Raw genomic sequence first — 57,671 nt, 5'->3', positions numbered from 1 at the left:
AACATTTGCGCCTTTAGAAGCCTTAGCTGCTTTTAATAGTGGTACTACTGCTGGAGATGGCGTTTGGAACCTATTAGTTTGTGATGATGCTGGAGGAGATATTGGTAGTCTTGATAGTTGGGCACTTACGTTTGCACCAACGCCTACCTGTTCTACACCAGTTGGAGCTGCAGCAATAGCAACATCACCGATGTCTGCAGATTTCTCATGGCTTGATGTGCCTACTGCAACTTTAGGTTTTGAATGGGGAATTTTAGCGCCAGGTGGTGATCCAACTATGGATCCATTCTTATTCTCTAGTTCTACAGGTTTTGGAGTCTTATTAGACTCTGAAGCTACTTTATTGCCTGCTAGTGATTATGTATTTTATGTAAGATCTAATTGTGATTCAGCTGGATTTAGTGATTGGTCTGGTGGAACAGCGTTTTCTACGCCTGCTTTACCGCCTGCAAATGACAACGCCTGTGCTGCAATTCCGCTAAATATTGGAGATGCGTCGAGTGGTGCATTTTATACCAATGTAGCGGCTACTATTGAAGCTGGTGAAGTTCCAGGTGGATGTTATTTTGGTACACCTTCTGCTAGTGAAACGGTTTGGTTTTCTTTTGTAGCTCCTGCTACAGGTGAAGTTTTAATTCAAACTGAAGAGTTAGCTGGTGATGGTTCATTAAACGATACTCAAATTACATTATTTACTGTTGCAAATTGTGCAGATTTAACTACTGGTGTAGTTGAAGTGGCTTGTGATGAAGATGATGATGCTGATGTTGTGGGTGATGGTTCTGGTCTTCAGGCTAATCTTCAAGTTGCTGGTTTAACTGATGGCGCTACTTATTATTTTGTAATAGACGGATTTGGAACTGGTGTAGGTACATTTGATGTGTCATTAACTGTTCCAGCTTTAACTGTAGATGCTGTTGATAATCCAAATGCATTTACGTATTTCCCTAACCCAGTTAAAAATGTATTAACATTAAGTGCTGCTCAAAAGGATATTCAAAACGTAGCTGTATATAACATGTTAGGACAAGAAATTCTTAGAACTGCTCCTAATAGTTTAGAAAGCACTATCGATATGAACGGAATGAGCCAAGGTGCTTACTTCGTACAAGTTACTATTGGTAATGCAACAGAAACAATTAGAATTATTAAGCAGTAAGATTTAATAAATAAGTTTTCAAAAGCCACCTTTAAGGTGGCTTTTGTTTTTTGTTTACTTACCTTTGTAAGGTATGAACGCATTACAGTTTTCATTTATAATTCCCGTATATAATCGGCCTGATGAGGTTGAAGAACTACTTAATAGTTTTAAAGCTCTAGAAGGTGATTTTTTATATGAAATTGTAATTATTGAAGATGGTTCTTCTATTGATTGTAAGTCGGTTGTCGAAACGTTTAAAACAGATTTAGACATCTCTTATTACTTTAAGCCCAATTCTGGGCCAGGAGATTCCAGAAATTATGGAATGCAAAAGGCAAAGAACAATTACTTTATTATTCTAGATTCAGATTGTTTATTACCACCACAGTATTTGAGTATTGTACATTCGTACGTGTCATCGACATATGTAGATTGTTTTGGAGGTCCTGATGCTGCTCATGAATCTTTTACTAATCTTCAAAAAGCGATAAACTTTGCAATGACCTCTATTATTTCAACAGGTGGAATTAGAGGAGGTAAAGCTAGCGATGCGAAATTTGAACCACGTAGTTTCAATATGGGCTTGTCTAAGAAGGCCTTTTTAGATTCTGGTGGTTATGGGATAATACATCCTGGTGAGGATCCAGATTTATCGATAAGGCTAAATGGTTTAGGTTATAAAACGGTATTGATAAAAGATGCTTTTGTGTATCATAAAAGGCGTGTATCATGGCAGAAATTTTATACACAAGTTCATAAGTTCGGACTAGTAAGGCCAATTCTTAATCAATGGCATCCTAAAACCAAACGAATAACATATTGGTTTCCAACCTTGTTTATGTTAGGTTTAATGATAGCTATTGTACTGTTTTTTATTGGATATAGATTGCCGCTTTTAGGATATGGTATTTATCTAATTATCGCATTTATTTTATCATTAATTTCTAACAGAAATTTAAGTGTGGCTATTCAATCTATTTTAGCTATTTTTATTCAGTTCTTTGGATATGGTTATGGCTTTTTAAAGTCGACTTTTGCCATTTCGATTTTAAAGAAAAATCCACAGCAACATTTTCCAAAATTATTTTTTAAAAATGTTAAATAGTATCAAATCAAAGTTATTACAGTCAGTTAAAAACAAAAGACTCAATGTTTTCGGCCTCTTTTTTTTAATGGCATTTTTGATATTGGTTGTTACCAAGCTTTCAGAAACCTATGTAGAGACCATTCCTTTTAATGTGACATATCAAAATTTACCTGAGACAAAAATTATTACTTTAGATAGCACTCCAAAAGTTAATGTTACAGTTTCTACTCATGGTTTTAATTTGTTGTCCTATTATTTCCAGAACTACACTTACAAGCTGGATTTTGAAAATATCACCTCACAAAAAGATAATACGTATATATGGACTGCTGAAAAAGGCTCCTATAGTTTGCAAGGTCAGTTAGGTCAATCTGTCAAGATCATATCAGTAAAGCCAGATACATTAATTTTGCCTTTTGGAACCTTGAGCGTTAAGTCCGTACCAGTGGTTTTAAAGTCTGAGATAAATTATGCTATAGGATATGATACTTTGGAAAAAGTAGAAGTCATACCAGATTCGGTTAAAATCATTGGCGCAGAAGAAGAAATTGCCAATATTGAATTTATTGAGACCATGCTATTGGATTTAAATGATATTAAAACCAACATTAACACAACTATTGGTCTTGAGTTATCCAATCAATCAAAACGCTTAAAACTCTCCGAAGAAAAGGTTACCATTAAAACCAATGTTGAAAAATTTACAGAAGGTACATTTGAAATTCCGTTAGCCATTTTAAATAAACCGAATGCAGTAGAAATTAATTATTTCCCGAAGTATATAAAGGTTTCATATTACCTTAGTTTAAAAGATTACAAGCAGGTTAAGCCAAACGATTTTAAAATTGAATGTGATTATAATGAAGCCATAGAAGCAGGCGCTTCGTTTTTTGTGCCAAAGCTTATAATTAATTCAGATAAGGTCAAATCTGCCAAAATGAAACAAAATAAAGTAGAATACATTATTATAAAATGATGGTTGTCGGACTTACAGGAGGAATAGGTAGTGGCAAGACTACAGTGGCTGCTTTTTTTAAAGCGTTGGATGTTCCTGTATATATAGCAGACGTTGAGGCCAAAAAACTTATGGTGAGGTCTAAAGTGATCCGAAGAAAACTTATTGCACTTTTTGGAGAAAAAGCGTATATAGGTAAAGAACTTAATAAACCTTTTATCGCTTCAAAAATTTTCAAGAAAAAAGAAGACCTAGACAAAATGAATGCTATTGTTCACCCAAAAGTAGCCTCTCATTTTATGCGTTGGTTAAAAAGACAAAACTCCCCATATGTCATTAAGGAAGCTGCAATTATTTTTGAGATTAATAAAGCTTCTGCATACGATTTTATAGTTCTAGTAACTGCAGATACTGAAGAACGTATTAAACGCGTTATAAAAAGAGATAATACAGATAGATCAAGAATTGAAACCATTTTAGATAATCAATTGAGCGACGATGAGAAAATAAAAATGTCTCATTTTGTGATTGTTAACGACGATCTCGAAGCAACGAAGAAACAGGTGTTAAAAACACATCAATCTATACTAAAAAACATCCAAAAACTCAAAAATTAACATAATTGTTAATGTAAGGTTAAACACTAAGAGTTCTAAATGTTAAAATACTAAATTTGAACGATGGGCAAAAAGCTATTCAGTTTGTTGGTGGTTTTAATGAGTTTATCTCTCATAGGTATCATTTTTGTTCAATCATTTTTTATCAATAATACGTATAAGAATGAAGAGAAGCAATTCATATCAGATGTAAAGCGTTCTCTAATTTCTGTTTCTAAAGCTATTGAAGATAAAGAGCTTCTAAGTTATAATAAACTGTATAGAGAAGCTATAGAAAATGGTAGAACACCTGATACTTCGGAGATTAAGCAACTTTTGATTTTTGAATCTTATAATGAAGAGACCAACCAAGCAATACAATTTAGAAATGCAATTTCTGAAGAAAGCTTTAAAGTGCCATCATTGTTCATTGACATTGGTACAGACAGTATAAATATTAGTAGGATTACTAATTTTAGTGAAACTAAAATTTTTGAACGTAGTACTATTGATGGTCAACTTAGTATGAATCCAGTCCAAACATTCTCTGATTATAGTACAATGGACGATGTTGGTAGGAGGATTTTTAAAGATAACTATAAGAAAGTTTATAGGAATTATCCGGTATACAAGCGAATCACAAACGAGGAAGTTTCTGAGTTATTAGAATCTGAATTTTCGATAAGTGGTATAGAAACAGCATTTGAGTATGCTATTTATGATAAGGATTTATCGACTAAAATTAGATCTGAGAATTTTGAAAAAGATGCTGAATCTACTATAGGTATTCCCGTTTTTCGGGATAATGAAAATAAAAGTAAGTTCGCCTTATATGTAGATTTTCCTGAGCGGAGAAAGTATTTATTATCTTCTTTATTAGGAATGATAATCTTATCTATCGTATTTACATCTATAATTATTATAGCCTATTCTAGTGCGATTTATCAGTTAATCAAGCAGCGTCAAATTTCGCAAATCAAAACAGATTTCATCAATAATATGACGCATGAGTTTAAAACACCCATTGCGACGATTAATTTGGCATTAGATTCTATTAAGAATCCAAAAATTATTGGAGATCAGGAAAAGGTTATGCGTTATCTAAAAATGATTAAAGAAGAGAATAAACGTATGCATGCTCAAGTTGAAAATGTATTGCGAATTTCTAAACTTGAGAAAAACGAACTCAATATAAGTAAGGAAAGATTAGAGTTACACGAGTTAGTAGAAGATGCGATTACTCACGTTGAGTTACTCGTAGAAGACCGAAAAGGGTTTGTGAAATTACATTTGGAAGCAGATAAGTCTTCAGTTTTAGCAAATGAAACCCATTTTACTAACGTGATTGTCAATATTTTAGATAATGCCATCAAGTATAGTGATGATGCTCCTAAAATTGATGTTTATACTGAAAATGTAGGCAATAATATACTGCTTAAGATTTCAGATCAAGGAAACGGAATGTCTAAGCAAGTTCAGAAAAAAGTGTTCGAAAAGTTTTATAGAGAGCATACAGGAAATGTACACAATGTAAAAGGACACGGTTTAGGTTTATCGTATGTTAAACGAATCGTAGACGACCATCAAGGTCATATATCAGTAGAAAGTGAAAAAGGAAAAGGTAGCGTATTTATAATAAAACTACCACTAATATCATAAATTATGGAAGAGCAAAATAAGAAAATACTTTTAGTTGAAGACGATCCAAACTTTGGAACGGTTTTAAAAGACTATTTAAACATGAACGATTATGATGTGGTTCATGCAAAAAACGGAATGGAAGGTTTCGAAAAATTTAAGAAGGATGATTACGATCTATGTATTTTAGATGTTATGATGCCTTACAAAGATGGTTTTACTTTAGCCAAAGAGATTAGAGAAAAAAACACGGATGTGCCAATCATTTTCTTAACAGCAAAAGCTATGAAAGAAGATGTACTTAAAGGGTATAAAGTTGGTGCAGATGACTATTTAAACAAACCGTTTGATAGTGAGGTGCTCTTGATGAAGATAAAAGCAATTATTCAGCGTAAGGCTACAGATACCATTGCAGATAGTAAACAATTTGAGTTTAAGATTGGTGGGTTTGATTTAAATTCGAAACTGCGTTTCTTAAAATTTAATGGTACTGATCCTATTAAACTATCTCCGAAAGAAAACGAATTATTACGTATGCTTGCGCTTCATGAAAATGATTTAATGCCTCGTGAGTTAGCATTAACTAAAATTTGGAGAGACGACAATTATTTCACATCTAGAAGTATGGATGTGTATATCGCTAAGCTTAGAAAATACCTAAAATTAGATCCAAATGTTGAAATACTAAACATACATGGAGAAGGATTTAGATTGGTAGTTAGCCAAGATGCCTAAGTGTAAATTATAGATATAAAAAAAGCCAATCATTATGATTGGCTTTTTTTTTAAAAAATATCGAAATATTAGATAACTTTTACGTTTACTGCGTTCAATCCTTTTTTTCCTTCTGTTAAATCGAATTCTACTTCATCACCTTCTCTAACCTCGTCGATTAAACCTGAAATGTGTACAAAGTGTTCTTTGTTGTTTCCTTCTTCTGTTATAAATCCGAATCCTTTAGAATCGTTGAAGAATTTTACTGTACCTTTACTCATAATATATATTAAATTATTTAAGCTGCAAATGTAGTATTAATTAATTAAAAATTTCAATTTTTATGATTTTTTTTAAAACTAATTATTTTATGGTGTCGTAATTTGCCTACTAATGCAGTCGAGTATCTCTTCGATATCAGTTTTATAATCAAACCAAATTGTTTCCTCATTCTTCCTAAACCAAGTCAATTGTCGCTTAGCAAAACGTCTAGTATTTTTTTTTATTTCTGAAACAGCAAAACCGAAGTCCCATTGGTCTTCCAAATAGTTAAAAATTTCTTTGTAACCAACCGTGTTTAACGCATTTAAGTGCTGCTTAGGTCGTAACGCTTTTACTTCATCTATTAAACCTTCTGCCATCATAATATCTACACGTTTATTGATGCGGTTATAAATAATCTCACGATCTGCAGTTAAACCAATGGTTATCGTTTTGAAGTCTCTTAGTTTATCTTCACCTTTTAAAAATGAAGAATACGGCTTTCCGCTTGATAAACAGACCTCTAAAGCTCTAATAACACGTTTCGGGTTATCAATAGCAATAGTTTCAAAAGCTTTTGGGTCTAATTCTTTTAGTTGGAATTGTAAGGCTTCTAGTCCGTCTGTTTGAAGTTTTGTATTAAGTGTTTCTCGTAAGGATTGGTCTATTTTAGGCAATTCATCTAAACCTTTAGTTACTGCATTTACATATAGACCAGAACCGCCAACCATGATAACAACAGAATGATCGTTATGTAGTTCTTTTAATTTAGCAATCGCATCGTTTTCAAATGAACCAACACTATAATATTTGTCGACCGATATGTGTTTGATAAAATGATGTGTTGCGGCGTCCAATTCGGTTGGAGTAGGAGCTGCAGTGCCGATTTGCATTTCTTTATAGAATTGTCTGGAGTCTGCCGAAATTATTTCAGTATTAAAGTGATGAGCCAATTTTATGCTCAATGCCGTTTTGCCTATGGCAGTTGGACCAACAATAGAAATGAGTATTTTAGTCATGATGTAATTCGAAACCGCATTTATAGCAGAAGTCAGCGCCATCTTTATGTGTTTCAGTAAGGCAATTGACACAACATTGGGTATTGAGTTGAACATTTTTCAATTGCTCATGCTCTTCATCAGAAATTGTAGCTTCATCATCCTCATCCTCATCATTTACAGCTTTAGTATATTCGGCTGAGACAATTCCTGTAGGTACTGCTATAATGCCATAACCCATTATCATAATTATGGCCGCTATAAACTGTCCAACTGGTGTTTGGGGCGCAATATCACCAAAACCGACAGTTGTAAGTGTAACGATACACCAATAGACACTTTTAGGAATATTAGTAAAGCCATTTTCTTCGCCTTCTACCAGATACATTATCGTACCAAAGATTACAGAGGCAATAATAACAGCAAATAAAAATACGGCAATCTTTGCTCTACTCGCTTTAATAGCATTTGCCAATTGGTTTGACGCACCTAAATAACGTGCTAATTTTAAGATTCTAAATACACGTAATAAACGCAATGCACGCAGTATTACTAATGCATGTGAACCCGCTAAGATTAATGAAATATACTTCGGAATTGTAGATAATAAATCTATAATCCCATAAAAGCTAAGAATATATTTTAATGGTTTTTTTACAGTAACAATACGAGCGATATATTCTATTGAAAACAAAATAGTAATGACCCATTCTGAAACATTTAAAAAGACATGATATTTTTCGTCAAAACTGTTAACGCTCTCTAGCATAACAAGAACAATACTTGCTAGAATGGTAATAAGAAGGATGACATCAAATAGCTTACCAGCGGGTGTGTCTGCTTCATAAATAATTTCATGAAGTTTATTTTTCCAGTTTGGTTGTGTTTTTTTCAAACTCATTAAATCAAAAGTACTAAAAAGTTTATTCTTTCTTCTCTAATACAATGAGAGAGTTGTTTTGCAGATCTACAACTGTAGACATTATTTTCTTTAATGCTTCGTAATAGAGCGATTCATAGAGTGGCTTCTTAAAGGATAATTTAAAGTATAACGATACTTGATTATTCTTTTTTTGAGCTGTAAACATCAAAGAAGCATCTTTATTTGGCAAGATCAAATTAACTGTTTCAGGAATTTCAATTATGTTGTAGGACTTGTCAATCTTTATTTTTATTTTATAAATATAAGTATCCTTAAAACCAAAGTCGATTGGATAGGTGCGTTCCTGTAGTTTAAAAGGATTTTTCTTGAAAAATTGAAATAAAATCGGATTGACGTAAATACTATTACCAATGGCTTCTGTTGTCTTATTTACATCAAAGTTAATTAAGAATTTTGTCGATGCTTTATCAGTAGTTGTTACTTTAAAATTAGAAATTTCTATATCGTCATATTCATTTTTGAAGTCTTCAATAAACTGTTCCTCTTTTTCAAAATAATCTTCTTTTAAAGATAATGCATGGTATCTACTTGCATTAAAATCAACATTTCCAGTCATATTTTGATCTGTATCAATATTAAGGATATAACTATATTCTACAAGACTTGCTTCATTTATACCAATTTCATACCAGTCGCTACCATTTACAAAATCTAAAACTCTGCCATAATGATTGAGACATCTAAAAGGAATTTCACCAAAAGATAAATACTCATCTGTTGCATCGAGCAAATAGGTTTTTCCATCAATCTCTGCTTTAATTATCAAATAGTTAAAATCTGAAATTACAGGATATAATACAGTAGCAAATCCATTGTCTCTAGTAGATAGAATAATGGGTTTTACAGGAATGTCGTTATTGCCTAAGAGATGATGTAATAGCATGTTTATATCTCCAACGTTACCTGTTTTTTTTTCTACTAGGTTTTTGGTTGAAACCCCATTGAGAATAAGATCGTTCCCGTTCCAGATATAGTTTTCTTGAACGTACCTCAAAATCATCTTAGCTTTTTCTAAATTATTAGTCTCAGAAGTGATTTTTTTGGACAGCAAGTTTTCAAATTGATTAACACGAATAAATTCGTTACCTAGGCTAGTTTCTGTTAGGATTTTACGATCAACATTTTTCCATGTTTTGGTTAAGTGTTTTGTTCTTCCATTATAGCCTCGGATCGTTTTTAATTCATATTCAATTCTCGCGAGGTAATTGTCTTTTGTCGTCATGAAGTCTTCTTCTATAAATGCAGATATATCCTTAATAACATATTTACTGACATTACAGTTGCCATCACTGCCAGAAGCTCTAAAGCAATATTTTTTTATACTTAATTCTTTGGTTGTAAATTTTAAATCTCCAACTAATTTAGCATGGTATTCTAAGATTGCAGGAATACTTGCATTATATTCACTGTAGAGTTTTGGAATGTCATCTTGAAAATTCCAGCCTTTATATTTATAAAAAAAGGGAGAAACTTTCGTATAGCTATAAACAATCACAGAACCTTCTTTTACTTTAGGAAATACAATTTTTACAGAGATTAAATTATCTGATACAGCTTCTTCAAAAACAGATATCTTTTTTAGTTTAGTTTTTTCAATAGTCCCGTTTTCTAGATTATAAACTGTTGCTTTAATGCTTTCAACGCTTTCTTTTTTTCTTTTACTCTCTTTAAAAAGGGTTATAAACACTTCGGCATGATCAAAGCCATTTTTGTTAAAAATTTTGATTTTTTTCTCAACTTCAGTTTCTAAATTATACGTTCTTGAGTTCAAATGAGTACTGCCAATTTCGCGAATAACTAATGCATTTGCTGTTGAATCTTTAGCATATATATTTAGTTCTAAATCGTCCTTGGTAACTGAGAAACTTTCAGAATTAAAGTTTGACTGTGAGTTAGCAGATGCAAAAAAGAAGAGAATAAGTAGGCTTAGGTATTTCATTTGTCAAAATATTAAAAGTTTATGATTTCTTTTTTAATACAATTAAAGAGTTCTTTTGAATTTCAACTATTGAGGCAAAATAGTCTTTTAACGAATCATAATACGGTGAATCATATATGGCTTCTTTGAAGTTAAATTTAAAGAATAAGATAACAGAATTGTCATTAACACTTGTGTTAAATAGCAATGTTCCTGTTTTATTAGGTAAATTCAAATTTACAGGTTTTGGAATGTCGACAACGTCATATCCTTCAATATTCAATTCAACTGAATATAAAAAAGCGTTTTTATAGCCAAAGTCGATAGGATATGTACGTTGCTGCAGTTTTAGAGGGTTTTCGTCTAAAAATTCAATTAAAAATGGATTTATATATAAATTATCTCCAACACGTTCAATAGATTGTTCTATTTCAAATTCTTCTGAGAATTCTGGGTTTATTTTATCAATAGTTTCCGATTCATGATTTATAAACTGTACTGACGGATACTTATTTATGTAATAATTTAAATAGTCTTCGGAGTTGTTAAAATAATTTTTCTTAGCTCTCAAAGCATGATATCCAGTTTTATTCCCTTTAATTGTCCCTTTTAAGGTTTCATCGTCATCTATATCTAATCTCACACGATACTTTTTAAAACTCAATTGATTCGCTTTGATATCTACCCAATAGCCACCTTCCTTGAAATCTAACATACGGCCATATTGATTGAGGCACCTAAAAGGCAGTTGACCAAATGATAAGTAATCATCTGTGGCATCTAACATAAAGGTTTCATCTCCAATGGTAGCCTGCACAATAACATAGTTGAAATCTGACATTACTGGATAAATTCGTGTTGCGAAACCATTATTTCTTGTAGATAGTAAGACAGGTTTTACACTGATATTATTGGCTTTTAATAGGTTGTGAAGTAGAATGTTTATTTCTGAAACATTGCCTGATTTATCTCGCACTAAATTTTTTACAGATACATCATTAAAAATATTGAATTTCTCATTCCAAGTATACGTGTCTTGAACATATTCGAATATAGCCTTTGCTTTTTTTAAGGGATCAGTTTCATTAACTATGGTTTCGCTAAGTAAATTTTTAACAACACTACTTTTCTTTAATTGTCGACCGAAACTATTATCCGTTTTAAATTCACTTTCCACATTTTTCCATGTTTTAGTGTATCTTTTAATTCTGCCATCAAAACCTCTAAACACTTTTAGTTCGTATTCTATTCTTGCGATGTAATTCTCTTTTGTAGTCATAAATTCCTCTTCAATAAATGCAGGAATATCTTTCATAACATATATGTAATCACCACAGTCTGATGATCCAGCACCACCAGATTGCAAACAATTTTTTCTTAGAGAAGAAGTATTCGTATGGAGCTTTTTTCCGCCAACTAATTTGATGTTATATTCCCAATTAGCCGGTATACTAGGGCTATATTCGCTGTATAGTTTTGGAATATCTTCTTGAAAGTACCAACTTTTGTATTTAAACATGTACGGAGATTCCAGTGTATAACTATAAATGATAACCGAACCTTCTTTTATATTTGGAAATGTAAATTTTACCAGTGTACGATTCTCGTCGTATTTTTCTTCAAAAATGGCACTTTTATCCAATTGGGTTTGCGTGACCTGTCCATTTTCTATATTATAAACTGTGGCCTTGATCTTCTTTACGCGTTCTTTGTCTAAACTCTTCCCATATAAATAAATCGTTTCGGTAGCTTTATCAAATCCATTTCTGTTTAAAATTTTAAGCTTCTTCTTTATTTCAGATTTTAGTAAGAATGTTCCTCTATCCACATAACTTTTTCCTGTCTCATAAATGATTAAAGCATTGGCTGTAGAGTCTTTTGCGTATACATTTAGTTCTAAATCGTCCTTGGTAACAGAGAAACTTTCAGAATTAAAACTTGATTGGGCTTGTAGGTTTAATATAATGCTAAAGACTAGACATCGTAATAATAATTTCATTAAGGTGAATTTAGATAGATAGGGTTTTTACGCGTTTGTTTCGTCTTAAATAACTTTGAATGATATGCTGCGTGTCTCTATTGTTTTCCATAGGCGTAATAATAGATTCTAGGACTTCAATAGTGTTAATTTGATGGTTAAGATCATAAAAACCTAAACCTCTAAATACGCCATTTTCAATGTAGATAACACTCTTTTCGTCAATATCTCTACCTTGATCTATAATGATCATATTTTTGTTGTCATAACTGTTTTTTGCTATGAGCTCTTCAACGCGAGTATTATATTCTTCTGATGATTCTTCATTGATGCATGCACCATTACAACTTTTAATAGTGTAATTGAAGCAATTCGATTTTGTTGGATATAATCCAGTCAATTTTTGACAAAGGTCATATTGCTCCACAACCCTAAACATAAAGCTCTTGCCACTTTGCATATTACTGAACGTGGTTATGTGTTTTTCATCTTCTGTCGTCTTGTCAATTTTTAAATTGATATAGCCATTATCATCCGTAAAGCTATAAAGTGCATGTGTAAAGGTGGTGCGTTTTAAAGCTCTGTTGTAAATAGGCTTATTTCGTTTTATTTCTTCGCTTTCTTTTAATAAGGCTACAAGTTCGCTTCCCGTAGCTTCATAGGTCACCGATCTAGCCAACAACTGTAGTTTCTTAGACTTCGAACTCGTATTTGTGAAATGTTGATTGATGCGATGTTTAATGTTTTTGCTTTTTCCTATGTAAATGATTTCGCCATTTTCATCATGTATGTAGTACACTCCAGTAATTGAAGGTAATTTGTCAATAATGGTACTATGTGTGTCTTTAAGGCGTTTAGCGATATCTTGCTTTACATTATCTTTTATAATATGCTTGTCCAAATCTTTTGAAATCAGCATTTTAAATAACTTCACAGTGGCCATCGCATCTCCATTGGCACGATGTCTATCACTTACAGGAATCCCTAAAGCACGTGTTAGTTTCCCTAAACTATAAGATGCTTGGTCTGGAATTAATTGTTTTGAGAGCTCAACAGTACAAAGTGTTTTTCGCTCAAAACCAAAACCAAGACGTTTAAATTCTGTTCTTAATATGCGGTAATCAAATTGTGCGTTGTGAGCCACAATAATACAATCCTCGGTAATTTCTACAATGCGTTTGGCGACTTCATAAAATTTAGGAGCCGTTTTCAGCATGTTACTATTAATGCCAGTAAGATTAACAACAAAAGGCTGTATTTCTCGCTCTGGATTGACTAAACTTATAAAATTGTCAACCACTTTGTGACCATCAAATTTATAGATAGCTATCTCAGTGATGCCCTCTTCATTGTACTTTCCGCCTGTAGTTTCTATGTCAAGTATAGCGTAAATAAATCTGTGTTTTTAGTGTGATTAATTTCTATAGCCAAATATACTACTTCCAACTCGAATCATAGTACTTCCAGAGTCAATTGCTAATGGATAATCACCACTCATTCCCATACTTATGGTTTCTATAGATTCATCAATGGTTTGAAGCATTTCAAAAGTCGTTTTGAGTCGTTTAAATTCTTGTCCAACTTGGTTTTTATCATCTGTAAATGTTGCCATTCCCATGACACCAGTAATGCTAACGTTTTTTAAGTCGGAAAATTCTTCGGAAGCCAATAATTCCTTAGCGTCTTTTGATGACATCCCAAATTTGCTGTCCTCTTCGGCTATTTTTATTTGAAGTAAGCATTTGATGATTCTATTGTGTTTTTTTGCTTGTTTATTAATTTCAGAAAGCAGTTTTAAGCTATCAACACCATGAATTAAACTTACAAATTCAGACATATACTTGACCTTGTTACGTTGTACATGACCAATCATATGCCATTCGATATCTTTTGGCATTTGCTCATGTTTTTCGGCCATTTCCTGAATTTTATTTTCTCCAAAAATACGCTGACCAGCATCATAAGCTTCCATTAAATCACTTACAGGTTTGGTTTTAGAAACTGCAACAAGGGTGACCTGTTTTGGGAGTTGAGAAAGTATGTTGTTTAGGTTTTCTTTTATGTTCATATTTCATATTTCGTTTGTCGTGAAGTGGTTTGTTATTGAGTCGAACAGCTTAACGACTAAACACCAAACAAATCAACTTTTTTTAAAACTCATAAATAGTCACGCCACTTCTGAGCTTAGGTTCTATAAATGTACTCTTTGGTGGCATTTTGAGTCCGTCGTCAGCAATGTGCTTCATCTCAGTGATATTCACAGGAACCATACCAAAACCGACAGCAAATTCGCCATTATCAATTTTATCCTTAACATTTATGATGTCTTTTTTTCCGTTGATATAATCGATACGAATATCGTTACGTAAATCTTCGATACCTAAAAGAGGTTTAAGAATAGTATTATAAAGTATTTGAGGATCTAATGCATCTAATGTAGTGTCAAAATTATAGAGTGATTTTCTCAAATAAAGCGAGTAAAACTCTCCATCAAGATACATGCTGAAATGATGCTTCTTTGACGGTTTGTATGGCATGATGCCTCTATTTTCTATTCTGAATATCGTATCCAACTGAATTAGAAACTCTTCTTTTGATAAACCGTTCAAGTCCTTAACTAATCTGTTGAATTCATGAATTCGCAATTCAGATTCTGGAATCAAAAAGGTCATAAAGTGATTGTAAGATTCATCACCAGAATGATTAGGATTAAGTGCTTTTTCGTCCTTATACAACAAATAGGATGATGCAGAGCGATGATGGCCATCGGCAATATAAATGGTTGGCATCTTTTCAAATTCCTTTTTTATTGTTTCGATCAAATCTGGTTGTTCCAATTTCCAAAGATAATGTGTGTCTCTATAGGTTGTTGTAAATTCAAACTCCGCGCGCTCTTTTTGTGTGTCTTGGATAATTTTGGAAATGATGTCGTTATCAGGATAAGTCAAGAGTACAGGTTCTGCATTAAAACCAACGGTTTTTAGATAATCTTTAAAGATGCGTTCGCGATACTCGATAGTTTCTTCATGCTTTCTTATGATATTGTTTTCATAATCTTCGGCATTTGCTGCAGCAACAATACCATTAAATACTTGACCATCTCTATCTACAATTTTGTAGATGTAGTATGATGTAGTCAGATCATGCACAAAAATGGAATCTTCTTTAAATTCTAGATAGCGATTTCTCACCAAAGTATAGCGTTCGCTACCTGTAATTTCTCTATCGTATTTATAGCCTGGATTGACAATATGTAGAAACGAAAATGGATTATAATCCAGACGCGCTTCACGTTCAGCTTGGGTATAGGTTTGATAGGAGCGAGAAGCTACTAAACTCACCTTGTCTCGCGTTGGTCTTACTGCTTTAAATGGAAGTATTTTTGCCATAAACTAAGTAATTAGGAGTTAGTAAAAAGGCACTAGCTACTAATTACTATTGCCCATTAACCTTCTACTTTTTAAACTGATTCGCTACGGTTTCGGCTTTTCTACTTTCAGAATAATCATAAAAACCTTCATTAGATTTTATACCTAATTTACCAGCGTTTACCATATTAACTAATAAAGGGCAAGGTGCGTATTTCGGGTTTTTGAACCCGTCGTACATCACATTCAGAATAGATAGGCAAACATCAAGACCTATAAAATCGGCCAGTTGTAAAGGACCCATTGGATGTGCCATACCTAATTTCATAACGGTATCTATTTCTTCTACACCAGCGACGCCGTTAAATAAGGTTTCAATCGCCTCGTTAAGCATTGGCATTAAAATACGGTTGGCAACAAATCCAGGATAATCATTAACTTCAGTTGGAGTTTTACCCAGAGTTTTGGATAATTCCATAATGGTATTTGTGACTTCGTCACTTGTAGTATACCCACGAATAATCTCAACTAATTTCATAATTGGGACAGGATTCATAAAGTGCATACCAATAACCATATCTGGTCGTGAAGTCACTGCAGCAATCTGTGTAATAGAAATAGACGAGGTGTTACTTGCTAAGATCGTGTCTTCACCACAAGCTTCATCTAATTGCTTAAAAATATTGAGTTTTAAATCAATATTTTCTGTTGCAGCTTCGACAACTAATCCAGCATATTCAACACCAGCAGTGATATCTGTAAATGTGGTAATATTATCAAGAGTAGCTTGTTTGTCGGCTTCGGAAATTTTCTCCTTAGCAACCATTCGGTCTAAATTTTTAGCAATGGTATTCATACCTCGTTGAAGAGATGCTTCACTAATATCGATTAATTGGACTTTAAATCCAGATTGAGCAAAAGTGTGGGCAATTCCGTTTCCCATAGTTCCTGCTCCAATAACTGCTACGTTTTTCATGTGAAATTTATTTCATTTCTGAAAAGACAGAAATTTTATTTATGTTATGTATTTAAAATTGATCAATAATCATCTTAGCAACACGCAAAGCTTCAGTTCCATCATGAAGTGTCACAATAGGAGTCGTGTTGTTGTTGATGGCATCTGCAAAGGTTTCTAATTCGTCTAAAATTGCATTATTATTTGCGATTTCAGGATTGTCAAAATAGATTTGCTTTTTGATGCCTTCAGCATTTTGAAGAATCATATCAAAATCACCAGGCTGTTCTGGAGCATCTTTCATTTTTACAACTTCACATTTCTTTTCTAAGAAATCGACAGAGATATAAGCGTCCTTTTGAAAGAAACGTGTTTTTCTCATATTCTTTAATGAAATACGACTTGCAGTTAGATTCGCAACACAACCATTTTCAAATTCAATACGTGCATTGGCGATGTCTGGTGTATCACTAATTACAGAAACACCACTAGCTGATACGTTTTTTACTTCTGATTTTACAACACTTAAAATAATATCAATATCGTGAATCATTAAATCCAATACCACAGGAACATCGGTTCCTCGAGGATTAAATTCTGCCAAGCGATGCGTTTCTATAAACATCGGATTCATCACTTGCTCTCTCACAGCAATAAACGCAGGATTGAAACGCTCCACATGTCCTACTTGTCCGCGAATATCATGTTCAGCAAGTAATTCTCTAATATGCTCGGCTTCTTCCACGGTATTTGTAATCGGTTTTTCTATGAATATATGCTTCCCATAAGAAATGGATTTTTTTGCACAATCGTAATGTGATAAGGTAGGTGTTACGATATCAACCATGTCAACAGCTTGAATAAGCGCGTCGATAGAATTAAAGTATTTGTAACCAAATTCTGCTTCTACCTTTTTTGCATTAGTTTCATCTGCGTCATAAAACCCTACGAGCTCATATTTTTCAGATTGATTAAGAAGTCTTAAATGAATTTTACCTAGATGACCAGCACCAAGTACACCAGCTTTTATCATTGTTTTACGTTTTCAACAAAAATAAGATTTTTCAGAGTTTTTTTATGTGAATTCTTTGATAAATAATAGTTGTTCTTAGCGACGTTGATAATTCGATACGTTTTAACTTTCAGTATAAAAATGTTTCAGCTATTTTAGCATAGAAAACTTAACTACTTTGAAAGATACGCTTAAACACCAAGGACTCAGACAACAACTTGTTGCAACCATTAAACGCAAGGGGATTAAAGACGAAAGGGTAATAGATGCCATTGGCAAAATACCAAGACATTTGTTTATGGACTCTAGTTTTTTGGATCATGCCTATCAAGATAAAGCTTTTCCTATTGGTGCAGATCAAACTATTTCGCAACCGTATACTGTCGCATTTCAAACCGAATTAATGCAAGTAAAACCAGGGGATATCGTTTTAGAAATAGGCACAGGAAGTGGTTATCAAACTGCTGTGTTATGTCTTTTAGGAGCTAAGGTTTTTAGTATTGAACGTCAAAATGAACTCTATAAAAAAACAAGCAAGTTTTTACCTAAATTAGGTTATAGAGCAAAGAAACTTATTTTTGGAGATGGTTATATTGGCTTAGAAACTGAAGCGCCTTTTGATAGTATCATTGTTACAGCTGGAGCACCATTTGTACCCAAGCCCTTATTGAGTCAGTTGAAAATAGGAGGTCGCTTAGTGATTCCTGTTGGTGATGACGTGCAGATTATGACCTTATTTATTAGAAAAGGACCTAAAGAATTTGAGCAGCATGAGTTTGGTGAGTTTCGATTTGTGCCACTTTTAGAAGATAAAAATTAATAATCTTGAAATAGTAAAGAAATCTTTAAGTTGGTGAAGGAGTAAATTATTCTGCTTTTAAAACCGGAATAGTCTGTTTTAGGTTTTTTGATTCTGACATTGATGGTTTTATAATTCCATTCGTTATCTATTCTATTGGCAACAATATCCATAACAGCTTTTCCTTTTGTGCCAATAATTCGTACTACGCTTTTGTAAGATCTGTTGCAATCAAATTCATTCCTCAAGAAAAAATCGCAACGACTACCAACACAACTACAATTGACGATATCAACCATTTGCGGTTTCGTTTCCACCAATGTTTTTGTTTAATGATTTCGTTATTCAAGAGAGCTACTTTTAATTCGTTGCTTTCTCAAAAGCATCCTTTCCTCCAACTACTGGGAGTTTTAATGTCGTGTTATGAATGTAAATCGTCAACTCTGTTCCTGGATCTGGATGTAATGTAAACTCTTTGTCACTGGAGAATATCATTAATCCTATTTGCTGACCTTTTTTTATAACTTGATCATCTGGTTGTAAATCAAAATTCAGAGTATAGGTTTGCTTTGGATCTAATGGTTCACTCTCTGTTAACGATTTATAGTTTTGAGGATCTGCCCAACCACGTGTGATAATGTCATTAGTTATTTTTCCACCTTCCCAAGGTAAAGCGACCAACCAAACCGATAGGTTAGCTGCTGGTTTATTACTCTTTAATTCAATAGTCACATTTGCTAATCCAGAGATATGTAAATCTTCAGTAAGCGTAGGCGTAATGTATAATAGTCTGTTATTTGAACTTTTAGCTTCTGCTAAATCCTTTCCAGAGAAATTTACGTCATCTACTACTGTTTCCGCTTTTAAGCGTTTGCCTTTATTTGGTGTAGTTGTTAATCCTCCAATATTATTACCGCCAGCAGTTAAATGCAAAACCACATCTGAAGCATCAGGGTTTGGGTAATCCTTATAAGCTGTTGGGTTTTTATTATTATCATCCTCTCTAACAATATAAGCCTTGTTTTCTTCCGTTTCTACACCGTTCTCAATACCATGTAAATATCTTGTAAACCAACGGTTCATCATGGCTATAGGTGGAGGACCACCATGACCATTTTGATGATAATATATTTGTGCCGGTAAGCCTTTTTCTTTTGCTGCTTTGTAAATGCGGTAACTATGTTCTGGCATAACATTCCAATCGTTAAAACCATGAGACATTAATAATGCAGCTTTAAATGGTTCCATGTCATTAAGATAATCTCGTCCTGACCAAAAGGTATTATAATCACCAGTTAGACGATCCATACCATTTGCCATTTCAGTATCTCTTACCGTTTTATTATTGAAAGGACGCTTGGCTTCATCTCCACTATGGATATAGTCGTAAAGCACATCTATATCTTCACCTAAATAACCTCCTGGAGACCGCACCAAACCATTAGATCTGTAATAATGATAATAGGATGTATTTGGAGCTATAGGAATAATAGCTTCCAAACCTTCAACTCCTGTGGTTGCTGCTGCAATGGGTAAAGTTCCGTTGTATGAGGTTCCAGTCATACCTACTTTTCCTGTAGACCAAAAGGCTTTCACTTCTTCATTTCCATCTGGAGTTTCATAACCTTTTGCACGACCATTTAGCCAATCTATGACTGCTTTAGGAGCTAAAGATTCGTTGTCTCCACCAACAGTTGGAGCACCTTGAGATAAGCCTGTTCCTGGTGATGAAGAATGAACAACAATATAACCTCTTGGTACCCAAGTTCTAATTTGTGAGTTGGAAATAACTGGTCGTTTTCCACGTCGTACCACTTCTGGATGCACACGTTCTTGAGCTGCCTCACCCAGTTCTACTTCGACATTCCAAAAGACACCATCGACATCTGCTGCAACGCCTGCGTAGTATGGACTAGTTTCATAAACAATTGGCAGTTTTAAACCTTGGCTCTCCGTTTGTTCAGGTCGCGTCACATCAACATGCATACGATCTAGTTTTCCATCTCCATCTGTGTCAAATTCGGTTTCTACCCATAAATCATGACGAATCCATAAACTTGAATTACTAAAAGCTTCAACAATTTGAGCTTCACCATCTTTAAAAGTTGGTTTTGCTTTTTCTGAATTGTCTTGAGCATTACCAATTGTAAATAGGATTAAAGCAATACTCAGTAAGGCATTTGATTTAAATGAAAATGTCATATGGATAGATTTGTAAAATATTCTCGTAAATGTATGAAGTAAACTATTGAAACTAAAATGAATTAACGTTTTGATAAAAGCTGTTTTATTGTCTTATTGTTTTGACAAATATTTCTCAGGAATGGGATTATCATCTGTTTCCTGTTGCCAATAGATATTAATAACCCACCAACGATTACCATCATTTAGCAACTGAATACTATTGATGCCTCTCATAAAAGGTTCGGTATCGCTTTTGCTTTTATAGGATTCGTAGGTGCTAAACACTTGTGTAATTTGACCAAAGGTTTGCGTTTGTCGGCTAATTTCAACTTCGTGAAAGCCATTTTCTACGAGCCATGTTCCAGCGCGTTCTATATAACCATCAGCAGACATAAAAGTTGCAGTATGTAAACCTTCTTTGGTTTTTCCTGTCGGAATCAACTTCGCATCCTCATGGAACAGGTATTTAAATAATTCCCAATTACGAGCTTCGCCTTTATCACCAGAAATAACACCGTATAATGTTTCTATAGTACTATCAACGGTTGCGACATGTTTTGAATAGTCTGCTTCCTTCTGTGCAAAAACAGATGCACTTATAAGTACAACTAGTAAAACTAATTTTTTCATAATGTTTAGATTAAAAGAATTTCAAGCCAAAGATAATAGCATCACTTTGAAACCCGCTTTGATACGAACGTACATAATCTAAACGTAAAAATCTAAATTTCCCCCAACCAATATTATCCAAACCAACGGTGTATTCTTGATACGGATTATTATCAGGAGTTGCTAACGCATGTGCGCCAACGATTAAATTGAAGTTCAGCTTTTTCAGGAGTGGCAATTTTCCGAGGAGAAACCCATTAAAATCATGTTCGGCATGCATTTCCAAATAGGAATCATTCGTACTTGCCGTATAGTATGGTAAGTTATTAAAGACATTGAGATAAGAACTTTCTCCAAAATTGGTTTGATTGCCATTAAAATGTTGGTAATCTACAAATGAAATGTCGTCGGCATTAAAGAACTTCCCTGCTTTTAAATTGTATCTAAAACGCCCTTTGTCTGCGACATTGAGTCCTTGTGTAATTCGCAATCTCACCTGGTCAAAATTATAGTCATCAACCGATGATGATAAGCCTTTTTCGTAAGCTACAAATAGCGTAGGATATTTAGAATTTGGAATATTGTACTTACCATCAGGATAACTCAAATAGTTCTGAGCAAAATTAATTCGGGCAGAGACATTAAGTTTTATGATATTATGCGTTTCAAAAGGCGCAATACCATAAGCTGTTTCATCTAAAGGATTGTTACTGGTATAATCTCTATCATCTTGAGGATACCATGCTTGATCTGTGGTGTTGAATAAAGCTTTTCGTCTTTGATAACTCAGACTTGAAGTCATTCGAAATCCGTTAAACAATTCGTTAGAGTAGGAGGCTTGCACATAACTGTTTTCATAGATTTTCAAGAAATTCTGTTCAGAGAATAAAGAAAATCCCGTATTTATACTTTTAGAAATAGGATCACTTGAATTAAACTGTTGTGCAATTACACCACCAGATACTGTTAAAAACGGCCTGCTTTCGTTGTTGAATTTATAAGTTGCAGAAACAGTACCTCTTAAACGGTCTTCACTAAATGCATAGTTGATATTTCCGTTAATTGAGAAAAAACGATTATAATCGTCATAACTTTTTCTGTAAAAAGCGCCAACATTGGCATTCCAACCTTGAACAGTGTTAAAGCTAATTGCTTCAATAGGAGAGGAGATACCAGCACTCCAGTTTTCATAAGAGTTGTTATAGGTATAACCACCAATAATATTACCTAATTTAAATTTGTTATTAACCGTATCAACAGAATCTTGATAAGTTTTAGACTCTCTAAGGATTTGTATACTGTCTTTTTTGACGTAGTCTGTGATTTCTTCTACTGTCAATGGTACAGGTCTTATAACACTCCAAAAAGTAGAATCTTTTTTGTTGGCTTCAGCTGCAAATGAGACAATTTCTCTAGTAAAATCTTTTCGCGTTAAACCTGTATTAAATAGATAGTTACTGTAAACAGCTGTAAATCGACCATCACCTTTAATTCCCAAGATTCCATATTTCAAATCGACATTTTGGGAAATTTTAGCCCAAATATTACCTTCCTCAGAAAAGGAATAATTTTGAGTAATTCTAATTTTATCTATGGCTGGAATTTTGGCTTGGATTCCTGTGATGTCCAATTCTGCTGCGTAAATCGTCCATTGGTCTTCAACGATATAAATAAACCCTTCAAAAACCGGATCATTTTCTCGTCTAGGCGTGACTTTTATTTTATTGATGAGGTTGCTTCTGTCATCATAAAAGACACCCTCAAGTTTGTAACGGTAATATCCAAAAGCGTTGTTTGCTATAGGTGAGATAATCTGGTTGCCTAATTCTATGGTTTTCTCATAAAGATCATATTCTACATCAATGGCTTTGTTGAAACTAAATCCGTTGTCATCACCACTCACTTTAGATGCTAGTATTTTTTCTTTGAGTTTATGAGGTCTTAAATACTCAAGTTTTGAGATGGTTTCAGATAGGTAAATCACGCCACTTCTTGTAGAATCTAATCCACCACCAAGATCACCTATTTCCTGACCAAGAAATTTTTCGGGAGCCTCCTTTATTCTTATGAGTCCGCGAGAATAGAAATCGGCTTTGTAACCACTTATTTTTTCCAGATTTTCTTTTCGTTTAGCAATCGCTGCACGAATGATTTTATTGGCAGGATTTTCTTCAGAATTGATAACCACTTCATTGAGTGAGATTTCTTCCGTTGTCATCACCGCGTCTAACGTAAAAGGAAAGGAAGTGATGCCTACATTTTTCTTCACCGTTTTGTAACCTAAAAATTGAAATACAACGGTATAGTTTTTAGGCTCTGTAATATTGAGTTCGTAGTTTCCTTCTTCGTTACTTGTTGTGCCAGTAAAGGTGTTTTCGATATAAATATTCACAAAAGGTAAAGGTTGGTTTTTGTTGTCGGTGACAGTTCCTTTGATTTGTGAAAATGAAGCGAGAGCACATAAAAATGCAAACGTAGAGAGTAGTTTAGTTTTCATAGGCGTTGATCGATGGTTTTATTGTAAAGACGTATTTTTTTATAAAAAGGTTGCCTAGCGAATGTCAAACATAGACATTTTAATAAATGCCATTTGTTAAACAATCATAAATTAAACGCATAGTTTTGTTAAATATTTTCTTACAACAATTTCAGTGCCAAGAGCAGGGTTACTTATAAATTTTCTTGATGCGATCTAGGTCACGCTTATTGTCACGATCTTTAATCGTATCGCGCTTATCGAATAGTTTTTTACCTTTCCCTAAGGCGATTTCAAGTTTTGCTAAACCTTTATCGTTGACAAATAGTCGAAGTGGAATAATTGAGTTCCCTTTGATGTTGACTTCTTTCTCTAACTTTTTTAGCTCTCTTTTGTTAAGTAGAAGTTTACGTTCAGCTTTAGGTTTGTGATTGTAGTAGTTTCCGAAGACATATTCTTGAATGGTCATATTGATGACAAACAATTCGCCACGATCATTGAATTCACAAAAGCCTTCTGCAATAGAAGCTTTGCTATCTCTAATGGACTTGATCTCGGTTCCGGTTAAAACAATACCAGCCGTATAAGTATCGAGAATCTCGTACTCAAACTTTGCTTTTTTGTTCTTTATGTTAACCGGTTTTAGCATGGAAGCAAAGGTATAAAATTTAAGTAGAATCTAATTGAAAAGTAAACTCAAAATTGAAAGCAAAGGATATTTATACTACTGTTTTGCTGACTTCTTTTTATATTTGATATGATATCGATTTAATTTTTAAGAACATGCAAAAGACACACATACTAGCAAATCGCTTTAGAGAAGTTATTCTTGATGGCTTATGGATTGCAAATGCAAATTATAAATCACAGTTAAACACTATGGATTGGGAAATTGCAACTAAGGAGATTGGTGGTTTAAATACGATTGCAGTATTAGCACAACATGTTCATTATTATGTAGACGGTATACTGAATGTTTTTAAAGGCGGAACTTTAGATATAAGAGATAAATTTAGTTTTGATTTTTCACCAATTCAATCTCAAAAAGATTGGGAAACTTTTTTGGTTAAGTTTTGGACAGACGCTGAAGAATTAGCACACTTGATTCAGCAATCACCAGAAATTCAACTTAATGAGCCATTTACAAACATAAAATATGGTTCTTTAGAACGAAATATTGATGGCTTAATTGAGCATGCGTATTATCATTTGGGCCAAATAGGTTTAATTAAAAAGATGTTGATTACATAAGTTTATCAATGTCTAATAATGGTTCTGTGTTATGAATTGATTAGCTTTCCGACTTATCTCTGAAAGCCCATAATGGGCATTTACAAAAACGCACTATTTAAACAGTAATTCAATGAAATATTTTTTGTCAATCATCTTAGCTCTTTTTCTTTTCAATTGCAAACAGGAAAAGGTTGAGCAAACTTCAGTACAAACCATTATTGATGCATCGATCGAAGTTTCTGGAGGAGATTTGGTGTCGTCGTCTACTATTGATTTTGGTTTTAGAGACAGGCATTATAAAGCGATTAGAAATAGTGGCAAATTTCAGTTAGAACGAAAGTTTGAAGATTCTATGGGAATCGTTAAAGACGTACTGACTAATGACAGATTTACAAGATATATCAACAATAATGTATTTGTGGTTTCAGATGGTAAAGAACAAGCATATTCAGCTTCAGTAAACTCTGTGCATTATTTTTCGGTGTTGCCTTTTGGTTTGAATGATGCAGCCGTTCAAACAACACTCTTGGAAACTATTTCAGTAAAAAACAAAAAGTATCATACTATTAAAGTTACATTCGACCAAAATGGAGGAGGAGAAGACTTCGAAGATGTATTTGTGTATTGGGTAAATAAAGACACCAATAAGGTCGATTACCTAGCGTATTCTTATAATGAAAGTGATGGGAAAGGTATCCGATTTAGAGAAGCTTATAACGAACGTTATGTTGAAGGGATTCGATTTGTAGATTACAATAACTACAAACCTGAGGATACTTCAGTTTCCTTGACAGATCTACCTCAATTATTTGAAAGCGGAACCCTTAAATTACTTTCGAAAATAGAATTAGAGAACCTAGTCGTTACCCTTAATTAATCGTCAGAACTTGGTCGCTAATTTTTCCTTCGGAAATTGTTACGATGTACAAGTTACCGTTGTTATTATCCTCGATATCTTCGTGCTTTTTTTCTTTCAAAATCATATTAACAAAAGCAGGAGTCGTATTGCTATGACCAACCACTAAAACAATTTTTCCTTTTGTGGCTTTAGCAAAATCTTCAGAATATAAAGCTCTTGGGTCGTAGAAGGATAATTCTAAATTGTTCTTCTTGGCTGTTGGTGTAGCAGTTTGAGTTGTACGATTGTATTTTGTAGAATACACGGCATCAAATTTTACATACTGAAATACCTCACTCCAATGATTCGCTCTAGTTTTACCTGCTTCTGTAAGATCTGGATTTCTATTCGTTTTATCACTTCTGTCTTTTTCTGCATGACGAATTAAATAGTAAGTCGTTGTTTCAGAATCTATATTTTTTTCTTGAGAAAATGAAGGAATAGATATAAAAACAATAAGTAGAAGTGAGAAAATATTTTTCATTTATAGTTAAATTGTGATTGATAATTCTCAAATATAGTATAGTTAATTGGCGAACTACTTAAAATATTTGTTAAATTAAAAGATTGTGCATTGAAGAAATTGAATTCTTAGTAAAGAAGAATCTATTTACTTTTTAATACATTTATACAATGGTAGAAAAATCACATAACTTTATAAATTTCATAAATAATTATGTTGCACTTACTGAGGAAGAAAGGAAAATCATATTATCTAAAGTATCATTAAGAAAGTATTTAAAAGGACAATATGTAGTGCAACAAGGTGATGTTTGCCGTTATAGCGGTTTTATAATTTCCGGTTGTACAAGAACATTTTATGTAGATGATGATGGTGAAGAGCATATTGTGATGTTCTCAATAGAGAATTGGTGGGCTTCAGAAATAGGAAGTTTTGTATCCCAAAAACCTTCTGATTATAATGTACAATGCATAGAAGATACAGAATTGATACAATTATTATTTGAGGATCAAGAAGAATTATTCAAAGCGGTACCAAAATTAGAACGTTTTTTTAGATTGATTTTAGAGCAAGCTTTCGTAGCATCACAAAAAAGAATTGTCTCAAGTTTTAGTCTTTCCGCCAAAGACCAATATATTCAGTTTACAAAACAGTATCCCGAAATTGAAAAACGTATTCCGCAATACATGGTAGCATCATATCTTGGTATTACTAAGGAGTTTTTAAGTAAAATAAAAAACACTAATCTCTAATTTTAAAGTTAATATAGATTAACCTTTTTTAATAATCTACATCATTTTATTTTAGACTTTTATTTTCGAACTTTGTGTAAATACTACTTCTAGGAGTATTAAATCACAACGATGGTTGAATTAATAGTTAAAAAACGTAATGGACTTGAGTTAAGCAAGGAGGAATTAACATCTATTATTGATGGGTTTATTTCTGGCGAAATTCCTGATTACCAAATATCTGCTTTTTTAATGGCTATTTATTTTAAAGGTATGGATAGCACCGAAACGGCTATTTTAACTGATTTGATGATGCGATCAGGTGAATTAATTGATTTGTCCGAAATTGATGGCATTAAGGTAGATAAGCATAGTACAGGAGGTGTTGGCGACAAAACTACATTGGTGTTGGCACCATTAGTGGCTGCTGCTGGAGTACCAGTTGCAAAGATGTCTGGACGAGGGCTTGGTCATACAGGCGGAACTTTGGATAAGATGGAATCGATTAAAGGCTTGTCGTTCGATATGACAAGACAAGAATTTATAAATAATGTCAAACAACATAATATTGCAGTTTGTGGGCAAAATGCAACTTTAGTTCCTGCAGATAAGAAGCTTTATGCATTAAGAGATGTTACTGGAACAGTGAATAATATTTCTTTAATAGCTTCAAGCATTATGAGCAAAAAATTGGCTTGTGGAGCCGATGCTATTGTAATTGACCTTAAAGTTGGTTATGGTGCATTTATGAAAACACTCGATGATGCTGAAGAATTAGCTCAAGTGATGATTAATATTGGTGCTAAGATGAATAGAAACGTCATTGCTGTTATCACCTCTATGAGTGAGCCTCTTGGATATACTGTCGGAAATGCTTTAGAAGTAAAAGAAGCCATAGAGACTTTAAAAGGTAAAGGACCAAAAGATTTAACTGAACTCTGTTTAGAATTGGGCGGACATATGTTGGTCTTAGGTAAAGTATCAGAAAACCACGAGCAAGCAGTTGAAAAATTGAAGACGTTGATTAGCTCAGGAAAAGCGTTTGATAAGTTCAAAGAATTCGTAAAGGCACAAGGAGGTGATGTTAATAGTGTGGAGAACACAGATCAGTTACCAAGCACTAAATATTCAAGAATTTATAAAAGTGATCACCAAGGTTATATAAGTGAATTGAATGCTCTCGATGTAGGATTAGCTTCAGTAAAACTCGGAGCAGGTCGCGAAACAAAAAACAGTATTATTGATCATGGAGCTGGTATTTTACTAAAAAAGAAAATAGGAGATTTTGTGAACATAGGTGATACATTGGCCGAATTGTTTTCCAATGAAGAAAGTTCTTTTGAAAAAGCAAGTGAACTTATGGCGATAGCGTATAAATTTACTAAGAAAAAACCCATAGCAAACCCATTAATCCTTAAAACAGTAAGGTAAACTCTTTAAGATTTGTTATTTTTAATAATTAGAATAAAACTAAACGAAAAATTGTATGAGTAATACAAAAATGAAGGTGAAGAACATGAAGTCAAATAAGAAGCAGATATCACAGCATCAACGAAATGAAGGTATCCCATTTGATTCAAGTCTATTTGAAGATATAAACGTAAATAGAAGTGCTGTTGAAAGACGTGCGGCTACATTAAGTGGACGAAGATCTGTAAAGAAGCAATGGCAAGCAGCTTGGTTATTAAAAGCTGTGAGTTGTATTGACTTAACTACCCTTGCTGGTGATGATACAGAAAGTAATGTATTGAGGCTTTGCGCAAAAGCAAAGTCTCCAATTAGATTAGACTTATTGGAGGCTATGGGAATGAAAGATGCTCATATTCATACAGGAGCAGTTTGTGTATATCACAATTTTATTAAGGATGCAAAAAAAGGTTTAAGAGGAAGTTCTATACCTATTGCTGCTGTATCTACAGGGTTTCCTGCAGGTAATATTCCACTGACCGAGAAACTAAAACAAATTGAATTATCAGTGGCTGCAGGTGCAAAAGAAATAGACATCGTAGTCAGTAGAGATTTAGTGTTACGATCAGATTGGAAAGCATTATATGATGAAGTAGCTGCGTGTAGAAAGGCCTGTGGAGATGCTCATATGAAAACCATATTAGCCACTGGAGAAATTCCAACATATACTAAAGTAGCAAAGGCAAGTTGGGTAAGCATGATGGCTGGCTCAGATTTTATTAAAACCAGTACAGGTAAAGAACCAGTGAATGCTACTATTCCTGTGAGTCTAGTGATGATTAGAACGATTAGAGAATATCATGAATTAACAGGCTACAAAGTTGGCTTTAAGCCCGCTGGTGGTATTGGTAAAGCCAAACAAGCTATCAATTGGTTAGTATTAATAAAGGAAGAACTTGGTGACGAATGGTTGACTCCAGATTTATTTAGGTTTGGAGCTAGTAGTCTACTTGGTGATATTGAAAGACAATTAGAACATTATGTAACTGGAAGGTATTCAGCGTCATTTAGACACCCAATGGCATAAATAATATAAGGCATGGAAATTAAAGAAATATACGATACAATGGCTTATGGTCCAGCACCAGAAAGTGCAGATGAAGCCATTCACTTTTTGGAAAGTCATAAAAGAAAGTTCAAATTATTTATTAACGGAAAATGGGTTGCTCCCTCATCTGGAGAGTATTTTGACAGTATTAATCCTTCAAATAAGGAAAAATTGGCAAAAATTTCTGAAGCCAATGAAACTGATGTTAATAAGGCAGTAGCAGCTGCTAATAAAGCATTACCAGAATGGGTAAAGATTGGGTCGCATCAACGTGCCAGATATCTATATGCTTTAGCAAGACAAATCCAGAAACATTCTCGTCTTTTTGCGGTTTTAGAATCCATGGATAATGGAAAACCAATTAGAGAGACAAGAGATATTGATATTCCCATTGTTGCAAGACATTTTTATCACCATGCTGGTTGGGCACAATTAAGAGATTCAGAATTAAAAGACTATAAAGAACTTGGAGTAATTGGTCAGATTATTCCATGGAACTTTCCTTTAATGATGTTAGCTTGGAAAATAGCACCAGCAATTGCAATGGGAAATACTGTGGTTTTAAAGCCTGCAGAATCAACCTCATTAACAGCATTGCTTTTTGCAGAGATTTGTCAACAAATCGGTTTACCAAATGGTGTCGTAAATATTATAACAGGACACGGAAAAACAGGAGCAGATATTGTAAACCATAAAGATGTCAATAAAATCGCTTTTACAGGTTCAACAGAAGTTGGTAAAATTATAAGAAGAGCAACTGCAGGGACAGGAAAAAAATTATCTTTAGAGCTTGGTGGGAAATCGCCATTTATAGTTTTTGAAGATGCAGATTTAGACAGTGTCGTTGAAGGTATAGTCGATGCTATTTGGTTTAATCAAGGTCAAGTATGTTGTGCAGGTTCACGATTATTGGTACAAGAAAGTATTGCAGAAAAGTTATATAAAAAGATTAGAGCCAGAATGGAAACCCTAAGAATAGGGAATCCATTAGATAAAAGTATTGATATAGGCGCTATTGTAGATAAAGCACAGCTTAATACCATTACAAAAATGGTGAAATTAGGTGTTGATGAAGGCAATACCATAAATCAGCCATCTTGGTCATGCCCAAAAGACGGGTATTACTTTCCACCAACAATGTTCACTGGTGTTTCACCTTCTGCAACTATAGCACAAGAAGAAATCTTCGGTCCTGTTTTGGTCGCTATGACGTTCAGATCTCATAAAGAAGCTATAAAACTGGCCAATAATACCAGATATGGTTTGGCATGTAGTATTTGGACAGAAAATATTAATCTAGCTTTAGATGTTGCACCACAAATAAAGGCAGGTGTTGCATGGATTAATTGTACTAATGTGTTTGATGCAGCAGCTGGATTTGGAGGATATCGTGAATCTGGATTTGGTAGAGAAGGAGGAAAGGAAGGTTTAATGGAATATCTAAAACCAAAAATTGAAGAGTCTTTTACAGATCAACCAATTTCAATACCAAAGCATAAATCAAATGGAACTCTTAAAAAATCAGAGGCGAGCTTAGGAATAGATAGGACTACTAAAATGTACATTGGTGGCAAACAAGCCAGACCAGATGGAGGTTATAGTGAGGTTATTAACGATATCAATGGTAAATATATTGGCGAAGTTTCTAAAGGTAACCGTAAAGATATTAGAAATGCAGTAGAAGCTGCTCATTCTTGTAACAAGTGGACGAGTATGACAGGCCATGCAAGAGCGCAAGTATTGTATTATTTGGCAGAAAATTTGGCAATTCGTAGAGAAGAATTTGCGAGTAGAATTGTTCAAATGACCAATCAAAGTAAGGCTGACGGTTTAAAAGAAGTCGATTTGTCTATTGAAAGGATTTATACCTATGCAGCTTTAGCAGATAAGTATGATGGCCACGTACATCATACTATTCATAGAAATGTTACTTTGGCAATGCCAGAAGCTTTTGGAGTTATGGGAATTGTTTGTCCTGATGAATTTCCTTTATTAGGTTTTATTTCAACAGTAATTCCAGCAATTTCGATGGGTAACAATGTGGTGGTTGTACCTTCTGAAAAATCACCTTTTTCAGCAACTGATTTTTATCAAATTTTGGAAACATCAGATGTGCCAGGAAGCGCAATAAATATTGTCACAGGTCATAAAGATGAATTAGCTCAAGTTTTGGCAAAGCATGATGATGTAGATGCTATTTGGTATTTTGGTAGCAAAGAAGGTTGTAAAGCTATGGAATTATTATCAGCTGATAATATGAAACGAACATGGGTGAATTATGGCAAGTATAGAAACTGGTTAGATAAAGCACAAGGTGAAGGAAGCGAATTTCTTAAAAAGGCAAGTCAGATAAAAAACATTTGGATTCCTTATGGTGCTTAATTAATAAGTGTCCAATAACGATAAACAATTAATAATCAATAGAATATGAGTAGTATCCATTTAGAAGCCAAAGTTGGCGATATTGCAGAAACTGTGCTATTGCCAGGAGATCCTTTAAGAGCAAAGCATGTTGCAGAAACAATGTTAGATGATGCCGTTTGTTATAACAAAGTAAGAGGAATGCTCGGTTTTACTGGTTACTATAAGGGAAACAGAGTGTCTATTCAAGGTACAGGAATGGGAATGGGAAGTACTTCTATTTATGTGAATGAGCTCATTAGAACTTATAAAGTAAAAAATTTAATTAGAGTTGGTACTTGTGGCACTATACAAGAAGATATCGATCTAGGGCAGGTGCTTTTGGCAATGAGCGCCTCAGGTGATTGTGATGCCAACAGTTTATATTTTGATGGTATGAATTATGCAGCTACCGCAGATTTTGATTTATTATTAAAAGCATATAATGCCGCTAGAGATATGAATATCAAAACTTATCAAGGCTCAGTATTTAGTACGAATACGTTTTATGACAATAGAGATAATCGTTGGGAAAAGTGGAAAAAACACGGTATTCTTGGTGTAGAAATGGAATCACAAATTCTTTTTACTTTAGCCAAAAGATATGGAGTAAAGGCCCTTTCAATACTAACAGTAAGTGATAATATAATTACTGGAGAGGGAACGACTACCCTAGAAAGGGAGCAATCTTTCAATGATATGATGAAGATAGCTTTAGAACTGGCTTAGAAAACGATATATCCATTGTTAATACGATGAACTATCAGTACCTTTAGTTTTGGATAAATAGCTTCTTTGAGGCTATTTCAACTCCTGAAAAAGTTCCTATGCGCTCAACACCAATATCTGTGTATTTTCTAGCCGTTTCGTAATCGCCAATACCACCCGAAGCTTTTATTTTACAGTTTTTTCTAACTGTTTTTCTAATAATTTTAACAGCTGTTAGTGTGGCTCCGCTTTTAGTAAATCCAGTAGACGTTTTTACGAAATCTGCTCTGGCATCTAAGCAGATTTCAGAAGCTTTAACAATCCCGTTTTTCGACAGTTCACTTATCTCAATAATAACCTTTAAAGGTATTCTGCCAATAGCCGTTTTGACCTCTTTAATGTCTTTAAAAACCTCTACATAATTTTTACTTTTAAACACGCCAAGATTCATCACCATATCTATCTCATCCGCACCATCATTTATGGCTTGCTTCGCCTCAAATACTTTAGATTCTGTAGAATTGGCTCCAAGCGGAAATCCTACAACAGTGCTTATTTTTACTTTAGAATCTTTAAGTAATTGCCTTGCTAATGGCACATAGCAACTGTTGATACAAACAGAATAAAATTTATGTTTTTTGGCTTGATTGCAATGATCTATAATGTCACGTTCGGTGGCAGTTGCACTTAAAAGTGTGTGATCAATATATGCGTTTATGTTCATACTAAAGTAGGTGAATTATTCACTGATCCTTGATTTGAAGAAGGATTAGTGTGCTTTAACTAATGTAAATTTGGGAATTAATAGCAGTCCAAAGTTAGCAATTAAATCTAACATTCATAACCTTAATTGCTAAAGTTTTATTGTGTAAACTTAGAGTTTTAAAGGGTTTTTAACAAAAAAGCCTCTTAATCAGAGGCTTATTGTTCAATTTGTAGCGAATTTCATTCAACCGATTTAACAGTATAACCAGCTTTTCTAAGGAGTTTTATGACACCATTTTTTCCAGCAAGATGTGCTGCGCCAACACCAAAAAAAGTGGGCTGTTTCTCTGCGTGTTCTCCAATTTTATCAATCCACTTTTTGTTTCTGTTATCTAGCATTTTGTCTTTATGCTTAGTCGAAGTCAAGTTTTTATCTTCTTCCATCATGGTAATCATGCCTTCAATATCTTCATTACCATATAGTTTATTCAGTTTTTGAAACGATTCTTTATCATAGGCTAGATTGTCTTTTGCAGAGCGTAATAAATCTGTAGCTTGATCTTTATAAGGAATTTGGTCAAACACGTCAAGTTGCTCTTCAATAGTTTCTAATCCCAATACTTCTTCTTTTTGTTCGTGCGCAACTTTCATCAACGCTTCTTCGTAAGATTGTACTGGACAACCTAATAGTTTCGGATAAAACATTGCGGTTATAAAAAAGGGTTTAACGTTCGCTAATGCTTCAAGCGGCATTCCTATTTGTTCTTTTACAAATTTTGAAAGTGCCACATATTCCTCTTCACTTACTAGGTCTTTAATAGTTTTTCCATCTTTCATATAAATCCCTTTCATCATTGTCGATTGCATAGACGGATCGTCCATATCAATCTCTAAAACAAGAAGCTTTGTGTCATCTAAGGCTTTTTGTACGTCTGTACCTAAAGACGCATCACAGGTCATATGTATCGTTCCATAGAGATATGATGATTCTGTTAATCCATTTCCTGAAATTTCCCAAAGGAGTGATTTTTCGAGATCTTGAGCATGAAGCATTCCAAATCCCGTAAGGAATAATGCAATAGAGCATAGTAGTTTTTTCATAATAATCATTTAGATTTCTTGATAGGTATGAATATACGCTGAAAAGTTACAGATATCCTAAACTACAGCTTTTGCTTTTTTGAATTGCAAAATGCGTTCTTCGAAATTAACCGCATTTACCGGATTTACAATAGCCTCGAATAAATTCATCATAGCATCGGAATGTGTTTCTCTAGATTGCTTTAAAAGATTGAAATGCACAAAACCACACCATATAACTGCTTTTAAATGTGTTTTGTTTTCATTATACATACGCATTTCAACTTTTAATTGACTAGAGTCATGATAGAGGAGTTGTGATTCTATCACGACAGTTTCCATTAAGAATGCTGGCTTTAAATACGCAATTTGATTACTGCTAGATACCCAACTCACACCTTTAGTTTTCGCCATGTTGTAGATATCAATATCATAATGCTCTATTAATTGATCTTCACGATGATTCATAAAGTAATTAATATAACTTCCATTATTCAAATGATTAAAAGGATCACAATCTTGAAATCTGATTTTTGTTTTACTGCTGACAATTTTTGATAATTCCATCTAAGTGTTTTTTTTGATATATACCAAATGGTATATTATTGATTAAATTTTTTTAAGCTTTTAGTTCGTTATGAATCATTTGATCAATTTGGTTCATCGTATCTTTCATGTAAAATTCATCATCCATCGTATAGGTCATAAATATAGCACCTTGAATCATGGTGTCTAAACGTTTTGCATATTGCATGGCATTAATCTCTGTTGAGATTTCTCCAGCTTCAATTCCGTTTTCAATAATAGCAGCGACCTGATCTTGAATTTTTTCAATAACCATTTTTACGTTTTTGAGCAGAAGTGTGTTTTGGTTATTAGCATCTACACCAATATTCAATACTGGACAACCTCCTAATTTTTTACTGAAATCATAGTAATTACCATAAAAATCTGAAATTAAAAATAGCTTCTGGATAGGAGAATCACTTAATTCTAAATGACTTGAAATGTGTTTCATTAGGCGTTTCACCGTAAATTTAAAAGCTGAAATGGCCAACGCCTCTTTATTTTTAAAATTTCCGTAGATAGCACCTTTAGTTAAACCAGTAGCTTTAGTAATATCACTCATGCTTGTTGCTGCATAACCGTTTTTGTTAAAAATGGGAGCTACAGTCTCTAAAATAAATACTTTAGTAAGTTCTGCTTTTGTTTGCATAATGCAAATATATATAAAAAATATACCAATTGGTATATTTAAATGAAAATTATTCTCATATTACTTATTTATATTTATAAAAAAGTATGGGAAATAATTCTGTTCATATCGATAAAGATTATGATTTAACTTGTTTTGGATAAAGGATTTCCAGAGCTTCTTCATTCAGGAAAGGGAGTGCAATTATTTAAAGGAGACTCCTTCCTAACTTGGCGTGTCGATATTAATGAAGCCCTATTTAAAGATAGTCTAGCAAAATTGAAACGTTGTTGAAGCTCTAATTAATAATTATTTTTTTAGTTGCAATTCCTCTATCAGATTTAATCTTGAGAAAGTACATCCCGCTACTAACCTGATTTCTAATATCAATTTTAATGTCGTTAGAACTTTTAATACTATTAGTTTCATCGATAGTTAAGAGTTGTTTTCCGTTAATTGAATATAGGTTTATAGAAAAATCAGATCTTATAGATTCATTTAAAGATACAGTTAAAAGACCGTTACTAGGATTTGGATTAACACTCGCAATAAGGTCAAGATTAGTATTTTCAATAGAAAGAGCAGGATTATCTTGAATAAAAATTTTATAACCATCACAAGTACCAAGAATCATATCCAATAAACCGTCGCTATTGATGTCTATGTAATCATGATCGAAGGTAGATATATTCCATGGACTCATAGTAGCTCCATAAGGGTGTATTAGATTTCCGCTGTATAACCCATCATTTTCAAATATGATGAATCTTCTAAGTTCACCTGTTTCGCAAGGAGGAAGATCGGTATCAACACTTGAGAGGCCTAAATCTAAATCACCATCATTATCTAAGTCAACCATTTTAACATTACCTCCAAAGCCATCAGTTCTATTTGTAGGCATGTCATACAGAGTAGAATTCACATTTTGATCTATAGTAACACTTGTGATTTTATTGACATAATCTGGACCATCATCTACTAAGTAAAAGTCTAACATACCATTATTATCCAAATCACCAGCAGTAAACATATAAGGGTTTGGACCAGGAAGCCTTTGCCAATTAGTAAAAGTTGCATCACCATTATTGAATAATATAATAGTTCCTTTTGTATTAAAAGGTGCAATATTATTTAAACCTAGGTTCTTAATAATATCTAGGTCTGAGTCATTATCAACATCATGAAATTCGACTCCTGTTCCGAAGCTAGAGTTTCTTAAATCTCCCAATCGTGTAATTGTTTCATCTGTAAAATTTCCAGTACCATCATTAATTAATAAAACGTCTTTTGCATTACCAGAAGGGGCATAATTTATGAGGTATAAATCGTTGAAGTTGTTACCTGTTAAGTCGCCTCCCCAACCTGCGCAAAACTGTATGGGATTTACTGTTATAGTTGGTAATCTCGTACTAGATTCATCTTCAAATCCTTGCCAATCACCATTAATATCATTGCCTTGATTAATGAATAATTTTGGCTGGTCTTCAAACGTACTAATAACGAACAAATCTGGCCAATCATCATTATTTACATCCACACATATGACATCTCTAGAATCGGTAACATCTGATAAAAATTCTGGAGCATAAATATCAGTTTCATCTGTTAAAACACCATTTCTATTCATAAACAGTAAATCTGTCTTTGGACCAGGAGAAGAAAAAGGGGATTTTCTAACAACAACGAAATCCATAAATGAATCTCTATCAAAATCACCGATTGCTAAATCTTTTTCTTGATCATCAACGGCATTTATATCCGTATTTCCACTAACATTTGTAACGACGATCCGGGTGTCTGTTTCATCATCAAAATCTACCCATTGAGAATAGGTTTTCGTATATGCCAAAATTGTAAGAAGTAAACAGACGTATTTTATTTTCATTGTAGAAGGATTTAATATTTAAGCAAAAGTGGAGTCATTAAAAAAAATATAATGACTTAATATAAATACCCATAGTGAATTTTAAAAGTAGTGAATTTTATTTAGATTATAATTTGAATTAAAAACTAACACTTTGTTTTTCAATAGTTTTGATGTCGTTTATGCTTTAATTAAAATGATTTTTTTAACCTGTTAAAATAAAATTTTCGGACTATGACTTTTGTCATAATTCTCCTTATAATTTCATTCTAAATTTGCTTAAATATTAAATTTTAACAACATGAAAAAAGTAATTTTTGCACTAGTAATAACAGGTCTTTTCTCTTTAACAAGCGTTAATGCTCAAGAGACAAATTCTAATGATGATCCAACTTATAGTAAATGGCAAGCCCGTTTTAGAGTAATTGCTGTAGCACCTTCTCCAGATGATGATATTGATGGTGCCAATGTAGATATCTCTACAGCTTTTGTTCCTGAAGTAGACTTAACTTACTTTTTTAACAAAAACCTCGCAGCCGAATTAATTTTAGCAACAACAAAGCATGATGTTGAAATTGAAGGTGTAGCCGATTTAGGATCCGTTTGGTTATTACCTCCAACACTTAATCTACAATATCATTTCTATGCAGATGAATTTAAACCCTATGTTGGAGCAGGTATAAACTATACCATATTTTATGGAGAAGATGCTGGAGATTTAGATGACATTGAATATGAAAATTCAGTTGGATTTTCTCTGCAAGCTGGAATAGATTATAACTTGAATGACAAGTGGTTTTTAAACTTTGATGTCAAGAAGTTCTTCCTTAAAACGGATGTCATACCAAATAATGATTCATCCGGTATGGTCGAAGTGAATATAGATCCTTTAATGATTGGCTTAGGGGTTGGATTAAAGTTTTAATAAAAATTTCATTAATAGATTAAAGGGTCACAATATTGTGGCCTTTTTTTTGTTCAATTATTTTAGTATTAATGACTATGCATTTTCAACGCTCAATTCGCTATTTTCTCTCTGTATGATTTTCTGGACCCATTCAATAGCTTCACTTAAGTTGTCAAAGATGCCGAATGGACGGTCATAAAACTGACTTTCATATTTTGCACTTGCACGTGTTTTTTCATTTGAAGGAATAACAGCTATGGCAACCAAATTAGGTATTTTTTCAGCTTCTTTATAGACCAATGGATTTACAGAATAGGAAAACACGCGATTAGAAATGTAAGCCATGTTTTTTTCATTAAAATGTTCTTTGAGAATGATTTTAAACTCTTCAGTTTCCTCTTGATCGACTATAGCACCTTCTCTAACTTGTTTAATTAAAAAATCATCGAAAATAAATACTTCAGCATGACCAATATCGTAGTAGCGGAACATTCCCATAGGTAATAATGTTAGGTTAGGTTAATGAAATACAAAATTAGTGTTTATAACGGAAAAGCAACGCTCCTTTTATTTCTAAAATTCGCGTTGCTTTTCAACTAACCAACCACTTAAAAGACTGTTATATAATCATTTTGTTACAGCGATTATCATATTTCTTTTGAAACAAAACTCGCTTCGTTTCTAAAAACCAATTTATCATCAAAGGCGTCAAGAAGAATGATGCTATCCGTAGTTATTTTTCCTGATAATATTTCCTTACTTAAAGCATTTAAAACTTCTTTCTGTATGACTCGTTTCACTGGTCTTGCACCATATTCTGGATTAAAACCTTTTTCAGCTAAATAGGTTATAGCTTCTGGAGTAGCATCAAAAGTGATACCTTGTTTTAATAACATTTTTTGTAAGCCCTTTAATTGTAAGCCAACAATATCTTTAATATTAGATTTTGTTAAAGGCGTAAACATAATGATATCGTCAATTCGATTTAGAAACTCTGGACGTACACTTTGCTTCAACAAGCCGAGAACATCCACTTTTGCAGCTTCAATTGCTGAGTCTATATCCTTGGTTGCTTCAAAACGCTCTTGAATAATATCACTACCTAAATTTGAGGTCATAATGATAATAGTGTTTCTGAAATCGGCCACACGTCCTTTATTGTCTGTTAATCGACCTTCATCTAATACTTGTAATAAGATATTAAAAGTATCCTGATGTGCTTTTTCAATTTCATCAAGTAAAACAACAGAATAAGGCTTTCTTCTAACCGCTTCGGTTAATTGTCCGCCTTCTTCATAACCAATATATCCTGGAGGTGCTCCAACTAATCGACTCACACTATGACTTTCTTGATACTCGCTCATATCGATTCGCGTCATGGCATTTTCATCATCAAAGAGATATTCGGCTAAGGCTTTAGCTAACTCGGTTTTACCAACACCGGTTGTTCCCAAGAACAAGAAGGTGCCTACTGGTTTTTCCGGATTTTGCAATCCAGCTCTCGAACGTCTCACTGCATCACTCACAGCAGTAATGGCTTCCTCTTGACCAACGACACGTTTGTGTAATTCATCTTCTAATTTTAAGAGTTTCTCACGATCACTTTGTAGCATTTTGGTCACAGGAATCCCTGTCCATTTCGCAACTACTTCAGCGATATCTTCATAAGTAACTTCCTCTTTAATCAGCGAGCTTTCACTCTGATTATCTTGCAATTCTTTCTGAAACTTCTCAAGCTGTTCTTGAGCTTCTTTAATCTTTCCGTAGCGAATTTCAGCTACTTTTCCGTAGTCACCATCACGTTCAGCACGTTCGGCTTCGAGTTTATACTCTTCAATATTTGATTTGGCCATTTGAATATTATCAACAACCTCTTTTTCACTTTTCCATTTCGCATTAAGCTCGTTACGTTCTTCTTTAAGATTAGCTAAATCAGCACGCAGCGATTTAAGCTTTACTTCATCCTTTTCACGTTTAATCGCTTCAATCTCAATTTCGAGTTGCATAACCTTTCTGTCAAGCACATCTAATTCTTCTGGTTTCGAATTGATTTCCATACGCAATTTTGAAGCCGCTTCATCCATTAAATCAATAGCCTTATCTGGGAGAAAACGATTGGTAATATAGCGTTCTGATAATTCTACAGCACCAATAATCGCTTCATCTTTGATTCTAACTTTATGATGTGTTTCGTACTTTTCTTTAATACCTCTAAGAATAGAAATCGCACTTTCTGTATCTGGTTCATTCACCATTACTTTCTGGAATCGACGCTCTAAAGCTTTGTCTTTTTCAAAATACTTTTGGTATTCATCAAGTGTTGTTGCACCAATAGCTCGCAATTCGCCACGCGCTAAAGCTGGTTTTAGGATGTTTGCTGCATCCATAGCACCTTGTCCACCACCAGCGCCAACAAGTGTGTGGATTTCGTCGATAAATAATACGACATTACCTTCGCTAGAAGTGACTTCTTTAATAACGGCTTTCAGTCGCTCTTCAAATTCACCTTTAAACTTCGCTCCTGCAATAAGTGCACCCATATCGAGCGCATAAATTTGCTTATCGATTAAGTTTTCTGGAATGTCGCCATCTACAATTCTATGTGCTAAACCTTCAGCAATGGCAGTTTTGCCAGTTCCTGGTTCACCAACTAAAATAGGATTGTTTTTGGTACGACGTGACAATATTTGAAGAATTCGTCTAATTTCTTCATCACGACCAATAACAGGGTCTAGCTTTCCGTCTTTTGCTAATTGGTTTAAATTCTTCGCATATTTATTTAGCGAATTATAAGTCTCTTCCTGACTTTGAGATGTCACTCTGTCGCCTTTACGTAGCTCTTCAATAGCTGCGTTTAATCCTTTTTCGGTAACACCCTGGTCTTTTAGCATTTGAGCAATTTTACTCTTCGACTTGAAAATAGCGAGGATTAAATGTTCTACTGAAACGTAGTCATCATTCATTTTTTTAGCAATGATAGAGGCTTCGTTAAGCGCTTTACTTGCGTCACGAGAAATAGCTAAATCGCCTCCCGAAACTTTAGGAAAGCTCTCTAGCTGCTTATCTAACGCTAATTTTAGCATCTCGATATTAACGTTGAGTTTTTTTAGTAAAAAAGGCAGTACGTTTTCATCAACTTCAAAAATGGCTTTAATGATATGCTCATTCTCGATGTGCTGATGGCCTAAGCTTTGCGCGAGCTGTTGTGCTTGCTGAATCGCTTCTTGGGATTTTATAGTATAATTATTAAAGTTCATAGTTTATTTATAGTATTTTTAAACCTGTCATTCCGAATGAAATGAGGAACCTTATCTAGTTTTAGATTCTTCGTTGGCACTCTGAATGACAAGGTAAAGTTTAATATGACCTTGTCATTTACAAACACATTAAATCAATAACCTTACCAATTGAAAAAGGCTAAAACTAAACGACAAAATGGCTGATTTAGTGTGTATTAGCGTGACTTTTCGTCAGTTTGTAAGCTTAAAATAAAGATACGACTTATAAGTTGAAATAGATTCTGCGTCAAGCGTGGAAAAACAAAAAAGATAACTATGGGATTATTTAAAAATATATTCGGCTCGTCTGAGCCAAAAGAAGAAAAACTATTGCCTTGGCAAGCCTTAACTAATGTCTCACAATTGAGTGAGATAGAAAAGCTGTCGAAAACGAAAACACAAGTGGTTTTCAAACATTCGACACGTTGTGGTATTAGTAGTATGGTGATGAAGCAGTTTGTGAGTGCTTATGATGTTGATTCTAATCTAGACTTATACTATCTAGATTTATTGAACCATAGAGACGTCTCTAATGAAGTAGGTTATAAATTTCAAGTGATGCACCAATCACCACAATTGCTTATCATAAAAAACGGAACTACGGTTTCTCATGCGTCTCATAGTGCGATTAATGAGATTGATTTGGAGAGGTTTGTTTAAGCGCTTAAGATTTTTTTCAATATTTAGAATTAAAAACTCCCATAGTAATCACTTTGGGAGTTTTTAGTGTGAATATATAGATGAGCCAATTTCTTCGCATAGGGTTGTTGTTAACAAGTTGGATTTGATTAGAGTTGAATAATATGCCTCTAAAAATAAATTTAGCAAATACTTCCTTTATACTGATGGCTAAATGGTGCTTGTTGTAATTGATATTTTGATTTGTAAACTATCTTTAATTTTTTATAAAGATTAAGATTATTTATTTTTGCAGAGGGTGTAATAATTTTCAAGACAAGCCACTAACTTATAGAACACAATATTGAGCAGCGATTTTTATAATATATCTATTTTACCCTATGCCGGCATAATTATAAAATTATGCAGGGCTTACACAAACTCGCAAGAAGACTTCGAAGATTATTATCAGGAAGTCTGTTTGCAGATATGGAGAAGCAAAGATAATTTTCGGGAAGAATCGCAATGGAGTACTTGGGTGTATCGCATTTCGCTAAATGTTTGTTTAACCTTACTTAAGAAAAAGAAAAAAAAAGGTCAACAGTTTGCTTCAGATACGATTCCTGTTGAATTAACTGAAGATAGTTATGCGTTTTCTGATGAAAACCTAAATGAATTATACCGAGCTATTCGGCAATTATCGGAAATAGATAGAGCAGTTATTCTTCTATATTTAGAAGAGAAGTCATATAAAGAGATTGCAGACATTATGGGAACTAATACCAATAACATTGGTGTAAGAATAAAGAGAATAAAAGAACGCTTGAAAAAAATATTAGATGGAAAAATCAATTGAGAATATTTGGAAAGAAGGGTTTCTTAAAAGTGATGCATTATTAGCTCCAAAAATCAATAACCTTTATAATCAGAAATCGATTCATGTTATTGATAAGTTTAAAAGGATGTTTAAAATAAACTTGATAGCAATTGTTGCATTCTCGATTGTCTTTCTAATTGCATCATTCATTGTAGGAATACCATGGTCGGGAATCCTATTTTTTATTGTTCTTAATGTACTTGTTATTATTAACAAAAAGTTATTAAATGGTTTAGAGAAAATAGATAAAGGCGATAGTAGTTATCAATATCTAAAAGCATTTAATCTATGGATAAAAAAACAGGTATCTATTAATAAGAAAATATCAACATTTTTATATCCTATTATGTTTATGTCCTTCATCATTGGTTTTTATTTTAAAGATGCTGAAGGCGTTTTTTTGGGCAAAAGACTTGTAAATGAGATCCTATTTGGCTTTCCAGATGTTTATCTCATCTTTGAAATTCCATTAATAGGAATTGTTGTTGTGCTTGTGATTTCAGTTGTATTGGCCATTTTTGGAGGTAGAATTTACAAATGGGATTTGAATATTGTTTACGGAAGAGTATTCAAAAAACTAGAAGAGCTGCTTGCCGACATGGAACGTTTAAATAATTAGTTACTGTTTATTAAAAAAAAATAAGGATCACCTGTAATAAATATTGTTTTGTGCCACTAACCAAGAAAACAGTAATTATTATGACACTACAGAAAGCCTATCATTATTTAGAAAGTTTAGTATCTGAAACGAGTAAAAAATCTGAAATCAAGATTTACGAAAAATTCCTTAATATTCTAACCAAACTGAAAGATAGAACGTTTTCAAATGAAGACATTCAATTGATAGAAACGGAACTTGATCGTTTGCAATTAAAGTCAAATCCAGAGCACAATAAAAAACACATTAAGAAAGCTCTTAATGAATTCGAAAAATATTTAAAAGACACCTTTTCGCTAACTACAGCGGGATATTACACCAAATTATATGGTGGTTTAGGATTATCATTCGGTTTGCTATTTGGCGTTGCTATTTTTTCGAATCTAGAACGCTCGTTAGGTATTTCTCTAGGTTTAATAGGAGGAATCGTAGTGGGTTCAATTATGGGCCGTAAGAAAGAAGCTGAGGCTAAAGCTGCTGGAAATATCCTTTAATACCAATTTATCTAATCCTTCTGCAAACACCTTCAATTACCAAATCATTAATACAATTTTTTCACTAAAACACAACTAAATAAAATTTTACACACATGAGATTATATATTACAGTAGCCATTTTTATTACATTTTCTATAATGAATGTCTTTTCACAAGATCTTTCTGGCGTATGGCATGGCATTGCTAAAACACCCGATAACAAAGAAATCACCTTTGTCTTTCTTTTAGAAAAAAACGGAGAAGTTTACACGTCAACAATGGCTATCCCAACCTTTAATGTTGACGGTATTAAACCTAAGTCAACGTCTTTTGAAGAAGGGACGTTATTAATCGATGCACCTGACTTAGGTATGAAATATGAAGGTATCTGGAATAAAACCACACATCTATTTGAAGGTAATTATAATGAAGGTAGCGTTAAACTCGTTTTAAATTTAAAAAAAGGGAATCCTATTATAGCAAAAATCATTAGACCTCAGGAGCCTATTGAGCCCTATCCTTACTACGAAGAAGACGTGACTTTTGATAATGCCGAAGCTGGCGTTTCACTTTCTGGAACGTTTACACGACCGTCAAAAAAAGGTAAATATCCAGTAGTTGTTTTAATAAGCGGAAGTGGGAGAACTGACAGAAATGGAAGCTCAGCAACACACAGACCGTTTTTAGTACTTTCGGATTACCTTACGCGAAACAATATAGCTGTATTACGTTATGATGATAGAGGCTTTGGAGAATCTACTGGTGATTTCAGCAAAGCCACAACAGCAGATTTCGCACAAGATGTGCTAAGTGCTGTACACTATTTGAAATCGAGAAATGATATCGATACCAAAAAGATTGGATTAATAGGACATAGCGAAGGTGGAATTATCGCACCATTAACAGCAAATCAAACTGACGATGTTGCATTTGCTGTTCTTTTAGCGGCAACAGGGATTCCGGGAAATGAAGTGGCGCTTATGCAAACAAAAACCATACGCTCATTTCCTGTGCCAGATGAAGCTGCCTTTGAGCAGAATGTTAGAAAATCTCATGACATTCTTTTGTCTAATAAGAGTATTCCAGAAATAGGGCGAGAATTATTCGCTCACAATACCGCTTTTTTAACTCCAATTTTAAAATCTTTGGGAGCACCTGACGCCAATATTTCAAAGTTTATTGAGAATGAAACCAAAACGAGCTTAAAGCCTTGGACTAGATACTTTTTGAGCTATAATCCTTCTGTAGAGATTGAAAAACTACAGATTCCAGTATTATCATTAAATGGGAGTAAAGATCAACAAGTAAATGCAGCAATAAATCAAAATGCTATACGTGCTGCTTTAATCAAAGGGAATAATATGAACTACAAGGTGTTGGAATTAGAGAACCTAAATCACATGTTTCAAGAATGTAAAACTGGTGACATTAACGAGTATAAAGATATTGAACAAACTATTTCTCCGATGGTCCTAGAAATTATCTCTAATTGGGTTTTAAGTGTAACTAAATAGAGTCTGTGATAGTCTATGAGTTGTAAATAATTTATTAAAAACTCCCAAAGCAATAACTTTGGGAGTTTTCATTTGAAAGATATAGAAGAATCAACTTCTTCGCATTCGGTAAGAGTTAATAATTTTTTTTAATTTCAGTTTTAAATCCTCACCTGTATCGTATACCATTTGTTCATTAGATGGAAATTGTGCGCTACGATTGCGCAACAATTCTTTATCATCTCTGTCTAAAGCTCGCTTGTCACCTCTATACGTGGCGAATATGTTTTCGAAAATGAAACCACTATCTATAGGAAAGGATTCAAGTGTTTGGTTTTGCTTTAAGTCCGTATAAACGACATTGGCTATTAGTTGTGATGACTTGGTTTGTATAAATTCAAAATAGCGTGCCTTTACAGTAACAATTTTATCAATCTTAATGTCATTGCCTAAGCTATCTTTCATAACATTTCCTGCGGCATTTAATTGATATTCCCAACCATCAATAATTTCTCTTTTTCGAAGGAATTCCTTTTCTTTAACACGTTCTGGCGAAATATTAATGCGCTCTAATTGCAATTGCATGGCAAAATCGTAGTTTATATTTGAAGTTGAATTTCCATGGTAAACGGTCCAGAATTGATTTAAGCCATAAGTATTAAAATCTAATAATTCATCTTCTAAACGTTGTGGTATTACCTGTTGTGTTTGATTTTCAATTGACACCATCACATAATCGGTTCCTTTTTCATGAGCTTCAGTTAATAGACTTCTAGTTTCCTCAAAATTCGGATTTATACGTTCTATATAACTAAAGATATCATGCGCTTTTCTGGCATCATATTTATTTTCAGAATCTAAAAGCGTAATGCCTTCATCTATTAAATACTCGGATGTTTTGTATCTGTAATCGACGATTTCTGACGAATAATTATTGAATTTCAAATCGATATTTCTACCATTTATTTGTAACGGCAATACACGTTTTATGGCATTTTGTCTCGCTTCTAAATCTAAATAGATTTCGTAGATCGTTTTGTATTGTTCAGGATTTCCATCCTTTTTAAGATGTTGAATGTCTTTTAGGTCTTCCTCCAAAACTTTGTAATACGCATCTTCAAGCATGACAATGTAGTCTTGCTTACGCTTTTTGTCTTTGTTGTTTTCGAGTTTTCGTAACGCGTCATTGATTGCTAGATCATAGTTTCCATGACTAATGGCTTTTTCAATTTGTTTTCTTCCGCTACATGATGTTAGAGCCAGAAGAAGTACTGTTGTGAGTAGTAATTGCTTCATAATTCTGGTTTTAATTGGTTATTTATAATTGGATTTCAATCATCGTGCCAAAATAAAAAAACCCTCAATATTAAATTGAGGGTTTGCAAATATAATTGAATTAATTTACTTCTTTTTCTTCGGATTAAAAATTGGTAATAATTGTGTTTTTACCGAACCAAATCCAATGCGAGTTCCGTCGTTTTCGCAATAACCTCTCATAATGACAGTATCATAATCATTAATAAATTTACGCTCAGTACCATCTTTCATTTTAAGCGATTTGGTGCCTTTCCAAGATAATTCTAGCATTGAGCCATAAGAATCTTCTGTAGGACCAGAAATGGTTCCACTTCCCATCATGTCACCAGAATTCACCGGACATCCATTTACGGTATGATGCGCCAATTGCTGTGACATATTCCAGTACATGTATTTAAAGTTAGATTTACTAACCGTCGTTTCTTTGGCGCCTTTGGGTTGTATGCCAGCTTCTAAATGAATATCAAAACTTCTTTTTCCTTTTGTTTGTAGATATTCTAAAGGTTTTGGGTTTTGTTTTGGACTTTCAACTCTAAATGGTTCTAGAGCGTCGAGCGTTACAATCCATGGTGACATAGAAGATGCAAAGTTTTTTCCTAAGAAAGGACCTAATGGTACATATTCCCATTTTTGGATATCACGAGCAGACCAGTCATTAAATAAGACTAATCCAAAGATGTATTCTTCTGCTTCTTCAATAGGAATTGGTTCTCCTAAATCATTAGCGTCTGTTGTAATAAATGCCATTTCTAATTCGAAATCCACTAATCTTGAAGGTCCGAAAACTGGAGTTTTAGCACCTTCAGGCATCGTTTGTCCTTGCGGACGATGAATAGGAATGCCAGAAGGAATAATAGACGAACTACGACCATGATAACCTACAGGTAAATGCAACCAGTTTGGCATTAATGCATTTTCTGGACCTCTAAACATAGTTCCTACATTAGTTGCGTGTTCTTTACTTGCATAAAAATCGGTATAGTCTCCTACTTGAATTGGTAATTGCATTTCAATTTCATCTAAACGGAATAAGACTATTTCTTTATGCGGATTATTATTTTTTAGTTTATCGTTTTCAGCATCGAAAATTTGAGCAATACGATTACGAACCAAACGCCAAGTTTTTCTTCCATCTGCTATAAAATCGTTTAAGGTATCCTGAAGAAAAATATCATCTGTTAACGGAATATCTTTAAAATACCCCAATTGATGCAAAGCACCAAGATCTATGGCTGTGTCTCCAATTCGAGTACCAATGGTAATAATGTCATCACGCGTTAAGAACACTCCGAAAGGTATGTTTTGAATCGGGAAATCTGAGCTTTTTCCAACGTGTAACCAAGATGAACGGTCAGGATTGTTTGCAGATAAAGGCATAATATATAAGATTTTGATGTTTTGTTTTCTATTCAAACCTACATAATTTTTTTATTTTAATGGCATAAATTCATAAAAATAATGACTCAGAAAAGATGTTAATAACCTGCTCATAAAACATAGAGTTAAACTGAGTTTTTCAATCCTTTTAATAAGATGATTTCTTATTTTTGATAAAATTTAATTTAAACTTTACATATGCAACGCGATTCACAGATTTTTGAGCTTATAAATGCTGAAAAAGACAGACAAATAAATGGCTTGGAGCTTATTGCTTCAGAAAACTTTGTTAGCGACCAAGTTATGGAAGCTGCAGGTTCTGTATTAACTAATAAATATGCAGAAGGTTATCCTGGAAAGCGTTATTATGGCGGCTGTGAAGTGGTAGATGAAGTTGAGCAGCTTGCTATCGATAGAGCTAAAACTTTGTTTGGCGCTGCTTATGCGAATGTGCAACCTCACTCTGGGAGTCAGGCAAATACTGCTGTATTTGCAGCTTGTTTAAAACCAGGTGATACTATTTTAGGTTTCGATTTATCTCATGGTGGACATTTAACTCATGGTTCTCCTGTGAATTTTTCAGGTAAATTATATAACCCAACATTTTATGGTGTAAAGAAAGATACTGAACGTATTGATTATGATATGCTATCGGATGTTGCTGAAAAAGAACGTCCTAAGTTAATTATCGCTGGTGCATCTGCCTATTCACGTGATATGGATTTTGAAAAGTTTAGAGAAGTCGCTGATAATGTAGGTGCTATTTTAATGGCCGATATTTCACATCCAGCAGGATTGATTGCAAAAGGCATTTTAAGTGATCCTTTACCACATTGTCATATTGTAACTACGACAACGCACAAGACCTTGCGTGGGCCACGAGGCGGATTAATTATGATGGGGGAAAATTTTGAGAACCCTTTTGGAATAACTCTAAAAAACGGAAATCTTAGAAAAATGTCAGGATTATTAGATTCTGCTGTATTTCCAGGAAATCAAGGCGGACCATTAGAGCATATTATTGCTGCTAAGGCAATTGCTTTTGGAGAAGCACTTTCAGATGATTTTATGCATTATATATTGCAAGTAAAACACAATGCAGCAGCTATGGCTAAGGCATTAGTAGATAAAGGATATCATATTATTTCTGGAGGTACAGATAACCATATGATGTTAATCGATTTAAGAAATAAAGATCTTACTGGAAAAGAAGGTGAAGAGGCTTTAGGAAAAGCAGATATCACTGTCAATAAAAATATGGTGCCTTTTGATGATAAGAGTCCGTTTGTAACTTCTGGCATTAGAATAGGTACAGCTGCAATTACAACTAGAGGTCTTAAAGAAGACGATATGGAAACGATTGTTGACTTTATCGATGAAGCACTTATGAATTACCAAGACGAGTCAAAATTAGAAGCTATTGCAGAAAAAGTAAATGCGATGATGAATGGTAAGCCATTGTTTACTTAATATATCGTCATGCTGAATTTGTTTCAGATTCTAGTAATACACTAAATAAAAAAGACCTTTCAATTTGAAAGGTCTTTTTAAATTTAATCATTAGTATAATGTTTCTTTTTTAATGGACCTTCCCATAAAACTTGTTCTATCATCCATTTGTCTCCTCTTTTAGATAATAAGATAAAGTCAATTCCCCACCAAGCTGTAACTCTAGCAGCGGCAATTGTGTCGCCAATATCTAATATGGTTATTTCTTTAGGTGCATCTTTTGCAGGAAATTTTTTATTGTCCTTAACATCTTGTGCAAATGCTAATGCTTGTTCAAATGACATATGACCGACTTGATTATAAACGTTTTTTTCTTTGTCTTTCCAAAAACCAAATTTATGGAGACTAGGTTGTAAACTCTCTTTAAGTTTGGCCGTGTCACCTTCGTAAAAGCCTTCTATATAATTTGTACAAGCTTTTGTAACACCTGCTTTTGCAGATGTTTGAGCAATAGCTAAGTTAGAAATTAAAACTACAGCTAAGGTGAGAATTAGTTTTTTCATGATGATAAGATATTAGTTGTAATTTGAAAATTAATAAATAAAACAATAAGTGCGTGTTAAGTGCTTGTTAATCCTCATGATTTAAGGTGTTAAATATCTGTTTTTGATTGTGTATTCAAGAAAACCAAAACCTTGTTAAAGTATATTTCCCCTCCAACTTTCCAGACGTCAGCATGCTTCGCAGAATCAACTTCTATAAATTCTTTTTTATCACTTGGTATTTTTGAAAAATTCTGCCGAGCATATTTTATATTGATGCGTTCATCATTATATCCATGTACGATTAAGATGGGCTGATTTATAGCTTCGCAATATTTTATTGGTTTAGCATCATCTTGATCAAATCCTGCAATAGTTCCAGCTCTGTTTACCAAATAATTCGAAAAAGGTTTAAAACTAAAGCCAGCGTATAACTTAAAGTAATCGTCTACAGTGGTTTTAAAATCTGAAAATGCACTTTCAATGATTCCATATTCTATACGATCATCATAACCCATTGCTTGTAAGCCGATTGCTCCACCTAAGGATTGTCCCCAAACCCCAAAATGATTGAGGTTTTCATTATTAGATAAGTAATCGATTAAGCTTTTGATATCCTTTTTTTCATTGACACCAAAGGAACAAAAATTGCCTTCGCTTTCTCCGTGAGCTCGAGAATCTAGGGCAACTGAATTAAAACCATTTTCAGATAAAAAATTACTTATGTCAATAAATTGATCTTTATTAGAACGAATGCCATGTAATAAGATAATAGTGCCTTTGGACGACTCTAGATTTGAATATGTTATTCTAGCTGATAACTTTAATCCATCAAATGAATTTATAGATATAGCCTTTTTTTTTACATCTGAGTTATTAGTATCTATGCTTAGGTTATGACTTGCATTACGATTTCGTTTTATAAGGCTAACCACTGGGTTTCTAATTTCAGAGATAAGTCTTGGTACAAAAAAGTGAGTTAGTGAAATTCCGGAAATTATTAAAACAAATACAATTCGCTTAACTCTTTTTAGTCGCTTTTTTTTAGTCATAGTGTTTAAGTTACTCACTAATCCTCATCAAAAGTCACATGCTGATAAGCACCTAAGTCTGGACTTGCTGTTCTGGTGTTATTGAGAATATCAAAAGGAACTTGAGCGCCAAATATTAGATTTCCTTGGGCATTAGCTTCCGAATCATCGCCAATCATTAGCATGTTTTCAAATGGTAGCTTAAAATCTGGATCACTATTAAAAATGCAATTTTCGTATAAGTCAGAATTATTGAAATCGTAATTATCTCCAGTAAAATTGTTATTAGTATTTTGAAAACGAATCAGGCAATTGGTAAACTTAAAGTTGAAATCAAATCCGCTAATCCCTTGAATTTCATCCAAAATAACTTCAGGATTATCATTTCCGTAGATGATACAGTTATTAAAGTTAGCTTCAGTTAAGTCATTACCTTCATCCATATTATTTTCATTAGTAATGAAATTATTCAAGAATACAGATGGAAATTGTCTAAAGCTACTATTCCAATAATTCGCAATCGTACAGTGTGTGAAATTATACTTTCCGCCAACAGTACCAGCAAAAGAGGATTGTCCCGAGTTATTAATCACGACATTTTCAGCAGCAATAGAACTCGCGCGTGCTAATATTCCGAAGTTACTCGAATTATAAATTTGTGAGTTGGTAATGGTTAATTTATCATCTGTAGCATTTTGATTGCCTTCAGATAAAATCCCGATAGTTGCATTTTTAATCGTGGCATAATTGATGTCATTATCCTCACTACCATTAAACAGCCAAATCGTTCCCCATTGCCCAGGAACATCAGCAAATAAAGGTTCTAATCGGTCCCCTTCAAAAATCACTTCATTCTCTAATAGCTCTTGATCTGCACTGAGTGCACCATTAACTTTCAATGATGCGTTATTAGTCACTAACAACCCAGAATTGGCATGAAAATGTACACGTGCTCCAGCTTCAACAGTAAGCATATCGCCTTCATCTACAGCAGCATAACCATAGATAACATAAGGTTTTTCGTTGGTAAATGTAAGTTCGTCATCTTCAAGAAAACGACCTTGAAGCGTCGTTTCCTCTGCTGTTCCGTCGCCATTGACATCAAAAGATAAGGTTTCTATAACACCAGTGGTATTATCTCTATCAGGAAAGATAAAAACAGCGTCTCTTATTAGTGTGACCAATTCTACTTTTTGCTGGTTATTTCCGCTATCAAATTCAATAGCATCAGTATATAAAAATTCCAAACTGTTTTGGGCAAGTGTTAGAATATCTGCTGTGGTTTCAACAAAAATGAACAAACTATCATTGGCTAATAATTCTACATTCTGAAATTCCTTTCCTGGAAGTCCGTCAACATTCAATCTATAATTAGAAGCTTCACCTTGACCCAAACGAACTGTAGGAATAGAAATATCCTCATCACTTCGGTTGTATACTTTTAAATTGTAAGTGCTCGATCCAATATTTGTAAAAAGGGTATCGAGGTAAATGGTGTCTTTAGAGAATTCTAAATTTCCTGTGCTTGGACCAAAGTCGAAATCTTTTCGGCAAGAGCTCCAAAGCATCAATATTGAAATAGTAAATAAAAAGTAAAGTATTCGTTTCATCTGTTAATTTTAATCTTTTTTCAACGGTCTAAAATAATTAGCCATTTAGCATTTCGATAGTTTTAAAGAATTGCTGTGGCTCATTTCATAAATGTAATCTAAACCTGTTACGCATGAGTAAGAAAAACTAATGCACATTATGTGCTAAAAATATAACTTTTGAAGTCATCTTTTAGTATGAAAAGTGAAAATTTAATTGAAATTTATTCTTTTTTGTATTCTAAGAGAAGTTGACCAAAATCTTTGCTGTGAATGAGCAGTGTATCCAATAGCGCGAACTCATTACTTTTGGAAAGTAGTGACGGACTTATTTGCTGTGCGGCGAGATATTCGAAAAAGAGATATTCATGGACTTCGGAAACGTGAAATTCATCACGAAGCATCTTTTGGTTGAAGAAGGAACTTGATTTAAATAATCTCACATAATCTAAACTTTTAATGATTGGAATTTCTGTTTTTTTCTTTTTGAAGAGTTTCCCAATAAATTTTGCAACTGCAATCAAATCTAGTGTGGGTTGTAAACCAGATCCACTTCTTAAGAGAGGTGCTTTTGGGATCCTAGGAGCCTTTGGGTCTCTATTGCTTTGAAACGCTGTTGAATCAAAAACCTTTTCTTTAACCTTAGTGATTTCAACTTGATCCAATTCATTGGTGATTTTTTTGAGTTCGATAACGACCTCTTGATCAAAATATTTTTGGGTAAGTGTGATGGTTTGGTCAGAATGAAAATAAGAACTCACGACCAGCGTATCATTAAGTTTTGCTTCAATTTTAAAATATCCTTTACCATCAGAATAGGTAAGAATACTTTGTGTTTTATTAATGAGTTTAGCGCCTTTTACAGTGGTTCCTGCATCGTAAATAAAACCTTTAACGGTTTGTGATTCGGACAAAAATGAAATAAATAAAAAGAGAAATAATCTAAGCAGTTTCAAAAGTGATTGTGATGGTTGTTCTCTCAAATAAAGTTAATTTCAGGAATAGAGAGACTCTTATTATGAGACTTTAACAAGCGTTTTAATACTGTTTTAACTAAAAAGCGTTTCTATATTCTTTGGAATTCTAGAAGGGCGATTGCTCTCATGGGATAAAAAGCACCAAATGGTTTCAGAAGTGGTGAGTAGTTTGTCTGTTGATTTATTATAAATTTCTACAATTCGAGTGGATTTGACACCTTGAGATTCGGTGACATAGGTTTTGAGCAGTAAAGTGTCACCTAAACGGGCTTCGGCTTTGTATTGAATATGATGACTAATCATAACCCAATAGTAAGCCTTTCGAGTTTCTTGAGAAGATTTTAATAGCCAATGTGCTTCAGCAATATCTTGAACCCATTCTATATAACGAACATTATTAACGTGATGTCTAGAATCTAAGTCATCTGTAGTTACAATAAGTTCTTGCTCGTGGATTTGCATTTATTTATTTTTCAAAAACTTCAACCTCAAAAAGTTTGTCCCAACGTTTCCCTGTTACAAAAATGGTGTTAGTATCTGGATTATAAGCAATACCATTTAAGACATCTAATCCATCATGTTGCTTGACCAATTTTATCAAAGGCGAAAAGTCAATCACACCTTCAATAGCACCATTTTTTGGATTGATAATAGCAACTCCATTTTTCTGATAACGATTGGCGTAAATTTTTCCGTTGATGTATTCCAATTCATTTAAGCCTACGATTTTTCCTTTATTGGTGTAGACTTGAAGTTTTGAGTCTTCAACTAAAGTTTCTGGGTTTAATAACCAGATTTGATCTGTACCATCCGACTTGTAAATATTTTTTCCATCGTTACAGATTCCCCAACCTTCTTTACTCTTTCCGTAGGCAAAACTACTGGTCTTTTCAAAGGTGTTTACATCGTAAACAAAACCTATGTTTTCTTGCCATGTGAGTTGGTAGATATGATCATTTATAATAGTCAAACCCTCCGCAAAATATTGATTAGCCAAAGCTATATTTTGTAAAACCTCACCAGTTTTGTAATCTACTTTTCTAAGTTTCGATTCTCCATATTGTCCTGTGCTTTCATATAATTCGCCATTATGAAATTCTAAACCTTGAGTATAGGACGTGATATCATGCGGATACTCATTTACGATTTTGTAACCATATACTTTTGGAGATACATTGCTAAGGATCGTAATCTTGGTGGTTATATCTTCGGAAGATTCTCCAAATTTAACCGTAGCTGTAATAGTTTGTATGCCTAATTTTTGATCATCTAGTTTAAAACTGTCTTCAATAGTTTCGCCATTAAATGAATAATTGATTGAAGAAATTTCTAATCCCTTTGGATTATGTACCGAAAGCTTTACTGTTTCACCTATAGTGATCACATTGTTTTTGGCGTCAGTTGCTATAGATAAATTTGTTTTTTGTGTTCCTGAGTTACCACAAGAGATTATGGTAATACTTAAAAGCGTTATTATGAAAGCTTTAATTGTGTGCATTTTTTATAAGATTTTGCTGCAAGTTATTTAATAAAATTCAGTTTAAAAAATCATTGTTACATCCAAATTATGTTTTAGAACTTCATCACGAAGCGAAAAACTGCAATAAAATATAATTTTTATGGATTTTAGCATAGTATTACTATGATTAAACTTAAAAAAATAGTGATATGATATATTTTGGCGTCTTTTTTTGATGTAGTAGTTTTTCTGAAATATATTTTGGATAAAACTATTAAAAGATTGTATCTTTGCAACTGGCAAGTCCTACACAACTAGCTCCTGTTTAATCCTCCAGGTCGGGAACGAAGCAAAGGTATACGGTTGTAGCAGTGTGATGTAGGTAGCTTGCCTTTTTTTGTGCCCAATACTTTCCTATTTAAATTGTACTTTTGAAATCAAATTAGCCAATTATATTCTATGTCTAAAGTTGTATTAATAACAGGTGGATCTTCTGGAATTGGTAAATCTATTGGAGAGTTTCTGTCTCAAAAAGGATTTACTGTGTATGGCACGAGCCGATCTCCAGAGCGTTATCCGGATTCTAAAATAAAATTAGTAGCTTTAGATGTTGCAGATGTTGATAGTATTAACAAAGCAATCAAAACTGTGGTTGAAGCTGAAGGTCATTTGGATGTTGTTATTAACAATGCAGGCGCAGGAATTACAGGGCCGATTGAAGAAGTTCCAAATGAAGAAATCAAGCGTAATTTTGAAACCAATCTTTTTGGTCCTATAAACGTGATAAAAGCGGTTTTACCTCAGATGCGTCAGCAAAACTCAGGACTCATTATTAATATCACTTCGATTGCTGGATATATGGGATTACCATATCGCGGTATTTACAGTGCAAGTAAAGGTGCTTTAGAGTTAATTACCGAAGCCTTTAGAATGGAAATTAAAGATTTTAATATCCATATGACAAATGTTGCTCCAGGTGATTTCGCGACCAATATCGCTTCAGGTCGATTTCATGCTCCCGTAACTATAGGCTCACCTTATGAAGTCAAATATAGTTCGGTATTAAAAGCTATTGATGACGATGTTAATAAAGGGAATGATCCTATTCTGGTCTCCAATATGATTTACAAAATAATCAAAACACCAAATCCTAGAATTCATTATAAAGTTGGTGCATTTATGCAAAAATTTTCTATTGTTCTTAAACGAATCTTGCCAGACAAGGTTTATGAAAAATTACTACTTAATCATTATAAATTGTAGTTTCTGGTATAGTTTTTGAAGATTGTTGCAACATAAATATCCGCTATGAAAAGACTATTACCACTATTTTTATTTTTAAGCATATTTACATTTTCGAGTTGTGATGATTTCCTAGATTGTGTTGTTAATCGCAGACCAGAATTACCAGATAAATCATTTGGTGTTGGCACAATTGATCTTTATTATTATGAAGAGTTTGATGCTCAGATTAAAAACGAACCTCAAGATAACGATTATGGTTATCATTTTGAGATTGATGGTGATCTCCCAAACGGACTAGAAATGTTCGTCAATTACAGAACGGTATCTATTGAAGGCACACCAACGACTGTTGGTACGTTTAGATTTACCGTGTTTTTAGATGTGGATCCTCCAATAACTTATAATGAAAATAACGATACGTATGATGATCCATTATGTTCAGAATCGACATCCAAAGAGTATACTATTATTATTGGAGAATAAGTGTCGAATTGTTAATATCATTTGATAATATGTTCTTCGGAAAGCGTGATAAAATTGTAAATTCGTCCTCATAATTTTAATCACAACTATAACATAACTACACATGAAATTTTTTATTGATACAGCTAACCTAGATCAAATAAAGGAAGCTCAAGATCTTGGTATTTTAGATGGTGTAACTACCAATCCATCATTAATGGCAAAAGAAGGTATTACAGGTCATGATAATATTATGAAGCACTATGTCAACATTTGCAAAATTGTGGATGGTGATGTTTCAGCTGAAGTCATATCTACAGATTTTGAAGGTATGGTAAGGGAAGGAGAGGCACTTGCAGATTTACACGACCAAATCGTTGTTAAATTGCCAATGATTAAAGATGGTATAAAAGCGTGTAAATATTTTAGTGATAAAGGTATTAAAACCAATATGACTTTAGTGTTTTCAGCTGGTCAAGCGTTATTAGCAGC

General features: G+C 33.6%; 55 protein-coding genes and 1 other RNA gene (2 of these 56 cut by a window edge). 25 read left to right on the top strand and 31 right to left on the bottom strand.

From position 1 onward, the window contains the following. The 6 genes from V7719_RS07690 to V7719_RS07665 all read left to right on the top strand — a co-directional run. On the top strand, positions 1-1,159 hold the 3' portion of the coding sequence (locus V7719_RS07690; RefSeq protein WP_335729298.1) for a T9SS type A sorting domain-containing protein. It extends 407 nt beyond the left edge of the window; 1,159 of the gene's 1,566 nt are visible here — the last part of the coding sequence; its start codon lies beyond the left edge, outside the window; its stop codon occupies positions 1,157-1,159. Between the two features lie 73 nt (positions 1,160-1,232). Next, positions 1,233-2,246 carry a glycosyltransferase gene (locus V7719_RS07685; protein WP_335729297.1) on the top strand — a complete coding sequence of 338 codons (1,014 nt, stop codon included), beginning with the start codon at positions 1,233-1,235 and terminating at the stop codon, positions 2,244-2,246. A 67-nt stretch (positions 2,247-2,313) separates the two neighbouring features. After that, entirely contained in the window at positions 2,314-3,204 is an 891-nt protein-coding gene (locus V7719_RS07680) for a YbbR-like domain-containing protein (protein WP_335729296.1), read from the top strand. Further along, positions 3,201-3,800 (top strand): dephospho-CoA kinase, encoded by a 600-nt coding sequence (coaE, locus tag V7719_RS07675; protein WP_335729295.1) that lies wholly within the window; start codon positions 3,201-3,203, stop codon positions 3,798-3,800. Before V7719_RS07680 ends, coaE begins: the two co-directional genes overlap by 4 nt. A gap of 63 nt (positions 3,801-3,863) precedes the next feature. Continuing rightward, the gene (locus tag V7719_RS07670; protein ID WP_335729294.1) at positions 3,864-5,438 is read left to right on the top strand and encodes a sensor histidine kinase; all 1,575 of its coding nucleotides are present in this window, start codon (positions 3,864-3,866) and stop codon (positions 5,436-5,438) included. Positions 5,439-5,441: 3 nt separating this feature from the next. Then, positions 5,442-6,152, top strand: coding sequence for a response regulator transcription factor (locus V7719_RS07665; protein WP_335729293.1), 711 nt, complete (start codon positions 5,442-5,444; stop codon positions 6,150-6,152). Positions 6,153-6,220: 68 nt separating this feature from the next. On the opposite strand, the gene V7719_RS07660 is transcribed toward V7719_RS07665, so the two are convergent. The 10 genes from V7719_RS07660 to V7719_RS07615 all read right to left on the bottom strand — a co-directional run bounded on the left by V7719_RS07660 (position 6,221) and on the right by V7719_RS07615 (position 17,585). Continuing rightward, positions 6,221-6,412 (bottom strand): cold-shock protein, encoded by a 192-nt coding sequence (locus tag V7719_RS07660; protein WP_119029192.1) that lies wholly within the window; start codon positions 6,410-6,412, stop codon positions 6,221-6,223. 87 nt (positions 6,413-6,499) lie between these two features. Beyond that, positions 6,500-7,453, bottom strand: a complete 954-nt coding sequence (gene miaA / locus V7719_RS07655) for a tRNA (adenosine(37)-N6)-dimethylallyltransferase MiaA (protein ID WP_442969064.1) — start codon at positions 7,451-7,453, stop codon at positions 6,500-6,502. Further along, positions 7,404-8,291, bottom strand: coding sequence for an ion transporter (locus tag V7719_RS07650; RefSeq protein WP_335729292.1), 888 nt, complete (start codon positions 8,289-8,291; stop codon positions 7,404-7,406). The genes miaA and V7719_RS07650 overlap by 50 nt, the downstream gene beginning before the upstream one ends. A gap of 22 nt (positions 8,292-8,313) precedes the next feature. After that, positions 8,314-10,272 (bottom strand): DUF3857 domain-containing protein, encoded by a 1,959-nt coding sequence (locus tag V7719_RS07645; protein ID WP_335729291.1) that lies wholly within the window; start codon positions 10,270-10,272, stop codon positions 8,314-8,316. 19 nt (positions 10,273-10,291) lie between these two features. Next, positions 10,292-12,250 carry a DUF3857 domain-containing protein gene (locus V7719_RS07640; RefSeq protein WP_335729290.1) on the bottom strand — a complete coding sequence of 653 codons (1,959 nt, stop codon included), beginning with the start codon at positions 12,248-12,250 and terminating at the stop codon, positions 10,292-10,294. Positions 12,251-12,260: 10 nt separating this feature from the next. Next, positions 12,261-13,622: an exonuclease domain-containing protein gene (locus V7719_RS07635; protein ID WP_335729360.1), complete on the bottom strand. Its 1,362-nt coding sequence runs from the start codon at positions 13,620-13,622 to the stop codon at positions 12,261-12,263. Between the two features lie 21 nt (positions 13,623-13,643). Then, positions 13,644-14,297: a YggS family pyridoxal phosphate-dependent enzyme gene (locus tag V7719_RS07630; protein ID WP_335729289.1), complete on the bottom strand. Its 654-nt coding sequence runs from the start codon at positions 14,295-14,297 to the stop codon at positions 13,644-13,646. Positions 14,298-14,379: 82 nt separating this feature from the next. After that, positions 14,380-15,618: a DUF1015 domain-containing protein gene (locus tag V7719_RS07625; protein ID WP_335729288.1), complete on the bottom strand. Its 1,239-nt coding sequence runs from the start codon at positions 15,616-15,618 to the stop codon at positions 14,380-14,382. A gap of 64 nt (positions 15,619-15,682) precedes the next feature. Next, positions 15,683-16,573 carry a 3-hydroxyacyl-CoA dehydrogenase family protein gene (locus V7719_RS07620; RefSeq protein ID WP_335729287.1) on the bottom strand — a complete coding sequence of 297 codons (891 nt, stop codon included), beginning with the start codon at positions 16,571-16,573 and terminating at the stop codon, positions 15,683-15,685. Between the two features lie 52 nt (positions 16,574-16,625). Beyond that, entirely contained in the window at positions 16,626-17,585 is a 960-nt protein-coding gene (locus V7719_RS07615; RefSeq protein ID WP_335729286.1) for a Gfo/Idh/MocA family protein, read from the bottom strand. A gap of 157 nt (positions 17,586-17,742) precedes the next feature. Here V7719_RS07615 and V7719_RS07610 point away from each other — a divergent pair, with 157 nt between their 5' ends. Beyond that, on the top strand, positions 17,743-18,384 hold the full coding sequence (locus V7719_RS07610; protein ID WP_335729285.1) for a protein-L-isoaspartate(D-aspartate) O-methyltransferase: 642 nt from the start codon (positions 17,743-17,745) through the stop codon (positions 18,382-18,384). Here the strand turns inward: V7719_RS07610 and V7719_RS07605 are convergent. From V7719_RS07605 to smpB, 5 genes are all read right to left on the bottom strand, one after another. After that, entirely contained in the window at positions 18,381-18,680 is a 300-nt protein-coding gene (locus V7719_RS07605) for a hypothetical protein (RefSeq protein ID WP_335729284.1), read from the bottom strand. The two genes, V7719_RS07610 and V7719_RS07605, sit on opposite strands and share 4 nt — an antisense overlap. Before the next feature lie 43 nt (positions 18,681-18,723). Continuing rightward, positions 18,724-20,565 carry a Xaa-Pro dipeptidyl-peptidase gene (locus tag V7719_RS07600; protein WP_335729283.1) on the bottom strand — a complete coding sequence of 614 codons (1,842 nt, stop codon included), beginning with the start codon at positions 20,563-20,565 and terminating at the stop codon, positions 18,724-18,726. Positions 20,566-20,658: 93 nt separating this feature from the next. Continuing rightward, the gene (locus tag V7719_RS07595) at positions 20,659-21,177 is read right to left on the bottom strand and encodes a hypothetical protein (protein ID WP_335729282.1); all 519 of its coding nucleotides are present in this window, start codon (positions 21,175-21,177) and stop codon (positions 20,659-20,661) included. Between the two features lie 10 nt (positions 21,178-21,187). Further along, a complete protein-coding gene (locus tag V7719_RS07590; RefSeq protein WP_335729281.1) occupies positions 21,188-23,653 on the bottom strand; it encodes a DUF5686 and carboxypeptidase regulatory-like domain-containing protein in 2,466 nt (821 codons plus the stop codon). A gap of 169 nt (positions 23,654-23,822) precedes the next feature. Continuing rightward, a complete protein-coding gene (smpB, locus tag V7719_RS07585; RefSeq protein ID WP_335729280.1) occupies positions 23,823-24,281 on the bottom strand; it encodes an SsrA-binding protein SmpB in 459 nt (152 codons plus the stop codon). Positions 24,282-24,415: 134 nt separating this feature from the next. On the opposite strand from smpB, the gene V7719_RS07580 reads away from it, so the two are divergent. Further along, positions 24,416-24,883: a DUF1572 domain-containing protein gene (locus V7719_RS07580; RefSeq protein ID WP_335729279.1), complete on the top strand. Its 468-nt coding sequence runs from the start codon at positions 24,416-24,418 to the stop codon at positions 24,881-24,883. Between the two features lie 112 nt (positions 24,884-24,995). Further along, a complete protein-coding gene (locus V7719_RS07575) occupies positions 24,996-25,742 on the top strand; it encodes a DUF6503 family protein (protein ID WP_335729278.1) in 747 nt (248 codons plus the stop codon). On the opposite strand, the gene V7719_RS07570 is transcribed toward V7719_RS07575, so the two are convergent. Continuing rightward, positions 25,735-26,247, bottom strand: a complete 513-nt coding sequence (locus tag V7719_RS07570; RefSeq protein WP_335729277.1) for a SixA phosphatase family protein — start codon at positions 26,245-26,247, stop codon at positions 25,735-25,737. The two genes, V7719_RS07575 and V7719_RS07570, sit on opposite strands and share 8 nt — an antisense overlap. 149 nt (positions 26,248-26,396) lie before the next feature. Here V7719_RS07570 and V7719_RS07565 point away from each other — a divergent pair, with 149 nt between their 5' ends. The 5 genes from V7719_RS07565 to deoD all read left to right on the top strand — a co-directional run bounded on the left by V7719_RS07565 (position 26,397) and on the right by deoD (position 32,601). Then, the gene (locus V7719_RS07565; RefSeq protein WP_335729276.1) at positions 26,397-26,978 is read left to right on the top strand and encodes a Crp/Fnr family transcriptional regulator; all 582 of its coding nucleotides are present in this window, start codon (positions 26,397-26,399) and stop codon (positions 26,976-26,978) included. Positions 26,979-27,089: 111 nt separating this feature from the next. Continuing rightward, complete coding sequence (locus tag V7719_RS07560; RefSeq protein WP_335729275.1) at positions 27,090-28,388, top strand: pyrimidine-nucleoside phosphorylase; 1,299 nt, start codon at positions 27,090-27,092, stop codon at positions 28,386-28,388. Positions 28,389-28,443: 55 nt separating this feature from the next. After that, the gene (gene deoC, locus V7719_RS07555) at positions 28,444-29,451 is read left to right on the top strand and encodes a deoxyribose-phosphate aldolase (protein ID WP_335729274.1); all 1,008 of its coding nucleotides are present in this window, start codon (positions 28,444-28,446) and stop codon (positions 29,449-29,451) included. A 12-nt stretch (positions 29,452-29,463) separates the two neighbouring features. After that, positions 29,464-31,854 carry an aldehyde dehydrogenase family protein gene (locus V7719_RS07550; protein ID WP_335729273.1) on the top strand — a complete coding sequence of 797 codons (2,391 nt, stop codon included), beginning with the start codon at positions 29,464-29,466 and terminating at the stop codon, positions 31,852-31,854. Between the two features lie 45 nt (positions 31,855-31,899). Further along, entirely contained in the window at positions 31,900-32,601 is a 702-nt protein-coding gene (gene deoD / locus V7719_RS07545; protein WP_335729272.1) for a purine-nucleoside phosphorylase, read from the top strand. Between the two features lie 43 nt (positions 32,602-32,644). On the opposite strand, the gene deoC (V7719_RS07540) is transcribed toward deoD, so the two are convergent. From deoC (V7719_RS07540) to V7719_RS07520, 5 genes are all read right to left on the bottom strand, one after another. Then, positions 32,645-33,304 carry a deoxyribose-phosphate aldolase gene (gene deoC / locus V7719_RS07540; protein ID WP_335729271.1) on the bottom strand — a complete coding sequence of 220 codons (660 nt, stop codon included), beginning with the start codon at positions 33,302-33,304 and terminating at the stop codon, positions 32,645-32,647. Between the two features lie 221 nt (positions 33,305-33,525). Continuing rightward, positions 33,526-34,386 (bottom strand): TraB/GumN family protein, encoded by an 861-nt coding sequence (locus V7719_RS07535; protein WP_335729270.1) that lies wholly within the window; start codon positions 34,384-34,386, stop codon positions 33,526-33,528. Between the two features lie 57 nt (positions 34,387-34,443). Beyond that, positions 34,444-34,932, bottom strand: coding sequence for an acyl-CoA thioesterase (locus tag V7719_RS07530; protein WP_335729269.1), 489 nt, complete (start codon positions 34,930-34,932; stop codon positions 34,444-34,446). 52 nt (positions 34,933-34,984) lie between these two features. Continuing rightward, on the bottom strand, positions 34,985-35,581 hold the full coding sequence (locus V7719_RS07525; RefSeq protein ID WP_335729268.1) for a TetR/AcrR family transcriptional regulator: 597 nt from the start codon (positions 35,579-35,581) through the stop codon (positions 34,985-34,987). 277 nt (positions 35,582-35,858) lie between these two features. Then, positions 35,859-37,445 (bottom strand): T9SS type A sorting domain-containing protein, encoded by a 1,587-nt coding sequence (locus V7719_RS07520; protein ID WP_335729267.1) that lies wholly within the window; start codon positions 37,443-37,445, stop codon positions 35,859-35,861. A gap of 280 nt (positions 37,446-37,725) precedes the next feature. On the opposite strand from V7719_RS07520, the gene V7719_RS07515 reads away from it, so the two are divergent. After that, entirely contained in the window at positions 37,726-38,349 is a 624-nt protein-coding gene (locus V7719_RS07515; protein ID WP_335729266.1) for an OmpW/AlkL family protein, read from the top strand. Positions 38,350-38,424: 75 nt separating this feature from the next. Here V7719_RS07515 and V7719_RS07510 read toward each other — a convergent pair whose 3' ends face one another. Both V7719_RS07510 and clpB read right to left on the bottom strand, forming a co-directional pair. Next, a complete protein-coding gene (locus tag V7719_RS07510; RefSeq protein ID WP_335729265.1) occupies positions 38,425-38,823 on the bottom strand; it encodes a hypothetical protein in 399 nt (132 codons plus the stop codon). A 155-nt stretch (positions 38,824-38,978) separates the two neighbouring features. Then, positions 38,979-41,588, bottom strand: a complete 2,610-nt coding sequence (clpB, locus tag V7719_RS07505) for an ATP-dependent chaperone ClpB (RefSeq protein WP_335729264.1) — start codon at positions 41,586-41,588, stop codon at positions 38,979-38,981. Positions 41,589-41,885: 297 nt separating this feature from the next. Here clpB and ytxJ point away from each other — a divergent pair, with 297 nt between their 5' ends. From ytxJ to V7719_RS07480, 5 genes are all read left to right on the top strand, one after another. Then, positions 41,886-42,269, top strand: a complete 384-nt coding sequence (gene ytxJ, locus V7719_RS07500; RefSeq protein WP_335729263.1) for a bacillithiol system redox-active protein YtxJ — start codon at positions 41,886-41,888, stop codon at positions 42,267-42,269. A 322-nt stretch (positions 42,270-42,591) separates the two neighbouring features. Further along, the gene (locus V7719_RS07495) at positions 42,592-43,083 is read left to right on the top strand and encodes an RNA polymerase sigma factor (protein ID WP_335729262.1); all 492 of its coding nucleotides are present in this window, start codon (positions 42,592-42,594) and stop codon (positions 43,081-43,083) included. Beyond that, a complete protein-coding gene (locus V7719_RS07490) occupies positions 43,067-43,723 on the top strand; it encodes a hypothetical protein (RefSeq protein WP_335729261.1) in 657 nt (218 codons plus the stop codon). The genes V7719_RS07495 and V7719_RS07490 overlap by 17 nt, the downstream gene beginning before the upstream one ends. A gap of 80 nt (positions 43,724-43,803) precedes the next feature. Further along, positions 43,804-44,256 (top strand): hypothetical protein, encoded by a 453-nt coding sequence (locus V7719_RS07485; protein ID WP_335729260.1) that lies wholly within the window; start codon positions 43,804-43,806, stop codon positions 44,254-44,256. Positions 44,257-44,351: 95 nt separating this feature from the next. Then, positions 44,352-45,752: an alpha/beta hydrolase family protein gene (locus V7719_RS07480; protein ID WP_335729259.1), complete on the top strand. Its 1,401-nt coding sequence runs from the start codon at positions 44,352-44,354 to the stop codon at positions 45,750-45,752. A gap of 90 nt (positions 45,753-45,842) precedes the next feature. On the opposite strand, the gene V7719_RS07475 is transcribed toward V7719_RS07480, so the two are convergent. Both V7719_RS07475 and fahA read right to left on the bottom strand, forming a co-directional pair. Continuing rightward, positions 45,843-47,027: a hypothetical protein gene (locus tag V7719_RS07475; protein ID WP_335729258.1), complete on the bottom strand. Its 1,185-nt coding sequence runs from the start codon at positions 47,025-47,027 to the stop codon at positions 45,843-45,845. Between the two features lie 105 nt (positions 47,028-47,132). Further along, positions 47,133-48,425, bottom strand: a complete 1,293-nt coding sequence (gene fahA / locus V7719_RS07470) for a fumarylacetoacetase (RefSeq protein WP_335729257.1) — start codon at positions 48,423-48,425, stop codon at positions 47,133-47,135. 198 nt (positions 48,426-48,623) lie between these two features. Here fahA and glyA point away from each other — a divergent pair, with 198 nt between their 5' ends. Further along, entirely contained in the window at positions 48,624-49,895 is a 1,272-nt protein-coding gene (gene glyA / locus V7719_RS07465; RefSeq protein WP_335729256.1) for a serine hydroxymethyltransferase, read from the top strand. A gap of 83 nt (positions 49,896-49,978) precedes the next feature. On the opposite strand, the gene V7719_RS07460 is transcribed toward glyA, so the two are convergent. The 6 genes from V7719_RS07460 to V7719_RS07435 form a co-directional block, all read right to left on the bottom strand. Then, on the bottom strand, positions 49,979-50,437 hold the full coding sequence (locus tag V7719_RS07460; RefSeq protein WP_335729255.1) for a nuclear transport factor 2 family protein: 459 nt from the start codon (positions 50,435-50,437) through the stop codon (positions 49,979-49,981). 89 nt (positions 50,438-50,526) lie between these two features. After that, on the bottom strand, positions 50,527-51,468 hold the full coding sequence (locus tag V7719_RS07455) for an alpha/beta hydrolase (protein ID WP_335729254.1): 942 nt from the start codon (positions 51,466-51,468) through the stop codon (positions 50,527-50,529). A gap of 17 nt (positions 51,469-51,485) precedes the next feature. Further along, positions 51,486-53,057: a right-handed parallel beta-helix repeat-containing protein gene (locus tag V7719_RS07450; RefSeq protein WP_335729253.1), complete on the bottom strand. Its 1,572-nt coding sequence runs from the start codon at positions 53,055-53,057 to the stop codon at positions 51,486-51,488. Positions 53,058-53,260: 203 nt separating this feature from the next. Then, positions 53,261-53,950: a hypothetical protein gene (locus V7719_RS07445; protein ID WP_335729252.1), complete on the bottom strand. Its 690-nt coding sequence runs from the start codon at positions 53,948-53,950 to the stop codon at positions 53,261-53,263. 135 nt (positions 53,951-54,085) lie between these two features. Next, positions 54,086-54,475, bottom strand: a complete 390-nt coding sequence (locus tag V7719_RS07440; RefSeq protein WP_335729251.1) for an acyl-CoA thioesterase — start codon at positions 54,473-54,475, stop codon at positions 54,086-54,088. A gap of 4 nt (positions 54,476-54,479) precedes the next feature. Next, entirely contained in the window at positions 54,480-55,511 is a 1,032-nt protein-coding gene (locus tag V7719_RS07435) for a glutaminyl-peptide cyclotransferase (RefSeq protein ID WP_335729250.1), read from the bottom strand. Positions 55,512-55,769: 258 nt separating this feature from the next. Here V7719_RS07435 and ffs point away from each other — a divergent pair. From ffs to fsa, 4 genes are all read left to right on the top strand, one after another. Next, positions 55,770-55,868: signal recognition particle sRNA small type (gene ffs, locus V7719_RS07430), an RNA gene on the top strand. 63 nt (positions 55,869-55,931) lie between these two features. After that, complete coding sequence (locus tag V7719_RS07425) at positions 55,932-56,735, top strand: SDR family oxidoreductase (protein WP_335729249.1); 804 nt, start codon at positions 55,932-55,934, stop codon at positions 56,733-56,735. Positions 56,736-56,780: 45 nt separating this feature from the next. Next, positions 56,781-57,200 (top strand): hypothetical protein, encoded by a 420-nt coding sequence (locus V7719_RS07420; RefSeq protein WP_335729248.1) that lies wholly within the window; start codon positions 56,781-56,783, stop codon positions 57,198-57,200. Between the two features lie 103 nt (positions 57,201-57,303). Beyond that, positions 57,304-57,671 carry the 5' portion of a fructose-6-phosphate aldolase gene (fsa, locus tag V7719_RS07415; RefSeq protein ID WP_335729247.1) on the top strand. Its footprint extends 286 nt past the window's final position, so 368 of the gene's 654 nt are visible here — the first part of the coding sequence; its start codon is at positions 57,304-57,306; the stop codon falls past the right edge of the window.

This window comes from Psychroserpens sp. (assembly GCF_036960315.1).
GTDB lineage: Bacteria > Bacteroidota > Bacteroidia > Flavobacteriales > Flavobacteriaceae > Psychroserpens.
This window is presented reverse-complemented; position numbering and strand designations above follow the sequence as displayed.

Bases quoted from the DNA above. Each gene is read 5' to 3' on its own strand.
- V7719_RS07685 (WP_335729297.1), top strand. From the start codon at position 1,233: ATGAACGCATTACAGTTTTCATTTATAATTCCCGTATATAATCGGCCT.
- V7719_RS07680 (WP_335729296.1), top strand. From the start codon at position 2,314: ATGGCATTTTTGATATTGGTTGTTACCAAGCTTTCAGAAACCTATGTA.
- coaE (WP_335729295.1), top strand. From the start codon at position 3,201: ATGATGGTTGTCGGACTTACAGGAGGAATAGGTAGTGGCAAGACTACA.
- V7719_RS07670 (WP_335729294.1), top strand. From the start codon at position 3,864: ATGGGCAAAAAGCTATTCAGTTTGTTGGTGGTTTTAATGAGTTTATCT.
- V7719_RS07665 (WP_335729293.1), top strand. From the start codon at position 5,442: ATGGAAGAGCAAAATAAGAAAATACTTTTAGTTGAAGACGATCCAAAC.
- V7719_RS07660 (WP_119029192.1), bottom strand. From the start codon at position 6,412: ATGAGTAAAGGTACAGTAAAATTCTTCAACGATTCTAAAGGATTCGGA.
- miaA (WP_442969064.1), bottom strand. From the start codon at position 7,453: ATGGCGCTGACTTCTGCTATAAATGCGGTTTCGAATTACATCATGACT.
- V7719_RS07650 (WP_335729292.1), bottom strand. From the start codon at position 8,291: ATGAGTTTGAAAAAAACACAACCAAACTGGAAAAATAAACTTCATGAA.
- V7719_RS07645 (WP_335729291.1), bottom strand. From the start codon at position 10,272: ATGAAATACCTAAGCCTACTTATTCTCTTCTTTTTTGCATCTGCTAAC.
- V7719_RS07640 (WP_335729290.1), bottom strand. From the start codon at position 12,250: ATGAAATTATTATTACGATGTCTAGTCTTTAGCATTATATTAAACCTA.
- V7719_RS07630 (WP_335729289.1), bottom strand. From the start codon at position 14,297: ATGAACATAAAAGAAAACCTAAACAACATACTTTCTCAACTCCCAAAA.
- V7719_RS07625 (WP_335729288.1), bottom strand. From the start codon at position 15,618: ATGGCAAAAATACTTCCATTTAAAGCAGTAAGACCAACGCGAGACAAG.
- V7719_RS07620 (WP_335729287.1), bottom strand. From the start codon at position 16,573: ATGAAAAACGTAGCAGTTATTGGAGCAGGAACTATGGGAAACGGAATT.
- V7719_RS07615 (WP_335729286.1), bottom strand. From the start codon at position 17,585: ATGATAAAAGCTGGTGTACTTGGTGCTGGTCATCTAGGTAAAATTCAT.
- V7719_RS07600 (WP_335729283.1), bottom strand. From the start codon at position 20,565: ATGACATTTTCATTTAAATCAAATGCCTTACTGAGTATTGCTTTAATC.
- V7719_RS07595 (WP_335729282.1), bottom strand. From the start codon at position 21,177: ATGAAAAAATTAGTTTTACTAGTTGTACTTATAAGTGCATCTGTTTTT.
- V7719_RS07590 (WP_335729281.1), bottom strand. From the start codon at position 23,653: ATGAAAACTAAACTACTCTCTACGTTTGCATTTTTATGTGCTCTCGCT.
- smpB (WP_335729280.1), bottom strand. From the start codon at position 24,281: ATGCTAAAACCGGTTAACATAAAGAACAAAAAAGCAAAGTTTGAGTAC.
- V7719_RS07580 (WP_335729279.1), top strand. From the start codon at position 24,416: ATGCAAAAGACACACATACTAGCAAATCGCTTTAGAGAAGTTATTCTT.
- V7719_RS07575 (WP_335729278.1), top strand. From the start codon at position 24,996: ATGAAATATTTTTTGTCAATCATCTTAGCTCTTTTTCTTTTCAATTGC.
- V7719_RS07570 (WP_335729277.1), bottom strand. From the start codon at position 26,247: ATGAAAAATATTTTCTCACTTCTACTTATTGTTTTTATATCTATTCCT.
- V7719_RS07565 (WP_335729276.1), top strand. From the start codon at position 26,397: ATGGTAGAAAAATCACATAACTTTATAAATTTCATAAATAATTATGTT.
- V7719_RS07560 (WP_335729275.1), top strand. From the start codon at position 27,090: ATGGTTGAATTAATAGTTAAAAAACGTAATGGACTTGAGTTAAGCAAG.
- deoC (WP_335729274.1), top strand. From the start codon at position 28,444: ATGAGTAATACAAAAATGAAGGTGAAGAACATGAAGTCAAATAAGAAG.
- V7719_RS07550 (WP_335729273.1), top strand. From the start codon at position 29,464: ATGGAAATTAAAGAAATATACGATACAATGGCTTATGGTCCAGCACCA.
- deoD (WP_335729272.1), top strand. From the start codon at position 31,900: ATGAGTAGTATCCATTTAGAAGCCAAAGTTGGCGATATTGCAGAAACT.
- deoC (WP_335729271.1), bottom strand. From the start codon at position 33,304: ATGAACATAAACGCATATATTGATCACACACTTTTAAGTGCAACTGCC.
- V7719_RS07535 (WP_335729270.1), bottom strand. From the start codon at position 34,386: ATGAAAAAACTACTATGCTCTATTGCATTATTCCTTACGGGATTTGGA.
- V7719_RS07530 (WP_335729269.1), bottom strand. From the start codon at position 34,932: ATGGAATTATCAAAAATTGTCAGCAGTAAAACAAAAATCAGATTTCAA.
- V7719_RS07525 (WP_335729268.1), bottom strand. From the start codon at position 35,581: ATGCAAACAAAAGCAGAACTTACTAAAGTATTTATTTTAGAGACTGTA.
- V7719_RS07520 (WP_335729267.1), bottom strand. From the start codon at position 37,445: ATGAAAATAAAATACGTCTGTTTACTTCTTACAATTTTGGCATATACG.
- V7719_RS07515 (WP_335729266.1), top strand. From the start codon at position 37,726: ATGAAAAAAGTAATTTTTGCACTAGTAATAACAGGTCTTTTCTCTTTA.
- V7719_RS07510 (WP_335729265.1), bottom strand. From the start codon at position 38,823: ATGTTCCGCTACTACGATATTGGTCATGCTGAAGTATTTATTTTCGAT.
- clpB (WP_335729264.1), bottom strand. From the start codon at position 41,588: ATGAACTTTAATAATTATACTATAAAATCCCAAGAAGCGATTCAGCAA.
- ytxJ (WP_335729263.1), top strand. From the start codon at position 41,886: ATGGGATTATTTAAAAATATATTCGGCTCGTCTGAGCCAAAAGAAGAA.
- V7719_RS07490 (WP_335729261.1), top strand. From the start codon at position 43,067: ATGGAAAAATCAATTGAGAATATTTGGAAAGAAGGGTTTCTTAAAAGT.
- V7719_RS07485 (WP_335729260.1), top strand. From the start codon at position 43,804: ATGACACTACAGAAAGCCTATCATTATTTAGAAAGTTTAGTATCTGAA.
- V7719_RS07480 (WP_335729259.1), top strand. From the start codon at position 44,352: ATGAGATTATATATTACAGTAGCCATTTTTATTACATTTTCTATAATG.
- V7719_RS07475 (WP_335729258.1), bottom strand. From the start codon at position 47,027: ATGAAGCAATTACTACTCACAACAGTACTTCTTCTGGCTCTAACATCA.
- fahA (WP_335729257.1), bottom strand. From the start codon at position 48,425: ATGCCTTTATCTGCAAACAATCCTGACCGTTCATCTTGGTTACACGTT.
- glyA (WP_335729256.1), top strand. From the start codon at position 48,624: ATGCAACGCGATTCACAGATTTTTGAGCTTATAAATGCTGAAAAAGAC.
- V7719_RS07460 (WP_335729255.1), bottom strand. From the start codon at position 50,437: ATGAAAAAACTAATTCTCACCTTAGCTGTAGTTTTAATTTCTAACTTA.
- V7719_RS07455 (WP_335729254.1), bottom strand. From the start codon at position 51,468: ATGACTAAAAAAAAGCGACTAAAAAGAGTTAAGCGAATTGTATTTGTT.
- V7719_RS07450 (WP_335729253.1), bottom strand. From the start codon at position 53,057: ATGAAACGAATACTTTACTTTTTATTTACTATTTCAATATTGATGCTT.
- V7719_RS07440 (WP_335729251.1), bottom strand. From the start codon at position 54,475: ATGCAAATCCACGAGCAAGAACTTATTGTAACTACAGATGACTTAGAT.
- V7719_RS07435 (WP_335729250.1), bottom strand. From the start codon at position 55,511: ATGCACACAATTAAAGCTTTCATAATAACGCTTTTAAGTATTACCATA.
- V7719_RS07425 (WP_335729249.1), top strand. From the start codon at position 55,932: ATGTCTAAAGTTGTATTAATAACAGGTGGATCTTCTGGAATTGGTAAA.
- V7719_RS07420 (WP_335729248.1), top strand. From the start codon at position 56,781: ATGAAAAGACTATTACCACTATTTTTATTTTTAAGCATATTTACATTT.